The organism is Allonocardiopsis opalescens, from assembly GCF_003002095.1.
In the GTDB taxonomy this organism is placed as follows: Bacteria; Actinomycetota; Actinomycetes; order Streptosporangiales; family Streptosporangiaceae; genus Allonocardiopsis; species Allonocardiopsis opalescens.
Map to the genome: position 1 here is coordinate 172,092 of NZ_PVZC01000008.1, position 55,928 is coordinate 228,019.

General features: G+C 75.2%; 56 protein-coding genes (1 of these 56 only partly in view). 37 read left to right on the forward strand and 19 right to left on the reverse strand.

Annotation, left to right across the window (positions count from 1 at the left end; all coding sequences use genetic code 11):
• Positions 1-228: 228 nt before the first annotated feature.
• Positions 229-1,902 carry a ribosomal protection-like ABC-F family protein gene (gene abc-f, locus CLV72_RS24515; RefSeq protein ID WP_106250820.1) on the forward strand — a complete coding sequence of 558 codons (1,674 nt, stop codon included), beginning with the start codon at positions 229-231 and terminating at the stop codon, positions 1,900-1,902.
• A gap of 119 nt (positions 1,903-2,021) precedes the next feature.
• On the opposite strand, the gene cbiQ is transcribed toward abc-f, so the two are convergent.
• The 3 genes from cbiQ to CLV72_RS32930 all read right to left on the reverse strand — a co-directional run bounded on the left by cbiQ (position 2,022) and on the right by CLV72_RS32930 (position 3,899).
• Positions 2,022-2,795 (reverse strand): cobalt ECF transporter T component CbiQ, encoded by a 774-nt coding sequence (cbiQ, locus tag CLV72_RS24520; protein ID WP_106250822.1) that lies wholly within the window; start codon positions 2,793-2,795, stop codon positions 2,022-2,024.
• Entirely contained in the window at positions 2,792-3,160 is a 369-nt protein-coding gene (locus tag CLV72_RS32925; RefSeq protein WP_211303095.1) for a PDGLE domain-containing protein, read from the reverse strand. Before CLV72_RS32925 ends, cbiQ begins: the two co-directional genes overlap by 4 nt.
• A 64-nt stretch (positions 3,161-3,224) precedes the next feature.
• Positions 3,225-3,899 carry an energy-coupling factor ABC transporter permease gene (locus tag CLV72_RS32930; RefSeq protein ID WP_245930417.1) on the reverse strand — a complete coding sequence of 225 codons (675 nt, stop codon included), beginning with the start codon at positions 3,897-3,899 and terminating at the stop codon, positions 3,225-3,227.
• Positions 3,900-4,215: 316 nt separating this feature from the next.
• On the opposite strand from CLV72_RS32930, the gene CLV72_RS24530 reads away from it, so the two are divergent.
• Both CLV72_RS24530 and CLV72_RS24535 read left to right on the forward strand, forming a co-directional pair.
• A complete protein-coding gene (locus CLV72_RS24530; protein ID WP_106250824.1) occupies positions 4,216-4,698 on the forward strand; it encodes a cation:proton antiporter regulatory subunit in 483 nt (160 codons plus the stop codon).
• Positions 4,699-4,714: 16 nt separating this feature from the next.
• Entirely contained in the window at positions 4,715-5,884 is a 1,170-nt protein-coding gene (locus CLV72_RS24535) for a cation:proton antiporter (RefSeq protein ID WP_106251323.1), read from the forward strand.
• Positions 5,885-5,938: 54 nt separating this feature from the next.
• Here CLV72_RS24535 and CLV72_RS24540 read toward each other — a convergent pair whose 3' ends face one another.
• From CLV72_RS24540 to CLV72_RS24575, 8 genes are all read right to left on the reverse strand, one after another.
• Positions 5,939-6,460, reverse strand: coding sequence for a metallophosphoesterase family protein (locus CLV72_RS24540; protein WP_106250826.1), 522 nt, complete (start codon positions 6,458-6,460; stop codon positions 5,939-5,941).
• A gap of 91 nt (positions 6,461-6,551) precedes the next feature.
• Positions 6,552-7,283, reverse strand: a complete 732-nt coding sequence (locus CLV72_RS24545; protein WP_106250828.1) for a metallophosphoesterase family protein — start codon at positions 7,281-7,283, stop codon at positions 6,552-6,554.
• A complete protein-coding gene (locus CLV72_RS24550) occupies positions 7,283-7,507 on the reverse strand; it encodes a phospholipid-binding protein (RefSeq protein ID WP_106250831.1) in 225 nt (74 codons plus the stop codon). The genes CLV72_RS24545 and CLV72_RS24550 overlap by 1 nt, the downstream gene beginning before the upstream one ends.
• On the reverse strand, positions 7,479-8,141 hold the full coding sequence (locus CLV72_RS24555; protein ID WP_211303097.1) for a nucleotidyltransferase family protein: 663 nt from the start codon (positions 8,139-8,141) through the stop codon (positions 7,479-7,481). The genes CLV72_RS24550 and CLV72_RS24555 overlap by 29 nt, the downstream gene beginning before the upstream one ends.
• Positions 8,142-8,254: 113 nt before the next feature.
• Positions 8,255-9,019, reverse strand: a complete 765-nt coding sequence (locus CLV72_RS24560; RefSeq protein WP_106250833.1) for an SDR family NAD(P)-dependent oxidoreductase — start codon at positions 9,017-9,019, stop codon at positions 8,255-8,257.
• Positions 9,020-9,057: 38 nt separating this feature from the next.
• On the reverse strand, positions 9,058-10,533 hold the full coding sequence (locus CLV72_RS24565) for a mannitol dehydrogenase family protein (protein WP_106250835.1): 1,476 nt from the start codon (positions 10,531-10,533) through the stop codon (positions 9,058-9,060).
• 34 nt (positions 10,534-10,567) lie between these two features.
• Positions 10,568-11,971 (reverse strand): MFS transporter, encoded by a 1,404-nt coding sequence (locus tag CLV72_RS24570; RefSeq protein ID WP_211303098.1) that lies wholly within the window; start codon positions 11,969-11,971, stop codon positions 10,568-10,570.
• A gap of 59 nt (positions 11,972-12,030) precedes the next feature.
• The gene (locus CLV72_RS24575; RefSeq protein WP_170141096.1) at positions 12,031-13,167 is read right to left on the reverse strand and encodes an Ldh family oxidoreductase; all 1,137 of its coding nucleotides are present in this window, start codon (positions 13,165-13,167) and stop codon (positions 12,031-12,033) included.
• Between the two features lie 210 nt (positions 13,168-13,377).
• Between CLV72_RS24575 and CLV72_RS24580 the strand changes: the two genes are divergently transcribed.
• The 3 genes from CLV72_RS24580 to CLV72_RS32935 are packed head-to-tail and all read left to right on the forward strand — an operon-like array spanning position 13,378 to position 14,526.
• Entirely contained in the window at positions 13,378-14,118 is a 741-nt protein-coding gene (locus tag CLV72_RS24580) for an RDD family protein (protein ID WP_106250840.1), read from the forward strand.
• A 39-nt stretch (positions 14,119-14,157) separates the two neighbouring features.
• Entirely contained in the window at positions 14,158-14,289 is a 132-nt protein-coding gene (locus tag CLV72_RS33720) for a hypothetical protein (RefSeq protein WP_281262435.1), read from the forward strand.
• Between the two features lie 3 nt (positions 14,290-14,292).
• The gene (locus CLV72_RS32935) at positions 14,293-14,526 is read left to right on the forward strand and encodes a DUF1801 domain-containing protein (protein ID WP_211303099.1); all 234 of its coding nucleotides are present in this window, start codon (positions 14,293-14,295) and stop codon (positions 14,524-14,526) included.
• Between the two features lie 28 nt (positions 14,527-14,554).
• Here the strand turns inward: CLV72_RS32935 and CLV72_RS24590 are convergent, their stop codons facing one another.
• Positions 14,555-18,877, reverse strand: coding sequence for a GH92 family glycosyl hydrolase (locus CLV72_RS24590; RefSeq protein ID WP_211303100.1), 4,323 nt, complete (start codon positions 18,875-18,877; stop codon positions 14,555-14,557).
• A gap of 339 nt (positions 18,878-19,216) precedes the next feature.
• Between CLV72_RS24590 and CLV72_RS24595 the strand changes: the two genes are divergently transcribed.
• The 9 genes from CLV72_RS24595 to CLV72_RS24635 all read left to right on the forward strand — a co-directional run bounded on the left by CLV72_RS24595 (position 19,217) and on the right by CLV72_RS24635 (position 27,056).
• The gene (locus tag CLV72_RS24595; RefSeq protein WP_170141097.1) at positions 19,217-19,948 is read left to right on the forward strand and encodes an IclR family transcriptional regulator; all 732 of its coding nucleotides are present in this window, start codon (positions 19,217-19,219) and stop codon (positions 19,946-19,948) included.
• Positions 19,949-20,044: 96 nt separating this feature from the next.
• Complete coding sequence (locus CLV72_RS24600; RefSeq protein ID WP_146159549.1) at positions 20,045-20,344, forward strand: hypothetical protein; 300 nt, start codon at positions 20,045-20,047, stop codon at positions 20,342-20,344.
• Between the two features lie 20 nt (positions 20,345-20,364).
• The gene (locus tag CLV72_RS24605) at positions 20,365-21,786 is read left to right on the forward strand and encodes a sensor histidine kinase (RefSeq protein WP_211303101.1); all 1,422 of its coding nucleotides are present in this window, start codon (positions 20,365-20,367) and stop codon (positions 21,784-21,786) included.
• Positions 21,783-22,448: a response regulator transcription factor gene (locus CLV72_RS24610; RefSeq protein WP_106250850.1), complete on the forward strand. Its 666-nt coding sequence runs from the start codon at positions 21,783-21,785 to the stop codon at positions 22,446-22,448. Before CLV72_RS24605 ends, CLV72_RS24610 begins: the two co-directional genes overlap by 4 nt.
• Before the next feature lie 213 nt (positions 22,449-22,661).
• On the forward strand, positions 22,662-23,444 hold the full coding sequence (locus CLV72_RS32380) for a hypothetical protein (protein WP_106250853.1): 783 nt from the start codon (positions 22,662-22,664) through the stop codon (positions 23,442-23,444).
• 2 nt (positions 23,445-23,446) lie between these two features.
• On the forward strand, positions 23,447-24,091 hold the full coding sequence (locus CLV72_RS24620; RefSeq protein WP_211303102.1) for a class F sortase: 645 nt from the start codon (positions 23,447-23,449) through the stop codon (positions 24,089-24,091).
• Between the two features lie 123 nt (positions 24,092-24,214).
• Positions 24,215-25,174, forward strand: coding sequence for a DUF389 domain-containing protein (locus tag CLV72_RS24625; RefSeq protein ID WP_106250856.1), 960 nt, complete (start codon positions 24,215-24,217; stop codon positions 25,172-25,174).
• 117 nt (positions 25,175-25,291) lie between these two features.
• A complete protein-coding gene (locus CLV72_RS24630) occupies positions 25,292-25,729 on the forward strand; it encodes a hypothetical protein (protein WP_146159550.1) in 438 nt (145 codons plus the stop codon).
• A gap of 130 nt (positions 25,730-25,859) precedes the next feature.
• Entirely contained in the window at positions 25,860-27,056 is a 1,197-nt protein-coding gene (locus CLV72_RS24635) for a CaiB/BaiF CoA transferase family protein (protein ID WP_106250860.1), read from the forward strand.
• 151 nt (positions 27,057-27,207) lie between these two features.
• Here CLV72_RS24635 and CLV72_RS24640 read toward each other — a convergent pair whose 3' ends face one another.
• The 4 genes from CLV72_RS24640 to CLV72_RS24655 form a co-directional block, all read right to left on the reverse strand.
• The gene (locus CLV72_RS24640; RefSeq protein WP_106250861.1) at positions 27,208-27,579 is read right to left on the reverse strand and encodes an SH3 domain-containing protein; all 372 of its coding nucleotides are present in this window, start codon (positions 27,577-27,579) and stop codon (positions 27,208-27,210) included.
• Positions 27,580-28,130: 551 nt separating this feature from the next.
• Positions 28,131-28,346: a hypothetical protein gene (locus CLV72_RS32940; RefSeq protein WP_211303103.1), complete on the reverse strand. Its 216-nt coding sequence runs from the start codon at positions 28,344-28,346 to the stop codon at positions 28,131-28,133.
• Between the two features lie 252 nt (positions 28,347-28,598).
• Positions 28,599-29,207 (reverse strand): hypothetical protein, encoded by a 609-nt coding sequence (locus CLV72_RS24650; RefSeq protein ID WP_211303104.1) that lies wholly within the window; start codon positions 29,205-29,207, stop codon positions 28,599-28,601.
• 475 nt (positions 29,208-29,682) lie between these two features.
• Entirely contained in the window at positions 29,683-29,919 is a 237-nt protein-coding gene (locus tag CLV72_RS24655) for a DUF6158 family protein (protein ID WP_245930418.1), read from the reverse strand.
• Positions 29,920-30,240: 321 nt separating this feature from the next.
• Here CLV72_RS24655 and CLV72_RS24660 point away from each other — a divergent pair, with 321 nt between their 5' ends.
• The 11 genes from CLV72_RS24660 to CLV72_RS24710 all read left to right on the forward strand — a co-directional run bounded on the left by CLV72_RS24660 (position 30,241) and on the right by CLV72_RS24710 (position 42,363).
• Positions 30,241-31,899, forward strand: a complete 1,659-nt coding sequence (locus CLV72_RS24660) for a carbamoyltransferase family protein (protein ID WP_106250863.1) — start codon at positions 30,241-30,243, stop codon at positions 31,897-31,899.
• Positions 31,900-31,906: 7 nt separating this feature from the next.
• Positions 31,907-33,616, forward strand: a complete 1,710-nt coding sequence (locus CLV72_RS24665) for an HAD-IIIA family hydrolase (RefSeq protein ID WP_342755689.1) — start codon at positions 31,907-31,909, stop codon at positions 33,614-33,616.
• An 11-nt stretch (positions 33,617-33,627) separates the two neighbouring features.
• On the forward strand, positions 33,628-34,683 hold the full coding sequence (locus CLV72_RS24670; RefSeq protein ID WP_106251339.1) for a glycosyltransferase family 9 protein: 1,056 nt from the start codon (positions 33,628-33,630) through the stop codon (positions 34,681-34,683).
• Positions 34,680-35,645, forward strand: a complete 966-nt coding sequence (locus tag CLV72_RS24675) for a glycosyltransferase (protein WP_106250865.1) — start codon at positions 34,680-34,682, stop codon at positions 35,643-35,645. The genes CLV72_RS24670 and CLV72_RS24675 overlap by 4 nt, the downstream gene beginning before the upstream one ends.
• The gene (locus CLV72_RS24680; RefSeq protein ID WP_106250867.1) at positions 35,642-36,940 is read left to right on the forward strand and encodes a glycosyltransferase; all 1,299 of its coding nucleotides are present in this window, start codon (positions 35,642-35,644) and stop codon (positions 36,938-36,940) included. Before CLV72_RS24675 ends, CLV72_RS24680 begins: the two co-directional genes overlap by 4 nt.
• On the forward strand, positions 36,940-37,626 hold the full coding sequence (locus CLV72_RS24685) for a D-sedoheptulose-7-phosphate isomerase (protein WP_106250870.1): 687 nt from the start codon (positions 36,940-36,942) through the stop codon (positions 37,624-37,626). Before CLV72_RS24680 ends, CLV72_RS24685 begins: the two co-directional genes overlap by 1 nt.
• Before the next feature lie 205 nt (positions 37,627-37,831).
• Positions 37,832-39,256 carry a D-glycero-beta-D-manno-heptose 1-phosphate adenylyltransferase gene (rfaE2, locus tag CLV72_RS24690; RefSeq protein WP_106250873.1) on the forward strand — a complete coding sequence of 475 codons (1,425 nt, stop codon included), beginning with the start codon at positions 37,832-37,834 and terminating at the stop codon, positions 39,254-39,256.
• 45 nt (positions 39,257-39,301) lie between these two features.
• Positions 39,302-39,985, forward strand: coding sequence for an SDR family oxidoreductase (locus CLV72_RS24695; protein ID WP_106250875.1), 684 nt, complete (start codon positions 39,302-39,304; stop codon positions 39,983-39,985).
• Positions 39,976-41,025 carry a glycosyltransferase family 9 protein gene (locus CLV72_RS24700; protein WP_106250877.1) on the forward strand — a complete coding sequence of 350 codons (1,050 nt, stop codon included), beginning with the start codon at positions 39,976-39,978 and terminating at the stop codon, positions 41,023-41,025. The genes CLV72_RS24695 and CLV72_RS24700 overlap by 10 nt, the downstream gene beginning before the upstream one ends.
• Complete coding sequence (locus tag CLV72_RS24705; protein ID WP_106250879.1) at positions 41,012-42,064, forward strand: UDP-glucuronic acid decarboxylase family protein; 1,053 nt, start codon at positions 41,012-41,014, stop codon at positions 42,062-42,064. Before CLV72_RS24700 ends, CLV72_RS24705 begins: the two co-directional genes overlap by 14 nt.
• 77 nt (positions 42,065-42,141) lie before the next feature.
• Complete coding sequence (locus tag CLV72_RS24710) at positions 42,142-42,363, forward strand: hypothetical protein (RefSeq protein WP_106250882.1); 222 nt, start codon at positions 42,142-42,144, stop codon at positions 42,361-42,363.
• A 16-nt stretch (positions 42,364-42,379) separates the two neighbouring features.
• On the opposite strand, the gene CLV72_RS24715 is transcribed toward CLV72_RS24710, so the two are convergent.
• The gene (locus CLV72_RS24715; protein WP_106250885.1) at positions 42,380-43,138 is read right to left on the reverse strand and encodes a GAF and ANTAR domain-containing protein; all 759 of its coding nucleotides are present in this window, start codon (positions 43,136-43,138) and stop codon (positions 42,380-42,382) included.
• A 79-nt stretch (positions 43,139-43,217) separates the two neighbouring features.
• Positions 43,218-44,069 (reverse strand): SigB/SigF/SigG family RNA polymerase sigma factor, encoded by an 852-nt coding sequence (locus CLV72_RS24720; RefSeq protein WP_106250888.1) that lies wholly within the window; start codon positions 44,067-44,069, stop codon positions 43,218-43,220.
• 518 nt (positions 44,070-44,587) lie between these two features.
• Between CLV72_RS24720 and CLV72_RS24725 the strand changes: the two genes are divergently transcribed.
• From CLV72_RS24725 to CLV72_RS24770, 10 genes are all read left to right on the forward strand, one after another.
• Positions 44,588-45,565, forward strand: a complete 978-nt coding sequence (locus tag CLV72_RS24725) for a glycosyltransferase family 2 protein (RefSeq protein ID WP_106250890.1) — start codon at positions 44,588-44,590, stop codon at positions 45,563-45,565.
• Between the two features lie 175 nt (positions 45,566-45,740).
• Positions 45,741-47,417 (forward strand): thiamine pyrophosphate-binding protein, encoded by a 1,677-nt coding sequence (locus tag CLV72_RS24730; RefSeq protein WP_170141099.1) that lies wholly within the window; start codon positions 45,741-45,743, stop codon positions 47,415-47,417.
• Between the two features lie 100 nt (positions 47,418-47,517).
• Entirely contained in the window at positions 47,518-47,937 is a 420-nt protein-coding gene (locus CLV72_RS24735) for a CBS domain-containing protein (RefSeq protein WP_106250894.1), read from the forward strand.
• Positions 47,938-47,980: 43 nt separating this feature from the next.
• Positions 47,981-48,358 (forward strand): DUF3140 domain-containing protein, encoded by a 378-nt coding sequence (locus CLV72_RS24740; protein WP_106250896.1) that lies wholly within the window; start codon positions 47,981-47,983, stop codon positions 48,356-48,358.
• 55 nt (positions 48,359-48,413) lie between these two features.
• A complete protein-coding gene (locus CLV72_RS24745; RefSeq protein ID WP_106250899.1) occupies positions 48,414-48,617 on the forward strand; it encodes a DUF2795 domain-containing protein in 204 nt (67 codons plus the stop codon).
• Positions 48,618-48,774: 157 nt separating this feature from the next.
• Positions 48,775-50,613 (forward strand): S8 family serine peptidase, encoded by a 1,839-nt coding sequence (locus CLV72_RS24750; protein ID WP_106250902.1) that lies wholly within the window; start codon positions 48,775-48,777, stop codon positions 50,611-50,613.
• A 189-nt stretch (positions 50,614-50,802) separates the two neighbouring features.
• Positions 50,803-51,345: a YbhB/YbcL family Raf kinase inhibitor-like protein gene (locus CLV72_RS24755; RefSeq protein WP_245930419.1), complete on the forward strand. Its 543-nt coding sequence runs from the start codon at positions 50,803-50,805 to the stop codon at positions 51,343-51,345.
• A 171-nt stretch (positions 51,346-51,516) separates the two neighbouring features.
• Positions 51,517-52,275, forward strand: coding sequence for a DeoR/GlpR family DNA-binding transcription regulator (locus CLV72_RS24760; RefSeq protein ID WP_106250906.1), 759 nt, complete (start codon positions 51,517-51,519; stop codon positions 52,273-52,275).
• Positions 52,276-52,330: 55 nt separating this feature from the next.
• Positions 52,331-53,572: an MFS transporter gene (locus CLV72_RS24765; protein WP_245930420.1), complete on the forward strand. Its 1,242-nt coding sequence runs from the start codon at positions 52,331-52,333 to the stop codon at positions 53,570-53,572.
• A complete protein-coding gene (locus CLV72_RS24770) occupies positions 53,569-54,177 on the forward strand; it encodes an HAD family hydrolase (RefSeq protein ID WP_106250911.1) in 609 nt (202 codons plus the stop codon). Before CLV72_RS24765 ends, CLV72_RS24770 begins: the two co-directional genes overlap by 4 nt.
• Before the next feature lie 194 nt (positions 54,178-54,371).
• Here the strand turns inward: CLV72_RS24770 and CLV72_RS24775 are convergent, their stop codons facing one another.
• Positions 54,372-54,863, reverse strand: a complete 492-nt coding sequence (locus tag CLV72_RS24775) for a DUF3145 domain-containing protein (protein WP_211303105.1) — start codon at positions 54,861-54,863, stop codon at positions 54,372-54,374.
• A 700-nt stretch (positions 54,864-55,563) separates the two neighbouring features.
• Here CLV72_RS24775 and CLV72_RS24780 point away from each other — a divergent pair.
• On the forward strand, positions 55,564-55,928 hold the 5' portion of the coding sequence (locus tag CLV72_RS24780; RefSeq protein ID WP_106250914.1) for a hypothetical protein. Its footprint extends 64 nt past the window's final position; the window shows 365 of its 429 coding nt (coding positions 1-365); its start codon is at positions 55,564-55,566; its stop codon lies beyond the right edge, outside the window.

Sequence of the window (55,928 nt, forward strand, 5' to 3'; positions counted from 1 at the left end):
CGCGCCCCTGGTAGCTGCGCCGCCCGGCCCCCCGCGAGCGGTCTCGCGGGTGCTCGGCCCGGTGCGCTCCCCCGCGCCGGTGCCTCCACCGAGACCGCCTTCCCCGGTTCCCGCCGCCCCGCCGCGCACACGCGCGTGCTCCTGAGCGGACGCGAGATCCGTGCGGGCCGGCCGGCACGCGCCTTCGTCCCCGTTCCCGTTCCACCGGCCCGTACCAGGAGCATGCCCATGGCGCCCACCCCCGCCGGCCGTCCGTCCGGACGCACCCAGCTCGCGCTCACCGAGGTCACCAAGCGCTACGGCGACCGCACCGTCCTCGAACGCGTGTCCTTCACCGTCAAGCCGGGCGAGAAGGTGGGCGTCATCGGCGACAACGGCTCGGGCAAGTCCACCCTGCTGCGGCTGCTGGCCGGCGTCGAGGAGCCCGACAACGGCGAGCTCACCGTCACCGCGCCGGGCGGCACGGCCTACCTGCCGCAGCGCCTGGACCTCGCGCCGGGCGCGACCGTCGCCGACGTCATCGACGACGCCCTCGCCGAGCTGCGCGGGATCGAGGCGCGGCTGCGGGCCGCCGAGGCCGGACTGGGCGAGGCCGGCCCCGCCGGGCTCGCCGCCTACGGCGAACTCCAGGCGGAGTTCGAGGCGCGCGAGGGCTACCGGGCCGACGCGCGGGTCGACGCCGCCCTCGACCACCTCGGCCTGCCCGGCCTGGACCGCGCCCGCCGCGCCGACACCCTGTCCGGCGGCGAGCGCTCCCGGCTCGCCCTGGCCGCCGCCCTGGCGGCCGCGCCCGAGCTGATGCTGCTGGACGAGCCCACCAACGACCTCGACGACGACGCCGTCGCCTGGCTGGAGGAGCGCCTCGGCGCCCACCGCGGCACGGTCGTGGTGATCACCCACGACCGCCTGTTCCTGGAGAAGGTCACCTCCGCGATCCTGGAGGTCGACCCCGACACCCGCACGGTGAACCGCTACGGCGACGGCTACGCCGGATACCTCGGCGCCAAGGCGGCGGCCCGTGCGCGCTGGGAGCGGTCCTACCGGGCGTGGCTGGACGAGATCGCCCGCCAGACCGAGCTGGCCGCGACGGCCAGGGGCATGCTCGCGTCCATCTCACGCAAGGGCCCGGCCGCGTTCAGCGGCGCCGGGGCGCACCGCTCCCGCTCGTCCTCGTACGCCACCTCCGGCCGGGTCCGCAATGCCAACGAGCGGCTGCGGCGGCTGCGGGAGAATCCCGTGCCCCGGCCGCCCGACCCGCTGCGCTTCACCGCCGAGCTGACCACCGCGTCGTCGGGCGCCGAGGACACCGTCCTGACCGAGCTGGCCGGGGTGGTGGTCGAGGGGCGGCTGCGCGTGCCGGAGCTGCGGATCGAGCCGGGTCAGCGGCTGCTGGTCACCGGCCCCAACGGCGCGGGCAAGAGCACCCTGCTGAAGGTGCTGGCCGGCGAGATCCGGCCCGACGCCGGCTCGGTGGTGCGCGCCGAGCGCGTCGGCCACCTGCGCCAGGACGAGGGCACCGCCCACCCCGGGCGCAGTGTGCTGGCCGCCTTCGCGGCCGGGCGCGAGGGCCATGCCGACGAGTACGCCGACCAGCTGCTCGCCCTGGGCCTGTTCCGGCCCGAGGAGCTGCGGCTGCCGGTGGGCGCGCTGTCGGTGGGGCAGCGCCGCCGGATCGAGCTGGCCCGCATGGTGGTGGAGCCCGCCGACATCCTGCTGCTGGACGAGCCCACCAATCACCTCTCCCCGCTGCTGGTGGAGCAGCTGGAGCGGGCGCTGGCCGAGTACGCGGGCGCCGTCGTCGTGGTCACCCACGACCGCAGGATGCGCCGCGCCTTCAGCGGGACCCGGCTCGAACTGCGGTCCGGCGAGGTCGCCGCCGTGTCCGGCGGCGCGCCCGGATAGGGGCGCGACGGCCCGGCGGGCGGCGCCGTGCCGTGGCGCGCGGCCGTGCCGTGCGCCGCGCCCGCGCGGACCGCCGCCGCGAGGTCAGGCGGCCGCGTCACCCGCTGCCGCGAACGCGCTCACCGCACCGGCAGCCACCCGGCCACGGCGACTGCCAGCGCCGCGGCGGGCAGGCTCAGCGCGATCAGCCACGGGACCGCGCCGCCGCGCTCGCCGTCGGTGCCCAGCGGCGGCATGGCGCCGGTGTAGCCGCGCGAGAGCATCGCCAGGTGCACGCGTTCGCCCCGCTCGTAGGCCCGGATGAACAGCGCTCCGGCCGACTGCGCCACCACCCGCGCGTGGCCCAGGTGGCGCGCCTGGAAGCCGCGCGACTCCCGGGCGATGCGCATCCGGTCCAGCTCGGCGGCGATCACCTCGAAGTAGCGCAGCATCAGCCCGGCGATCTGCACCAGGATGCCCGGCATCCCCAGCGAGCGCAGCGCGCCGAGGATGAGGTGCGGACGGGTCGTCGCGGCCAGCAGCAGCGAGGCGAGCACGCCGAGCGTCCCCTTGGCCACGATGTTCCAGGCTCCCCACAGCCCTTCGGCCGACAGGCTGAGGCCCAGTACGTCCACCCGCTCGCCGTGGGCGAAGAAGGGCAGCGCCAGCGCGAAGGCCAGGAAGGGCACCTCGATGAGGAGCCGCCGCGCCAGGAAGCCCGGCGGCACCCGCGCCACCGCCGCCACCGCGAGCAGCAGCACCAGGTAGCCGCCGAAGGCCGCCAGGTGCTCGCGCGGCGTGGCCACCACGACCACGGTGAAGGCCAGCACCGCCACCAGCTTGCACACCGGCGGCAGCGTGTGCACCGGGCCGCCGCCCGGCAGGTACAGCCGGTCGGCGAAGCCGGCGCTCACCGCCGCTCGTCCGGCTCCGGCTCCGGAGCGGTGCCGCGCCGCCGGACCAGCCCGAAGACCAGCATGCCGACGCCCAGGGTGATGCCCACCCCGACCAGCCCGGACAGCCCGACCGACAGCCGTTCGTCCTCGACGCCGGCCACGCCGTAGTCGGCCAGCGGCGACTCGGCGAGGGCGTGGTCGTCGGCCGCCTCGATCAGCCCGGTGTCCTCGGCCACCCGTTCGAGCCCGTCAGGCGACGAACTCGCGTAGAAGCTCACCACCCCGGCCAGCAGCAGGGCGACCAGCACCGCCCCCAGGAAGAAGTTCCGCCCCAGGGGCCGCCGTGCGCCTCCCTCGACCGGATCCGCACCCTCACGCGCCATCGTTCACCCTCCACCGGGTCGAAACCACCGAGAAACCGGCCCGTGCCCGGGCCGGAGCGGGCGCTCAGGCGGCGCCGGCCGCCTCGCCGCCGCGCAGGGGCGCGGCGGCGCGCAGGTCCAGGCCGCGGGCGCCGTAGACCAGGTCGGGGCGGACCGCGACGACGGCCGCCACCGCGGCGGCGGTGATCAGCCCCTCGCCGATGCCGATCAGCACGTGCACGCCGCCCATGGCGGCGGTGAAGGTGCCGAGCGGGATGTCGACCGCGCCGCCGACCGCGAACAGCAGCACGAAGGCCAGCGCCGACGCGGGCACCGACACCAGGGCCGACACGAAGGCCGCCGCCGTCACCGACGCCCGGCTCACGGGCAGCGTCCGCACCAGCAGCCGGAACAGCGGATAGGCGACCACGACCGTGACCAGTGCCATCGTCGTGACGTTCACGCCCAGCGCCGTCAGCCCGCCGTCGGCGAAGACCAGGGCTTGCACCAAGAGCACGATGGCCACCGCGAGCAGCCCCGCGTAGGGGCCGACCAGGATCGCGGCGAGCGCCCCGCCCAGCAGGTGCCCGCTGGTGCCGCCCGCCACCGGGAAGTTCAGCATCTGCGCCGCGAAGACGAAGGCCGCCACCAGCCCGGCCATCGGCGCGGCCCGCTCGTCCAGCTGCCGCCGGGCCCTGGGCACCGCGACGGCCACGCCGCCGACCGCCACCGCTCCGGCCGCCAGCGCGATCGGCCCCACAATGAATCCATCCGGTGCGTGCATCGGGACGCCTCCAGGGGAGAAGCAGCGCGAACACCGCGTTCGAGCCCGTTCAGGTTAAATCCGATCGCACCTGCAAGCTAGTCGCAACTAGGTCACGACCGCCTACCGCCGCGGCGCCCGCCATCTCCTCCACGTGCCGCTTCGCAGGCGCCGGGCGGCCGCGCCGGACACCGGCGCCGTCCCCGTGTCCGCGCGCTCCACCGGGGAAGGACACCTTCGGTGCCGGACGCGCCGCCGCCGGCGGACCCGCCCGGCCGGACACCGCCGTGGGGGCGGCAGGAGGGAGCACACCGTGGACTTCGAACGGTCGGCGCTGCCGGGCATCGGCCTGCTGCACGTCTTGACCACCCGGCGCGGCCGCCGGATGGGCGTGATCTCGCACCGCACCGGCCGGCGCGACATCGTCCTGTACGACGAGGACGACCCCGACAGCACCCACGCCACCATCGCCCTGGACGTCGACGAGGCCGACGCCGTGGCCGAACTGCTGGCCGCCTCGCACATCGTGGAGCGGCTGGCCGAGCTGGACCAGCAGGTGAGCGGCCTGGTGAGCGAGCGCATCCGGGTGCTGCCGGGCTCCCCCTACGACGGCGCCACCCTCGGCGACACCCGCACCCGTACCCGCACCGGCGCCTCCATCGTCGCCGTGGTGCGCGACCGCGAGGTGCTGGCCAGCCCCGACCCCGCCTTCCGCTTCGCCGCCGAGGACGTGGTCGTGGTGATCGGCACCGCCGAGGGCACCGCGGCGGTGGCCCGGATCTTCGCGGACGGCTGAGCCCGTGCACGGCGGCATGGGCCTGCTGCTCCTGGAGTTCGGCGGGCTGCTGCTCGGACTCGGCCTGGTGGGCACGGTCGCCGCGCGCTTCGGCATCTCCCCCATCCCGCTCTACCTGCTGGCCGGGCTCGCCTTCGGCGAGGGCGGGCTGCTGCCGCTGTCCACCAGCGAGGAGTTCGTCGCGACCGGCGCCGAGATCGGCGTCATCCTGCTGCTGCTCATCCTGGGCCTGGAGTACTCGGCCGAGGAGCTGGTGGCCGGACTGCGCCGCTCGGCACCGGTCGGCCTGCTGGACCTGGTGCTCAACGCCACCCCGGGCGCCGCCTTCGCGCTGCTCCTGGGCTGGGGGCCGGTGGCGGCCGTGGTGCTGGGCGGCGTCACCTACGCCACCTCGTCGGGCATCACGGCCAAGCTGCTGAGCGACCTCGGCTGGCTGGGCAACCGCGAGAGCCCGACGGTGCTGTCCATCCTGGTCATCGAGGACCTGGCGATGGCGGTCTACCTGCCGATCCTGACCACGGTGCTGGCCGCGGCCGGGGTCGTGTCGGGCGCGATCAGCCTGGGGCTCGCGGTGGCGGCGGTCGCGCTGGTGCTGCTCGGCGCGCTGCGCTTCGGCCGGCACATCGAGCGCTTCGTCGCCTCGCCCAACGAGGAGGTGCTGCTGCTGAAGGTGCTCGGCCTGGCCATCCTGGTGGCCGGGCTCGCGCACCAGCTGCACGTGTCGGCGGCCGTCGGCGCCTTCCTGGTCGGCATCGCCCTGTCGGAGCCGCTGGCGGCCAGCGCCAGGCAGCTGCTCGAACCGCTGCGCGACCTGTTCGCCGCCGTCTTCTTCGTCTTCTTCGGCCTGCAGACCGACCCGGGCGACTTCGCGCCGGTGGCCGCCCTCGCCGCGCTGCTGGCCGTCATCGGCATCGCCACCAAACTGGTGACCGGCTACATCGCCGCCCGCAGCGCGGGCGCCGGGCGCCTCGGCGGCGCCCGCGCGGGCGCCGCGCTCATCCCCAGGGGCGAGTTCAGCATTGTGGTGGCCGGCCTGGCGGTGGCCGCCGGGGTCGACTCCGACCTGGCCACCCTGGCCGTCGCCTACGTGCTGATCGTCGCGGTCGTCGGCCCGCTGGCCGCCCGGCTGGTCGAACCGCTCCTCGGCCCCCGGCTCCGCCCCAAGCGCCCCCCAGCACCGGCCTAGCCGGCGGTCGGACGGCCATCGCGGGCCGGGTAGGGCACGGCGTGCCTCGGGTGCTCAGCCCGTCCGCCGCGGCAGCTCGTGCAGCCGGACCTCCGTCAGCGCACCATTGCCGGCCGTCGCCGTCAGGTAGGTGGCATGGGGCTGGCGGCGGCGGTCGGTGGGCGAGCCCGGGTTGAGCAGGCGCAGCCCGCCGGGCGCCGTGGTGTCCCACGGGATGTGCGAGTGGCCGAACACGAGCACGTCGGTGTCGGGGAAGCGCTGCTCGCACCGGTGCTCGCGGCCCTTGGCCGGGCCGGTCTCGTGCACGACGGCGAAGCGCAGCCCGCCCAGCTCCACCCGGGCCACCTCCGGCAGCCGCTCGCGCAGCGGCGGCCCGTCGTTGTTGCCGTAGACACCGACGAGCCGCCGCGACCGCTTCTGGAGGGCGAGCAGGGCGGGCAGTTCGCACCAGTCGCCGGCGTGGATCACCACGTCGGCGCGCTCGACCGCCGCCCACACCGGCTCGGGCAGTTCGCGGGCGCGGGTGGGCAGGTGGGTGTCGGAGATGATCACGAGGCGCTGCGGCTGGGAGTCCACGGCTCGATGCTGCCCGATCACCACCACCGCAACCGGCGCGGCACCGATCGGCCGTCACCCCGCGCGCCTCAGGGCCGGAGGGGTCCGGCGGTCAGCAGCCCTCGGTGTCCGCCCCGCCCAGGCAGTACACCGCGTACGCGCGGCCGAGCACGGGCAGGGCGACATTGCGCACCGGCACCCCGCCGGGGGTGGCGCCCTTCTCGCAGCCCAGGTGGGCGTGGCCGTGCACGGCCAGTTCCGCGCCGCCCTCGTCCACCGCCTCGGCCAGCAGGTAGCTGCCGAGGAAGGGGAAGATCTCCGGCGGCTCGCCCTCCAGGGTCTCCTCGTCGGGCGAGTAGTGCGTCAGCGCCACCTTGTGGTCGGCGTCCAGCCCCTTCAGGGCCTCGCGCAGCGCCGCCGCCACGTCCTTGGTGTGCCGGACGAAGGCCTTCATCTCCGGCTCGCCGAACTCCGAGGCGCACCGGCCGGCGAAGCCGCCGCCGAAGCCCTTGACGCCGGCGATGCCGAGACGGCCGCCCGGGCAGTCCACCACCACGCCCTCGCCCTCCAGCGGGACCACCCCCGCCTCCCGCAGGCTCGCGGTGATGCGCTCCTGCTGGTCGGAGTGGTAGTCGTGGTTGCCGAGCACGGCGATGACCGGCAGGCCGAGGTCGGCGATCTCGCCCGCGACGATATCGCCCTCCTCCTCGGTGCCGTGCTGGGTGAGGTCGCCGGCGAGCAGCAGCACGTCGGCCCGCTCGGCGATGCCGCGCAGCCGCGGACGGTACCGCCCCCTCAGCTCGGGGCCGAGATGGATGTCGCCGACGGCGGCCACCCGGATCATCACAGCACCTCCTCGGGGCCCGGCGCTCCCAGCTCGGTCACCTGGACGCGCGAGCGGATCTCGCAGTCCGGCACCGCCTCCCTGGCCACGGCCAGCAGGTGCTCGACCCGGCCCTCGCCGGTGACCGCGCCCTCCAGCCAGATGACGCCGTCCTCGTAGACCACCTGGACGGCCAGTTCGGCGGTGCGGCCGTCCTCAGCCAGCCGCTGCCGGATGTGGGCCACCGCGTAGGGATCCTCGGTCCCCGCCGTCCCGGGACGCGCTCCGCCGCTCATCGTCGTCCTCCGTCCACTCGGGTACCTCGTCGGCCGACACCAGGTTCAGCCGCCGCGCCAGCTCCAGGAACACCTGCGCGTACGGGGACAGCCGGGTCTCCTCGGCCACCCGCGGCCAGTCCACCTGCTCGCGAATCGCGCGCACGATCGCCAGCAGCGGCCCGAAGTCGCAGGCGTGCTCGCCCAGCGCCAGCAGTTTGAAGATGATCAGGTCGGTGGCGCCCAGCACCGGCATGGAGACCGACGCCACCTCGATCCAGTCGCTTCCGGCCAGCAGTTCGGGGGTCACGGGGCGGCCGGCCAGCCGGTGGATCAGGTCGACCTGCCGGTCCTCGTCGTACACCTTGACCAGCCAGTCCTCGGGCGGGTCGCGGAAGTCCAGGCCGACGGCGGTCAGCGCCGCGACCGCCGCGTCGACGTCGGACTCGCAGACGCCGAGGTCGACATCGTTGTCGGAAGGAGGCGCCCCACGCGCGTATCCGGCGAAACTGCCCACGACGGCGAAGGGCACCTCCGCCGCCTTCATCGCGCCGACCACCAGTTTCAGGGTCTCGATCAGCTCGGCTCTCGGGTCCGTCTCCATGGCTCGCGGCCTACCCGCGAGCCCCGGGGCCAATCGCCGCCCGGCGGCGCCCCGCGGCCCGGCGGCGCAGGGCCTGCGGCCTGACCAGCCCTTCGAGCGGCGGGTCCGCCGGGTCAGTACATGACGTGCTTGCCGCCGTCGACGATGAGCGCCTCACCGGTCACCATGTCCATCCGGGCCAGCCCCAGCACGACCTCGGCGACCTGCTCGGGCGTCGAGGTGCGGCGCAGCGGCACGGAGGCGCGCTCGGCCGCGCTGCGCTCGGCGAAGCCCTGCTCTCCGTGCAGCTGCGTCTGCCAGCGGGTGGCGACGGTGCCGGGCGCGACCGCGTTCACCCGCACCTCGGGGCCGAGCGCGGCGGCCAGGTTCCGGGTGAGCTGCGACAGCGCCGCCTTGCTGACCCCGTAGGCGATCGAGGAGCCCCCGGCCCGGTAGGCGGAGATGGACGACACGTTCACCACGGCGCCGCCCGCGGCGCGCAGCGCCGGGGCGAAGGCGCGCACGCAGCGGAAGGCGCCGAGCAGGTTCACGTCCAGCACCTCGCGCCAGATGTCGTCGGTGAGCCCGTCCAGGTCCTCGTGCCCGACGGCCCGGGTGGTGCCGGCGTTGTTGACCAGCACGTCGACCCGGCCGAAGCGCTCCAGTACGGTGGCGGCCAGCTCGCGCACCTGCGCGTCGTCGGCGACGTCGGCCCGCACCGCCAGCCCGGTGCCGCCCGCCGCGCCGGCCTCGGCCGCCACCCGCTCGGCCTCCTCCGCCGACCGGGCGTACACCGCGACGACCCCGGCCGCGCCGGCGCGGGCCGCGGCCCGGCACACGGCCGCCCCGATCCCGGTCGCCCCGCCGGTCACCACCACGACCCTGCCGTTGAGCTCCACGTTCCGCTCCCTGTCGGTGTTCGTCCCCGCCGCCCGCCTCAGTCGGCGGCGGCCTCCAGCGTGGCCAGCGGCCCGTCGGCCGCCAGCCGGGCCAGCGCCTCGGCCACCAGGCCGCGCAGGTCGGCGCCGCTGCCGTCCGGCCCGAGGCCGGGGACGCGGCGGGCGACCGCGTCGACGACCGCGTGCGGGCCGTCGAGTCCGGCCACCTCGCGGCAGATGGCCGCGGTGCGCGCGTCGGGCTCCCCCAGCAGCTCGGGGCGGGCGTGCAGCAGCCGCACCCAGGCGGCGAGCGCCACCGCGAGCAGCCGCGGCTCCTGCCCGGCGGCCAGCAGCTCCCGCCCGGGTTCCAGCAGCCGCTGCGGCAGCTTGACCGGCCCGTCGGCGGCGATCTGGGCCAGCCGGTGCTCGATCCTGGGGTTGGCGAAGCGGTCCAGCAGCGCGTCCACCTGGTGTGCGGCCGGCTCGGTGCCCAGCGGGCGCAGGCCGGCGCCCAGCTCCCCGATGAGCAGCGCGCGCAGGTAGCGGCGGAGGGCGGGATGGCAGGCCGCCTCCGCCACCGTGCGCAGGCCCAGCAGGGTGCCGAGGTAGGCCAGCGCGGAGTGGCCGCCGTTGACCAGCCGCAGCTTGGCCGCCTGGTGCGGCCCGATCGCGTCGACCAGCTCCACCCCCACGGCGTCCCAGGCGGGGCGCGGACCGGCGAAGTCGTCCTCGATGATCCAGCGCCGGTGCGGCTCGGCCACCACGGCCGCCTCGTCGGTGAGCTGGATCGCGTCGGCGACGGCCGCGAGGTCGCGCGGGGTGGTCGCGGGCACGATCTGGTCGACCACGGTGGACGGGAAGCGCACCGACGCGCCGATCCAGGCGTCCAGCGGCCCGCCGGTGCCCGGCGGCAGCCGCGCGCAGTAGTCGGCCACCAGTCGCCGCAGCAGCCGGCCGTTGTCGGGGAGGTTGTCGCAGCACACCACCGTCAGCGGCGCGCCCTCTCCCCGGCTGCGGGCCAGCAGCCCCGACACCAGCTGGCCGAGCGCCGTGTGCGGCGGGCGCCCGGCCAGGTCGGCGGCGGTGTCGGGGTCGTCGCCGGCGAGCCGCCCGGTGGCCGGGTCGTGCCGGTAGCCGGCCTCGGTGACGGTCAGCGTGACGACGTGCGTGCTCGGTGCCGCGATCAGCGCGTCCAGCCGCTCGGGCTCGTCGCGGGCGGCCAGCGCGTCGCGGACCGCGCCGACCAGCCGCACCTGGTCCTCGCCCCGGTGCCGCTCCAGCACCGTGAACAGCCCGTCCTGCCTGCGCAGCCGCTCGACGGTGCCGCGCCCGCGCGGCGAGACCGCGCAGATGGCCCAGTCGCCCGGCTCGGCCTCCATGGCCAGCTGGGTGAACACGGCCTGGTGCGCCCGGTGGAAGGCGCCGGCGCCCAGGTGCACGATCCCCACGCCGACGTCGGGGCGCGGCAGCGAGCGCGCCACCCACGGGTGGGTCGCGGCCAGCGTGCGGCGGTCGAGTCGCGGTGCGGCGGTCATCGGGCGTCGGTCCTTCCGGTCGGCGTGGGTGGGCTCAGCCGTCGGCGGCCGCGGCCGCCGTGCCGTCGGCGCGCCGGCCGGCGACCAGGCCCTCGTGCGACGCCTCCAGTGCGGCGATGTCGATCTGGCGCGTCTCCCGCGAGTACAGGAAGGCGACCAGGGAGACGACCGCGGTGGCGATCATCCAGAGTGCGACCGGCCAGGGCTCTCCGCCGGCCTGCTCCAGCAGCGCGGCCGCCACCAGCGGCGAGAAGCCGGCGATGGCCGCGCCGATCTCGCGGGAGGCGGCGAAGCCGGTGTAGCGCACGCCCGCGCCGAACAGCTCGGCGTAGAACACCGGCTGCACCGCGATCATCGGCGCCAGCCCGATCGAGGTGGCGATGACCAGCGCCAGCCAGATGACGACGGGGTTACCGGTGTCCAGCAGCATGAAGAACGGGAAGGCGAACAGGCCGGTGAACACCACGCTGAACAGGTTGATCGGCCGCCGCCCGATCCGGTCCGACAGTGCGCCGTAGACCGGTTGCAGCGCGATGACCACCAGCCCGAAGATGATCACGCCCGTCAGCGCCACCCAGCGGGGCTGCTCCAGCGTGCCGGTGATGTAGGCGACGCTGAAGGTGGCGTAGATGTAGACGACCGCGGTGTCGCAGATGTGCGCGCCGATGCCGACCAGGAAGCTGCGCGGGTAGCTGCGCAGCGCCTGCACCATCGGCAGCCGCACGGTGGTGCGCTTGCGCACGACGTTGAGGAAGACCGGCGACTCCGCCACCCGCAGCCGCAGGTACAGCGAGACGATGATCAGGGCGAAGCTGATCAGGAACGGCACCCGCCAGCCCCAGGTCAGCATCGCCTCCTCGGGCAGCAGCTCCACCAGCAGGAAGGCGATCGTGCCGAGCACCAGCCCGATCTGCACGCCCGTCTGCGCGAAGGAGCCGAAGAAGCCGCGCCGTCCGGCGGGGGCGTGCTCCGACAGCAGGGTGGAGGCGCCGCCGAACTCCGCGCCCGCGCCCAGGCCCTGGCAGACGCGCAGCAGGGTGAGCAGCACGGGGGCGAGCAGCCCGATCTGGGAATAGGTGGGCAGCAGCCCGATCAGGCCGGTGGAGATGCCCATCACCAGGGTGGTGAGGACGAGGGTCGAGCGGCGGCCGATGCGGTCGCCGAGGTGGCCGAAGAGGAAGCCGCCCAGCGGGCGGAAGACGAAGCCGACGCCGAAGGTGGCGAAGGCGACGAGGGTGCCGACGGCGGGGTCGGCGTCGGTGAAGAAGATCTGGTTGAACACCAGCGCGGCGGCGGTGCCGTAGATGAAGAAGTCGTACCACTCCAGCGCCGTACCGACCAGGGACGCCACGACGACGCGGCGCAGTTCGGCCGGGCTGGTGGGCGGGACGGCGGCGCTCGGGGCGCCGTCCGTGCCGGCGGGATCGTTGTCACTCACCTCGGGTGCTCCTGTTCTCCCCCGAAACCATGGGCGGGGTGCGGGCGGGGCCGCACGGGTCAGCCGGCGTCACCTCCCGGTGCGGGCTCGGCCAGCAGTGCGCGCAGCTCCGACCAGGTGGCGGCCGGCAGCGGGATGCCGTCGCGGGCGCGCTCGCGGCGGGCCCGCTCCTCCAGGTCGCCGGGGACCAGCACCTCGCGGTGCCCTTCGGCCGGCGGAGTGGCGCGCAGCAGCTCGCAGTAGCGGGCGACCTGCTCGCGGAACTCCTCCGGCGGCACGAACGGCGCCACGTCCAGCGCCAGCAGCACGGTGCCGCTGGTGCCCTGGTAGTCGGGCAGCGCGGAGATCCCGGTACCGGTCAGCAGGCCGCCGATCACCTCGATCACGATGCTGAGGCCGTAGCCCTTGTGCCCGGCGAAGGGCAGCAGTGCGCCGCCCCGGTAGAAGTCGGCGGGGTCGGTGGTGGGGCGGCCGTCGGGGTCGACGACCAGGCCGGGGCCGACCCGCTCGCCGCGTGCGAGGGCGAGCGCGAGCTTGCCCTCGGCGACGGCGGAGGTGGCCCAGTCGACCACGACCGGCGGCCCGCCGGCCCGGGGCAGCGCCCAGGCCATCGGGTTGGTGCCCATCCGGCGGTCCCGCCCGCCGAAGGGGGCGACGGTGGGGTCCACATTGCACAGGGCCATCGCGACGTGGCCCTCGCGGGCCAGCGTCTCGACGTACTCGCCGAGCCGCCCGATGTGGGTGCAGTCGCGGATCACCGCGACCGCCACACCGTGCCGGGCGGCGGCGTCGGCCAGCTCGCGCACGGCCATCGCCGCCGCGACCTGCCCGAAGGCCCGGTTGCCCGCGATCGTCACGGTGGCGCCGTGGCGGGACAGCACCTCCGGCACGGCGCGGGGGTCGACCTCGCCGCGCCGCACCGCCGCCACGTAGGGCGGCAGCCGGCGCACGCCGTGGGAGTCGTGGCCGATCAGGTTCGCCTCGACCAGCGCCGCGGCCACGAGTTCGGCGTCGGCCGGTGACGCGCCCTCGGCCCGCAGCACCTCGGCGGCCAGAGCGCGCAGCTCACCGGCGGGCACCGTGTGGACGGGCTCTCCGGCCGCACCGGCGGCCGGACCGGCCCCTGACGGACCGGCCGCCCCGGCCGGCACCGTCCCTCGGCCCGTCTCGGCGTCCTCGCGCACTGCTACCCCCATTCGTTCCGTACGACGGAACGCTGTTCCATTGACGGCCTTGATGGTGCCATGAGATGCCCGCACTGTGAAGAGAGTCACGCCAATTGATCGCCGAATAGCCATAAGGCGAATGAACTCACCGAAAGGTGGCCGGTATGCGAATACCGGCGGTCGTTCCAGCCGTAGAATCGGCGCAGCACCCCCACCGCCGCCGCCCAGGGAGCCACCGCCGTGTACGACCACTCCGCCGACCCGCCCAGGCCCGCCCAGGGCCGGGACGCCGCACCACCCGACCCGCAGGCCGGGCCGCCCGCCTCCGGCTGGAACGCCGCGCCGCCCTACCCTCAGGCCGACGCTCCGCCGCCCGGCTGGAACACCGCGCCGCCCTACGCGGGTGCCGAGGCGCCGGGCTGGAGCGGAGCTCCTCCGCGGCCCGGGGCCGGATGGCACACCCAGCCCGCTCCGGCGTACGGCGCCCCCGCGCCGCCGCCCGCGCAGCCCGGCTGGGGCCGGCGTCCCGGCCCGTACCCCGCCGGTATGGGCGAGCGCTTCGGCGGGGCCGTCATCGACTCCTTCGTCGGCGTCGCCGCGTTCCTCGCGTCCGTCATGGCGGCCGTCGCCGTGCTCCAGCCGCTGGAAGGCCCGGTGCCGGACTGGGTGCTCGGCTACCTGATGCTGGGCGTCGGCCTGCTCTCCCAGTGGCTGTACTGGGCGCTGCCCACCGGGCTCACCGGCCGCACGCTCGGCAAGAAGATCGTCGGGACCCGGGTGCTGTCCGTGCGCACCGGCCGCCCGCCCGGCCTGGGCTGGGCCACGCTGCGCTGGCTGGTGTACGTGGTCCTCTCCCTCTTCGGCTGGATCTACCTGATCGTCATCATCGTCATGATGAGCAACAGCCCGGACCGCCGCACCCTGCACGACCTTGCGAGCAACACCTGGGTGGTGAACGTGCCCAAGCAGCCCCGGCACTGAGTGCGGTGGCCGGCGCCCTCGCCCGCCTACACTCCGAGCATGGTGCGGAGCACGGCCGCGGACGTCGACGGCTACCTCGCCGAGGTCCCCGAGGAGCGCCGCGCGGCGCTGAGCCGCCTCCGCGAGCTGTGCCGCGTGGAACTCCCCGGCTTCACCGAGGTCATGGCCTAGGGCATGCCCGCCTACGAGCGGAACGGAGTCGGCGAGATCGCCTTCGCCGCCCAGAAGCGCTACATCTCCTTCTACCTGCTGCGCACCGAGGTCCGCGACGCCTGCGCCGACCGCCTCGCCGGCCATGACACGGGCAAGGGCTGCCTGCGCTTCCGCCGGCCGGAGCAGATCGACTTCGACCTCCTCCGCGAACTGCTGCGCGCCACCGCGGCGGCCGGACCGGGCCCGGTCTGCTGACCGGACCCGGTGCCCGTCGCGCCGCCGGCTACAGCTCCGCGCACTGCCCCTCGCGGGCGCCGCGCCCGGTGTTGGGGAAGCCGTTGCCGACCGGTTCGGGCTCGTTGCCGGAGCAGCTCAGGCCGCCGTCGATGGTGTTGGCGGCGACGGTGGTGGGGCCGCCGGTGTTGCCGGTGAGCCGGACCGGGCCGGTGATCCGGTTGCCCTCCAGGGCGACCGGGCCGGTGCCGCCGGACAGGCGGACGCCGCCGGTGAGCTCCGCGCCGGTGAGCACGATCTCGGCCGCGCCCTCGGCGGTGAGGGTGCCGCGCAGGGCGCCGCCCTCGACCCGCAGCGAGGCGCCCGGCTCCACCCGGACGGCGCCGCTGACCTGCGCGGCGTCCAGACAGGTCACTCCCTCCGCCACGGTGAGGGCGCCGCGGTGCGCGCCGGTGACGGTCTCGGTGCACGCGGTTTGCGGCGCCGCCAGCAGTTCGAACTCCGACAGCGCGGCCGTCTCGCCGGAGGCGGCGGTGACCTCCAGCCGGTAGTGGGTGTAGCGGCCCGGCGCCTCGATCCGGAAGGGGCGGGTCTGGCGGCGCCAGCGGAACTCCTCCCCGCTCCGCTCGTCGATGACGGACCAGGTGGTGCCGTCGTAGGAGCCGTGCAGCCGCCAGGACGCCGGGTCGCCCTCGGCCTCGCCGGAGGTGAGCGTGTAGTACTCGGGCCGTTCGGCCCGGTCGCCGGCCTGGTGGGTGACGGTGAAGGCGGGGCCGGCGAAGGCGGCGTCGGTGGTGGAGCGGTCGTCGACCAGGGGCGCCGCGTCCACCTCGGTTCCGTCGGCCTCGGCCGCGGTGGTGGTGCCGTCGGCGGTGATGTCGCGCATCGGGCTCGGCGGCGCGTCGCCCTCGGTGAGGGACGGCGGGGCGGCGTCGGCGCCGGTGCCCCAGTCGGAGGGCTCGGGCCCCATGTCGAACTCGATGACACCGCCCTCGGCGATCAGCTCGTGCGGCAGCGAGGTGCTGGTGTGCTCGGCCCCGTTGACGCGCACGCCCTGCACGTAGACGTTCTCGGCGCTGTTGCCGGGCGCCTCGATGACCAGATCGGCGCCGTTCTCCAGGTGCACGGTGGCGCGGGTGAACAGCGGCGAGCCGATCGCGTACTCCGGGCTGCCCATCTGCAGCGGGTACAGGCCGAGCGCGCTGAATATGTACCAGGCCGACATCTCACCGTTGTCCTCGTCGCCGGCGTAGCCCTGGCCGATCTCGCTGCCGCTGTAGGTGCGGGCCAGCAGCTCGCGGACGATCTCCTGGGTGCGGTGCGGCTGCCCGGCGAAGGTGTACATGTACGGGATGTGGTGGGACGGCTGGTTGCTGTGCCCGAGCTGCCCCATCCGCACGTCGCGGGCCTCCAGCATCTCGTGGATCACCCCGTTGTAGGAGCCGGGGAAGGTGGCGGTCTCGGGGGTGGCGAAGAACTCGTCCAGCCGCGCGCCGAGCCCGTCGGCGCCGCCGTAGAGATTGGCCAGGCCGCGGCCGTCCTGCGGCACGGTGAAGGCCATGTTCCAGCCGTTGGTCTCGGTGTAGTCGTGGCCCCAGACCCTCGGGTCGTACTCCTCGGGGCTGCGCCGCCAGTTCCCGTCGGCGTCGCGGCCCTGGAAGAAGCCGACGGAAGGGTCGAACATGTTCACGTAGTTCTGGGCGCGGTTGGTGAAGTACTCGTAGTCGGTCAGGTACTCCTCGCGGCGCGGGTCGCCGGGCTCGGCCCGCTCGTACAGCTCCCGCGCCATGTTGGCGATGCCGAAGTCGTTGATGTAGCCCTCCAGCGCCCAGGACATGCCCTCGGGGGTGCTGGTCGGGGTGTAGCCGAGGAAGATCGAACTAGCCAGGCCCTTGCGGCCGACGCTGTCGTCGGGCGGGGTGACGGTGGCGTTGCGCACGGCGGCGTCGTAGGCGGCCTCCAGGTCGAAGTTGTCGACGCCCTTGAGGAAGGCGTCGGCGAAGGCGACGTCGGAGCTGGTGCCGACCATCAGGTTGGCGTAGCCGGGCGAGGACCAGCGCGAGATCCAGCCGCCGTCGCGGTACTGCTGCACGAAGCCGTCGATCATCCGCCCGGCCCGCTCCGGGGTGAGCAGGGCGTAGGCGGGCCAGGTGGTGCGGTAGGTGTCCCAGAAGCCGTTGTTGACGTAGATCTCGCCGTCGACGATCCGGGCGCCGGTCTCGGTGGGGGTGTCCTCGCCGACGGGTTCGGAGACGGGGCTGGCGTAGCGGTGCACCGGGTCCTCGACCGTGCCGGTGTTCTCGTGGCCTGAGTTGGGATACAGGAACAGCCGGTACAGGTTGGAGTAGAGCGTGACCAGCTGGTCCTCGCTGGCCCCCTCCACCTCGATCACGTCGAGGGTGTCCTCCCAGGCGGCCTGGGCACGGTCGCGCACCGACTCGAAGGTGTCGCCGGGGGCGATCTCCTGCTCCAGATTGCGCCGCGCCTGGTCCACGCTGATCAGCGAGGTGGCGATGCGCATGTTGACGGTGCGCTCCGCGCCGGTGTCCAGCCGCAGGTAGCCGGTGACGTTCTCGCGGCCGGACTCCGGCAGCATGCCGCTCGCGGTGACGGGCCGGTCGAGTTCGGCGTAGACGAATAGCCGGGTGGCACCGGCCGACAGGCCGCTGCGCACGTCGGAGTAGCCGGTGACCACGCCGGACTCGGGGTCGAGGCTGAGTCCGCCCTGGTCGTTGACGTTGTCGAACAGCAGGGTGCCGGTGTCGCCGGTGAAGGTGAAGCGGAACAGGGCGGCGTGGTCGGTGGGCGCGATGTCGGTGCGGATGCCGTTGTCGAACTCCACCCCGTAGTGGTGCGGGCGGGCCGTCTCGTTCGCGTGGTCGAAGGAGAGGGCGCGGGCCTCCCGGTCGGGGTCGGGCTCCCCGGCGGCGTCCGAGGGCATCACCTGGAAGGTCTGCCGGTCGCCCATCCACGGGCTGGGCTCGTGGCTGACCGAGAAGGCCTGCAGCTCCGGCCGGTTCTGCTCGTTGTTGTCGCGGTGGTAGCTGTAGAGCCAGCTGGTGGAACCCGCGTCGGTGACCGGCGTCCAGAAGTTGAAGCCGTGCGGCACGGCGGTGGCCGGGAAGTTGTTGCCGCGCGAGAAGCCGCCGGTGGAGTGGGTGCCCCGGGTGGTCGACACGTAGTCGGTGAGGCTGCCGTACTCCGGCCGCTCGGGCTCGCCGGTGATCCGGATGTCGTCGAACCAGCCGCGGAAGCTGGTGGGTCCGGTCGGGGCGTCGTAGGCGATGAGGACGCGGTCGACGGTGCGGCCGGCCGCGACCTCGCCGATCACCGAGGAGCGGCGGTTCCACTGGTCGGCGTACAGGGCGTGCGACTCGCCCTGGCCGCGCGGGGACAGCTCGTAGCCGAGGTGGTCGCGGGCGCCCAGCTCGCTCAGGTAGCTGCCGTCGGTGAAGGCCAGGTCGACCGAGACGTAGGTGCTCGGGTAGTTCAGGTCGCCGGTGACGAACTCGGGGAAGACCAGGTAGGACAGCTCGGTGTCCGGTTGTACCTCGATGTCGACGTCGAAGACGCGGTTGTAGGAGTAGCCGCGGCCGTCGGCGGTGTGGATGCCCTGGTAGCGCAGGGCGGCCAGGCCCGAGTAGCCGGCGCCGGGGCGGGCGGTGTGCCCGGCGGTGGGGCCGCGGCCGACGCGGCTGGCCATCACGGGCGGCGGCGGGGCGTCGCTGCCGTCGGAGAACTGGAGTTCGGCCAGCTGGAGCAGTGGGGCGCCCGCGTTGGCGGTGACGTCGAGCCGGTAGAAGCGGTAGGCGTCGTCGCCGCCGGTGTCGAAGACGCGGGTCTCGAAGCGCTCGGCGAACTCCTCGCCGGAGCGGGCGTCCAGCTCGGTCCACTGCTGCCCGTCGGCGGAGCCCGACAGGGTCCAGTCGGCGGGATCGCGGTCGGGCGCGTCATTGGCCGAGGTCAGCGCGTAGCGGCGGACCGCGACGGGCTCGGCGAACTCGAAGGTGACCCAGCCGGTGGGCTCCCAGGCCAGCCATTTGGAGCTGGTGCTGGCGTCGACCAGGTTGGCGGCGACCTCGCCGCCCTCGGTGTTCTCGTCGCTGGCGGTGACCGCGGTGACCTGGTCGGAGACGTCGCCGGGGATGCGGCTGGGGTCGCCGCCGTTGACGCCGTCGGCCGACTCGGTGCCGTCGGGCCCGGTCTCGACCGTGTCGGTCCAGGTGGGCGGCTGCTCGTCGGCCTCGAAGGAGGTGGCGAACTCGGTGCCCCCGGCGGGGCCCGCGGCACCGGTGCCGTCGGGCAGCGGCTCGGCCGCGGCGGGCGGGGCGAGGGCCAGCAGCGGCACCACCACGCCGAGCGCCGTCAGCACGGCGAGGGGCGAGAGCGCGGCGGCCGCGCGGCGGGTGTGCCGGTGGAGCGGGGCGGGGGAAAGCGGGAGGAGCGGGAGGGATGTCAGCCGGAGACGTCCGGCGCGCCGGTGCCGCATCGAGGGCCTTTCGATCCAAAAACCGACCATGGGAGAGACGGGACGAGCGGCCCTGCCGGGGACCGACCTGACGGTGCGTGCGCGACCTCCACCTCAACGCAGCCTGACAACGTTGTCAAGGCTTTGACCGGTTCCCATCAGATCCACGCGGGGCTGATCATGGCGGCCCGGACGCGGCGGGCTAGATTTGAGCCCATGGTGGGTGGGGCCAAGGACACGGCGGTGGACAAGACTCTCGGCATCCTGGAGGCGCTGGTCGAGCACTCCAGGATCGCGGAGATCGCGGCCGCGACCGACCTGCCGAAGTCGACCGTGCACCGCATCCTGCAGACACTGGTGGAGCGCGGCTTCGCCCGGACCGACGGCCAGGGCAGCTACGTCGGCGGCCCACGCATCCTCGCCCTGGCCGGGCGCTACCTCCAGCGCCTCGACCTCCCGCAGCGGGTGCGCCCGGTGCTCGAGGACCTCCAGCGCCGCACCGGCTGGACCGTGCACCTGGCCCTGCTGTCGGGCGACGAGGCCGTGTACGCGGCCAAGGTCGAGGGCGACAAGCCCTACCACCTCGCCTCCCGGGTGGGCATGGACCTGCGCCTGCACTGCACCTCGATCGGCAAGGCCATCCTGGCCGCCATGCCCGACGACCAGGTCCGCGAGGTACTGCGCCGCACCGGCATGAAGGCCCGCACCCCCAACACCCTGCGGCGCCCCGCCGCCCTCCTGGCCGAACTCGCCGAGGTCCGCCGCAAGGGCTACGCCGAGGACCACGAGGAGAACGAACTGGGCGTCTGCGCCGTCGGCGCCGCCGTCTTCGACCACACCGGCCAGGTCACAGGCGGCGTCAGCGCCGCCGCCCTGGTCCACGAACCGGCCGCCGGCACCACGGAGTGGCGCGGCGAACAGGTGATCGCCACCGCCGCGGAGGTCTCGGCCCTCCTGGGCGCACCGAGAAGCTGACGGCGGGGGGCGGGCGGCCCCACCTCCCACGCAGGATGAGAGCATTCTCATCCCGCGCTCCCCCGTGCGGCGGGCGCGTCGGCTAGCGTGACGGCCATGGGCGCGCGCTGGGGAACCGGGGTGGCGCTGACGGCCGCGCTGGCCGTCGGTGCCATGGTGTGGGTCGTGCAGGGCATCACCGACGATCATCCGCTGGGGCCGCCCGTGGTGATCGAGGAGCCGCCGGGGAACGTGGGCGATGTCAGCTCCGCGGTGCCGTCGGCGGCGCCGAGTCCCGCGCCTGTGGTGACGCGCACCCAGAGCGTCACGGTGTCGCGGCCGCCGGTGATCGCGCCGCCGCCCGAGGTGCCCGTCGTGGACGATGACGACGATGACGACGGCGGTGATGACGACTGAGGCAGGCCAGGCCGGCCGCGGTGAGCGCCCGGGCGCGGATCGTCGGCTGGATGCTGCTGCTGGTCGGGCTCGCCCTCGCCGTCGCGGTCGTCGCCACCTGGCTGGTGCTGCTGGTGCGGCTGACCGACCAGGTCAACGCCGAGCTGGCCAATGAGGCGGCCGAGCTGCGCAACTACGCCGCCTCGGCGCGCGACCCCGACACCGGCGGCCGCCCCGACGACGTCGCCCAGCTCTTCGACAGCTTCATGGCCATCAACGTGCCCGACCGCGACGAGGTCTTCCTGGCCGTCATCGACGGGGAGATCCACCGGCAGTCGCCGCCGGAGAACGACGGTCTGGGCGTCGACGCGGCGCTGCTGCGCGCGGTGGCCGGCCGCGAGACGCCCTTCCGCGGCGAGCTGGACAGCCCGGCCGGGCAGGTCCGCTACGCCGTGGTGCCGGTCCGGGTCGAGGGCGACGAGCGCGCGGGCGCCTGGGTGGTGGCGATCCTGCACGAGCGCCAGCAGCGCGAGGTGGACGAGGTGATCCGGGTGCTGGGCATCACCGCCTTCGGCGCCCTGCTGCTGGCCACCGTGGCGGGCTGGCTGGTGGCGGGCCGGGTGCTCGCCCCGATCCGGATGGTGCGCCGCACCGCCGACCAGATCGGCGACTCCGCCGACCTGAGCCGCCGCCTCGACGTCACCGGTGACGACGACGTCGCCGAGCTTGCCCGCACCTTCAACCGGATGCTGGACCGGCTGGAGGCGGCCTTCGCCGCGCAGCGCCAGTTCGCCGACGACGCCGGCCACGAGCTGCGCACCCCCATCACGGTGGTCCGGGGCCATCTGGAGCTGATGGGCGACGACCCGGCCGAGCGGGCGCAGACCGTCGCGCTGGTCACCGAGGAGCTGGACCGGATGAGCAGGATCGTCGCCGACCTGCTGGTGCTGGCCCGCGCCGGGCACCCCGACTTCCTCAACCTCGGCGATGTCGAGCTGGCCGACCTGACGGTGAGCGTGGCGGCCAAGGCCCGCGCGCTGGGCGACCGCACCTGGCGGGTGGCCGAGATCGCCGAGGGGCACATCCGCGCCGACGAGCAGCGGCTCACCCAGGCGCTGATGCAGTTCGCCTCCAACGCCGTCGCGCACACCGGCCCGGGCGACCGGATCGAGTTCGGCTCCGCCCTCATGGACGGCAAGGCCGTGCTGTGGGTGCGCGACAGCGGCCCCGGGGTGCCCGAGGCCGATCGCGAGCGCATCTTCGAGCGCTTCGTCCGGGCCGGGGAGCACCGCCACGAGGGCACCGGGCTCGGCCTGGCGATCGTCCGCTCCATCGCCCGCGCCCACGGCGGCGACACCCACGTGGAGGCGCCCCCCGACGGCGGGGCGTGCTTCGTGCTCGCCCTGCCGGGTCCCGATGCCGACGGCGGCGGCCGCCCGCCCGCACCGGAGGAGACGCCATGAAACGCATCCTGGTCGCCGAGGACGAGGACCGCATCGCGTCCTTCGTGGCCAAGGGCCTGCGCTCCAGCGGCTTCACCGTGACCATCGTCGAGGACGGCGTCGCCGCCTACGAGCACGCCCGCTCGGGCGCCTTCGACCTGATGATCCTGGACATCGGGCTGCCGCTGCGCGACGGCTTCACCGTGCTGCGGCAGCTGCGCGAGGCGCGCGTCGAGCTGCCCGTGGTCATCCTGACGGCGCGCGGCGGCGTGGCCGACCGGGTGGCGGGCCTGGAGGGCGGCGCCGACGACTACATCGCCAAGCCCTTCGCCTTCGAGGAGCTGCTGGCCCGGGTGCGGCTGCGGCTGCGCGCCGCGCACACCCCAGAGGCGACCTCGCTGCGGGTGGGCGACCTGACACTCGACCTGATGGCGCGCCGCGCCCACGTCGCCGGCCGCGCCGTGGACCTGTCGGCCCGCGAGTTCACCCTCGCCGAGGTCTTCTGCCGCCACCCCGACCAGGTGCTCAGCCGCGAGCAGCTGCTCAGCCACGTGTGGGGCCTGGACTTCGACCCCGGCTCCAACATCGTGGACGTGTACGTGCGCTACCTGCGGCGCAAGCTCGGGGCGCACCGCATCGAGACGGTACGCGGCGCCGGCTACCGGATGCCCGCCGCGCACTGACGGCGCGCCGCCGCGCCCCGCCGGTGATGAGAGCGCTCTCATGTCCGGCTCACGAAGCCCTCATGCCCGCGCTGAAGCCTTGACGTGTCCGGAGCCGTCCGAGCGGCGGTCCCGGGCTCCGCGACCCGGGCGCGGAGCGCACGCATCCCGGAACACGTGAATCCGCACGCGAGTGCAGCCATAGCAGTGCAGGCACAGACGAGGAGGTTTGCCATGACGCTGGCGATGCGACGGACCATGCTGGTCCTCGCGCTGGTGCTCGGCCTGGCCGTGGCCGGACCCGGCGCCGCGGGCCTCGCCCCCGCCCTCGGGTTCGGGCCGGCGGCCGTCGCGCACGCCGATGACGACGGTGGCGATGACGACGGCGGGGACGACGGCGGCGACGACGACGACGGCGGCGATGACGACGCCGACGACGGTGGTGGCGGCGGCGACGATGACGCCGACGACGGCGGCCAGGCGCCGGGCGGTGGCGGCGGTGGCGATGACGACGCCGACGACGGCGGGCAGGCTCCCGCCGGTGGCGGTGGCGGCGACGACACCCAGGTCCCCAGCGGCGGCGTCGACACCGGCCGCGGCGGCACCGCCGACGACGATGACGACGACGACGGCGGCGACGATGACGGCCAGGTCCCCAGCGGCGGCGTCGACACGGGTCGCGGTGGCACCGCCGACGACGACGATGACGACGGCGGCGACGACGGCCAGGTCCCCAGCGGCGGTGTCGACACCGGTCGCGGTGGCACGGCGGACGACGACGATGACGACGACGGCGTGCCCAGCGGCGGCGTCGACACCGGCGCCGGCGCCACCGCCGACGACGACGATGACGACAACGGCGACGACGGCCAGGTCCCCAGCGGAGGGGTGGAGACCGGGGCCGGCGGGGCGTCGGGTGCGGTCGGCGCCTGGGCGGCGGCCGGTCTGGCAGGCGGGCTCGGTGTGCTGCTGGCCGCCGGCCTGTGGCTGAGCCGACGGCTGGGCGCGGAGAACTGACCGTGCCGACGTCTTCCGTCAACGGCGGTGGCCGCGAGGGCCTGGCTCTCGCGGCCATCGCCGCGCTCACGCTCACGCTCGCCGCCTGCGGCGGCGAGCCCGCCGGCTCCGGTGCCGCCCCGGTCGCCGGCTCCACCCAGGCGGGCGCCGAGGCGTCCGCGTCCGATCCCGCGCCGGGCGCCTCCGCCGAGGACGCCCCGGCCCAGGCCGTCGGCGACCCGGTCCGGCTGCGCATCCCGGCCATCGGCGTGGACACCCCGGTGATCCCGCTGTCGCTGGACGCGGCCGGCACCCTGATCGCCCCCGAGGGCTTCGACGAGGTCGGCTGGAACCACGCCGGCCCCGAGCCGGGCGAGGACGGCCCCGCCGTCATCGCCGGCCACGTCGACTCCTTCGAGGGCCCCGCCGTCTTCTTCGACCTGCGCGAACTCGCCCCCGGCGACGAGATCCACGTCGACCAGGCCGGCGGCGGGACGGTGACCTTCACCGTCACCCGCACCGAGCAGTACCCCAAGGACGCCGTCCCCGACGACGTCGTCTACGCCCTCACCCCCGACCCCGAACTCCGCCTCATCACCTGCGGCGGCAGCTTCGACGACTCCGAGGGCAGCTACCGCGACAACCTGGTCGTCTTCGCGGAGCTGTGACCCCGCCCCAACCCCGCCCAAGCCCCCGCAAAGCACCCGACACGGCCCCCGGCCGCTCTACAGTTGGCTCCGCCGGCGACGCCGGCGGAGCCGACCGCGTTCCGGGGCCGAGGGAGAGTGCCAGTGCTGCATCTGCGGGTGATCACGCCGCACGACCGGGTGGACGAGGTCGTGGCGATGCTGCGCGGACAGGTCGGGGTGGCGCATCTGGTGGTGTTCCCGGGCGCGGCGGTGAAGCCGGACGGCGACGTGGTCGAGGCGGACCTGGCGCGGGAGTGTGCCGACGACACCCTGAGCCGGCTGACAGAGCTGGGGGTCGACCGCGACGGCGGCATCACGCTGGAGGCGCTGGAGACGACGCTGTCGGACGCCGCGGACTCGGCGAAGGGCGCGGCGCCCGGTGACGGCGACGATGCCGTGGTGTGGGACGAGGTGATCTCGCGCACCGCCAACGACTCCCGGATCAACGGCGTCTACCTGGCCTTCCTCACCCTCGGGCTGCTGATCGCCGCGATCGGGGTGGTCAGCGACTCCCCCGTCACGGTGGTCGGCGCGATGGCGGTCGCCCCCGACTTCGGGCCGCTGGCCGCGCTCTCCGTCGGCCTGGTGCTGCGCCGCTGGGACCTGGTGCGCCAGTCGTCGATGGCGGCGGTCTTCGGCTTCGCCTTCGCGATGGCCGTCACGGCGGTGGTGGTGCTGGTGCTGGAGTGGACGCGGCTCATCACGATCGACGCGCCGGGTCTGGGCGCGGACAGCCAGGTCGACTTCATCTACGAGGTGGGCCCGTTCTCGCTGATCGTGGCGCTGCTGGCGGGGGCGGCCGGGATGCTCAGCGTGCTGTCGGCCCGCTCGACGGCGCTGATCGGGGTGTTCATCTCGGTCACCACCGTGCCCGCCGCCGCCTACGCGGTGGTCGCGGCCACCCTCGGCGACTGGAGCCGCTTCGGCCAGTCGGTGGTCCAGCTGCTGGTGAACCTGGTCGGCATCGTCATCGCCGCCACGGTCGTCCTGGCCGTCCGCGCCGCCTACGCCCGCCGCAAGGGCCGCCTGTTCGCCGGCGGCCGCCCGCTGAGCAGCGGCTGAGCGGCCGCTGAGCGGCGGCTCCGCCCCAGCCGGTCCGCCGGCTACGCGCCGGGCCGTACCCGGCTCTGCGCTCCCCGGCGGACGACCGCGACGGCGGCGGGGCGCCACCATGCCGCCATGTCGGATTCCGCGCGTTCCGCGCCGCCCCCTCCGCCCCTGTCCCCGCCCGTGCCGCGCCGGCACGGGTTCCTGATCGCGCTCCGCGTCGCCGTCGGAGCGCATGCCGCGATGGTGCTGCTGCAGGCGGCGTCCGCCGGCGGCCTGCTGTCGGGTGCCGACGGCATGTGGGCGGTGCACGGCGCCGGCGCGGGCGCCGTGCACGTGCTCGGCCTGGTCCAGCTGGTCGCGGCGGTGCTGTACTGGCGGCCGGGCGGCGGCCCGCCCTGGCCGGCCTGGGCGAGCCTGGCGCTGCTGCTGCTCGGCATGGCGCAGTCGGCCGTCGGCGGCTCCGGCGCGGTCGCCGTGCACGTCCCGCTCGGCGTGGCCGTGTTCGGCCTGACGGTGTGGATGCTGACCTGGGCCATGGCCGCGCGCCGCGCCGCCGTACCCGCCTGAGGCCCCAGGGCGCCCGGCCCGCCGCGCCGGGGCGGTGTGATCATAGGGACCGCCGGTGCCGCCGCACCGGCGGTCCTCGGCGCCGCCTGGCGCCGTCGGCCCGGACCGGACCGAGGGGACGGAATCGCAGATGGCACAGCCGCTGGCCGGAACGGTGGTGGTCGACCTGACCCGGGCGCTCGCCGGGCCGCACGCCGGGATGATGCTGGGTGACCTGGGCGCGCGCGTCATCAAGGTGGAGACCCCGGGCACCGGCGATGACACCCGCGGGTGGGGCCCGCCCTTCGTCGGCCCCGAGGACGACCCGGTCTCCACCTACTACCTGTCGTGCAACCGCAACAAGGAGTCGATCGCGCTCGACCTGAAGTCCGACGACGGCGCCGCCGTCCTCACCGAGCTGGTCCGCCGCGCCGACGTGCTGCTGGAGAACTTCCGCCCCGGGGTGCTGGACCGCCTGGGCTTCGGCACCGCCCGCCTGATGGAGCTGAACCCCGGCCTGGTGGTGCTGTCCATCTCCGGCTTCGGCCACGACGGCCCCGAGGGCGGCCGTGCCGGCTACGACCAGATCGCCCAGGGCGAGGCGGGCCTGATGTCGCTGACGGGCCCGGGTCCGGACGAGCCGCAGCGGGTCGGCGTGCCCATCGGCGACCTGCTGGCCGGCATGTATGGCGCCTACGGCGTGCTGGCCGCGCTGCTGGAGCGCGGCCGCACCGGCAGGGGCCAGGTGGTGCGCACCTCGCTGCTGTCGGCGATCGTCGGCGTGCACGCCTTCCAGGGCACCCGGTGGACGGTGGCGGGCCAGGTCGGCCGGGCCCAGGGCAACCACCACCCCTCCATCGCCCCCTACGGCCTGTTCCGCTGCCGCGACGGCGCGGTGCAGATCTCGGTGGGCAGCGAGGGCCTGTGGCGGCGCTTCTGCGCCGCCTTCGGCATCGACGCCGAGACGCCGGGAATGGCCAGCAACCCCGAGCGCGTCGCCAACCGCGACGCGGTCATCGACGCCGTGGAGGCGGCCTTCGCCGGATACGACGCCGCCGAGCTGCTGGCCGCGCTGGCCGAGGCGGGCGTCCCGGCCGGGCGGGTGCGCTCGCTGGACGAGGTCTACACCTGGGAGCAGACCCGGTCCCAGGGGCTGCTCGCCGAGGTCGAGCACCCGGTGCTCGGCCCGGTGACGCTGCCGGGCCCGCCGCTGCGCTTCTTCGGCGTCGGCGCGGACGGCGCCGAGGCGGAGACCACCGGAACCGACCACCGCCCGCCGCCGGTCCTGGACCAGCACGGCGAGGAGATCCGCGCCTGGCTGGGGCTTCCCGCGGTGCGGCCGGCCTGACGGAACCGCCCCGGGCCCACGGCCCGGGGCGGTCCGCCAATATGGAATTCACCGCCCGTCGGCGGACAGCCGGATCCGGACCGGTTCAGGCGGATTCGGATCGGTTCTTCAGTGAACGGCCGGTAATGGGATGCTCACCGGCCATGATTTGTCAGGAGTATTCCGGGCACCACACGAAACTGCCGCCGTCGGCCAGCAGGTCGTCGCGGATCCAGCCGGCCACCCCGGTGCGCTCATTGCGCGCGTAGCTCCAGGTGGCTCCGTCGTTTCCACGGGTGTAGCAGTAGTAGTTCAGCCGGTCGGCCCGCTGGGCCTGGCCGAGGATATTGCAGCTCGTGCTCGACCCGGTGCGCATCCGCACGGAATTGGTGTTGGTGTTGCCGGTGTCGCTGTCGTGGTCGCCGGGCCGGCTTCCGCACGGGGCGTGCGGCGCGGCGGCCGCGGCGGCCGGCGCGGCGACGGCGCCCAGGGTGAGCAGCGACGCCGCCGTCAGCGCGACGGCGGCGAGGAGACGCGGGTTCATGGTTCCTCCTTGAACACATGGGGGTGGCCGCGGACCGCCGTCGGACGGCGGTCCGCGCCGGGACGGGCGACCGCGCGTACGGCGGAAAGCGTCTTCGCGTCTCCACCGGCCGTGTTCCGCGTCCGTCCTGGAAATGGACGATAGGCCGGTGATTCTTTTTCCGCAACTACTAAAATAGTGGTGACCCAGGTCACTATTGACCTTCCAGTGGCAGCTGCTATTTTGACGCCGCACACCCGGGACATTGCATCGAATTACCGGATGAACCAGGCGAACAAAACGCTGGAACCCGCCCGAACAAATGCGACCGATTCCACTTTTCCACCCATTCCCGGCCCGCGCCTTCTGACCACCTGCGGACGAACGGTCCATGGGAACCGTTCTCCGTTCTGCAGGGTCTCAGGTTTCGTGTCCTGACCTCAGCTCGGACGTCCAAGGGAAGTCCTGGAGGACGTGATTCTGGGACCAGCGTCAGGCGGGTACCCCACTGGGTGGTCGAGGGATGGCACGAACCGTCCGGGATGAGTGTGCCGGCACCGCGGCCCGCTCGACTACTGTCCGCCGGCTCCGGGCCCTCGGTGCACAGCGTCGCGGCCCAGCCGCTTGTGCCGCCGTACCCGCAGCGTCATGACGGCTGCGGGGATACCGAGCGCCAGCAGCACCGGGAACGCGGCGGCGATCCCGAACCAGAGGAAGAGCGCGAGATAGCCGTAAGCGGCGTCGTCCACGTTCGCGTCCGCCCTCACCAGGAAGACGATGCTGACCACGAAAGCGACCACCATGAGACCCGCGACGGCGATCGCGAGCCAGCGCAGGACACCGGCCCAACGCCGGTACCCGGCACTTACCTCCTGGAACCGTGGCGGCCCGTACCCGCCGGGCGGACCGGGCAAGGGCCTTGGCGCCGGGTGTCGGGCCGGCCGCTGATCAGACATGGGACCCCTTTCGACGGTGCGCGGCCCCGCGACACCGACACGCGCCGCCGCAGCACGCACCGCGCCGGAGCGTCGTTCCCCGGGTCACTTCTTCACCGAGTCCCACGCGTCGGCGTTGAAGCTGCGCAGGAGGGCGATCAGCGCGGCCCCAAGCCGCCAGTCCACACCGGGTGCGTGCAGGTGCAGTCTGTCGCCCTTGGACCTGAACTCCAGCGGGACCTGCCCGTTCGCGCGCCACCGGATGCTGCGGGGTGCGCGTGCGAGGCCGCCTTCGTTGCCAGGGACGCTGTCGAAGACGCTGATCACGAGGACGACCGTCATCAGGGGCAGCAAGAGCCACCACATCCACCACCATACGATCCTCCCCTTGAAGCCGACCGCTTCGAAGCCGCCGGGCTGGTGCACGGTCCAGCGGGTGCGCAGGCCCCTGCCGCGGAGCGCCTTCTCGCGTATGAGCGTGCCGATGACCTCGCCGTGCGCGCCGAGCACCTGAAACCTCGCGACGCCGCCGCCAGCTGACAGGGTCACCACGGTGGCCACCCGCTCCCGGCGTTGATCGTCGGCCCACAGGGCGAAGGAACGGGCCCCGGCGCCCCGGGCCGCAAGGTAAGCGGAGGTGCCTCCCGGCGGCAGTTCGCGCTCCACGTACACGGCCGACGGCGCCGGCCCCGACTCGTCGGAGAAGCCGATCATGCCCGCTACCTTCGCCTGACCCTGGCCGTCGACCCGTCTCGGCCCTGCGTACATGGTCAGTACGTTACTGCTCATCCGACGTGCTCCACGTGGTAGTCGCGTGCCCAGGCCGGCCCATTCTGTCTCACCCACCACCCAACGGACAGCCCCGCCCTGCGGGAGGGGCAGCCCCGGTTCAGGTGGCGGGTTCAGCCGCGCGGCCACGCACCCACAGGCCCTTCGGTGCCCATCCGCGGATCAGCCGCTTGTCCTCCGTAGCCGGTTCGGGGATTCGGACACGACCGTGCGACGGACCGACTGCGACACGGCGTGAGACAGCGCGTGGTTTCCGCAGGTCACAGTGGCGCCTTGGGACACGAACCGCGAGAACCCGCAGTTCCTCCGGTTCTCCCGGCCTCCCCACCGCCTCTCCTCCCCCAGACGCGGCGGCGGGCCGGGGAACGCCCCGGCCCGCCGCCGCGATCCGTGCCGCCCGCTACCGGGCGCGCGCCCCCGAGCGCAGCCGCTCGGGATCCACCTCCCGCTGCGGATGGCGCCGCAAGTACTCCGTCTCCAGCTCCTTCGTCCGCCTGGTGTGGTGCGCCAGCGCGTCGTCGGAGCCGTGCAGCAGGGTCTCCGTCCGGGTCGCGTGCAGGTGCCGCAGCTCGCGCATCAGCTCGTCCTCGCCGAGATCGCCCGGGGCCACTCCCATCTCCATGCCCTCCACGTCCATCCCTTCCTCCTCACGGCTCGCGGGTGTAGCGGTTGGAATGCCCGAACGCGGGCCGCTCTCACCCCGCCTGCCGGATCCCGGGCGCCACCCGCCGTCGCCGCCGCCCCGCGGCGCGGCGCCGCCCGGCGACGCGCCGGACGAATCAGCAGGTCGGCGCCGCACCATGATCGTTACTGTGAGTAGCGACTCTCTAGAGCAGAGCCCAGCCAGCGGCGGAAGTTCCAGGCGTGGCGTTTGGGAACCGCTTCGCACGGTAGTTGGCCCCGCGTGCTCAGGCTGGCGGGCACGTCACCCACCGCACCCGTTCGAGGGACCGAGTCCATGCGATTTCTGGGCGTCAACGCGATCTTCCACGACCCGGCGGCCGCACTGGTGTGCGACGGCGAAGTCGTGGCCGCGGCCGAGGAGGAGCGGTTCAGCCGCCGCAAGCACGGCAAGCGCCCGGTGCCCTTCGCCGCCTGGGAGCTGCCCGAGCAGGCGATGCGCTGGTGCCTGGACGAGGCCGGCCTGCGCCCCGAGGACCTGGACGGCGTCGCCTACTCCTACGACCCCGCGCTGGTCCGCCCCGGCGGCCCCGGGCAGGACCCCTCCTGGGAGCGGCTGCGCACCCTCTTCGCCCAGCGCGCCCCGCAGTTCCTCGCCACCGCCCTGCCCGGCCTCGATCCCGACCGGGTCCGCTACGTGCGCCACCACGTCGCGCACGCCGCCTCCGCCGGCCTCGCCGCCCCCGCCGGCCCGGGCGAGGGCGTCGGCGACAGCGCCGTCCTGGTGGCCGACGGCCGCGGCGAGGCGACCTCCTACCTGGCCGGACGGTACCGCGGCGGGCGGCTGGAGGTGCTGGCCGAGCAGCAACTGCCGCACTCCCTGGGCCTGATGTACGAGGACGTCACCGAGCACCTGGGCTTCGCCCGCTCCAGCGACGAGTACAAGGTGATGGCCCTCGCCTCCTACGGCACCCCCCGCTTCGCCGCCGAACTCGCCCGGCGCGTGCGCGTCGTGGACGGCCTGCGCTTCGAGGCGCCGCCCATCGACTGGGGAGCCCTGGTCAAGGCCCGCAGGCCCGGCGAGGACTGGACCCCCGACCACGCCGACCTCGCCGCCAGCGTGCAGCGCCGGCTGGAGGACGTGCTGCTGGAACTGGTCCGCGCCCTGCACGCCGAGACCGGGGAGCCGCTGCTCACCATGGCGGGCGGCGTCGCGCTGAACTGCGTCGCCAACAGCCGCCTGCAAGCCGAGGGGCCCTTCGAGCGGGTGTGGGTCCAGCCCGCGTCCGGCGACGCCGGCACCGCGCTGGGCGGCGCGCTGCACCTGTCCTGGCTGGCCGGCGAGCCGGTCGCCCCGATGACCGGCGCCGATTTGGGCCGCGGCTGGACCGATGACGAGATCGAGTCCGTGCTGGCCACCGCCGCCGTCCCCTACGAGCGCCCCGCCGACCTGGCCGACACCGTCGCCCGCGCCCTGGCCGACGACCGCGTCGTCGCCTGGTTCCAGGGCCGCTCGGAGTTCGGGCCCCGCGCGCTCGGCCACCGCTCCCTGCTGGCCCACCCCGGCAACGCCGCCAATGTCGAGCGGCTCAACGACGTGAAGGGCCGCGAGCAGTTCCGCCCGGTGGCGCCGATGGTCTCCGCCGGGCGGGCCGCCGAGATCTTCGGGCGCGGACCGCTGCCCAGCCCCTACATGCTCTTCGTCCACGATGTGCTGCCCGAGTGGCGCGACCGGCTGCCCGCCGTCACCCACGTCGACGGCACCGCCCGGGTGCAGACCGTCGACGCGGCCGACGACCCGCTGACGGCCCGGCTGCTCGACCGCTTCAGCGCCCGCACCGGCCTGCCCGTCGTCGTCAACACCAGCCTGAACACGGCCGGCAGACCCATGGTGGACTCACCCGCCGACGCGCTGGAGTGCTTCGGCTCCGCCCCCGTCGACCTGCTCGCGATCGGCCCCTTCACGGTGCGGCGCGCCGCGCTGTTCGCGAGGTGAGGCGGGCGTGCCGAGAGCCGAACTCCGCGACCCGCGCACCGGCGCGCCCTCCAGCGAGGTGGAGGCCGCCGAAGTCCCCGGTCCGCCCAACGGCCCGCAGCCGCCGCCCACCGACTACACCGTGGTGATCCCGACCGTGGGCCGCGCCAGCCTCGGCGAGACGCTGGCCGCCCTGCTGGGGCCCGCCGCCCCCGACGGGCACGCGCCCCGGGAGATCCTCGTCGTCGACGACCGGCCCGATCCCGCCGAACCGCTTGATGTCGACGTCGAGCAGGACGACAGCGAGGACACCGACGTCAAGACGGTCGTGCGCATCCTGCGGTCGGGCGGCCGCGGCCCGGCCGCGGCCCGCAACACCGGCTGGCGGGCCGCCCGCTCCACCTGGGTGGCCTTCCTCGACGACGACGTGGTGCCCGCCCCCGGCTGGGGCCGCGCGCTCGCCGCCGACCTGGACGGCCTGAGCGGCCGGGGCGGCACCGACGGCGACGTCGCCGGTTCGCAGGGCCGCATCGTGGTGCCCGAGCCCGCCGACCGCGCCCCCACCGACGCCGAGCGCGCCACCCTGGCCCTGGCCGACGCGCACTGGATCACCGCCGACATGGCCGTCCGGCGCACCGCGCTGGCCGCCGTGGGTGGCTTCGACGAGCGCTTCCGCCGCGCCTACCGCGAGGACACCGACCTGGCGCTGCGGCTGTGGGACGCCGGCTACCGGCTGCGGCTCGGCGAGCGCGTCACCGTGCACCCGTCGCGCGGCGGCGACTGGGCCACCAGCCTGCGCTCCCAGCGCGGCAATGCCGACGACGCGCTGATGCGGCGCAGGCACGGCCCCGGCTGGCGGGGCCGGGTCGGCGAGCCGCACGGGCGGCTGGGCCGGCACGCCGCCGCCACCACCGCGCTCGGCCTCGCGCTGCTGCTGGGCGGCACCGCGCTGGGCGTCCGCCGCGGCCGACGCCGCTGGGCGGTGCCCGCCGGCGCGGCCGCGCTCACCTGGGCCGGCCTGACGGCCGAGTTCGTCTGGGCGCGGGTCGCACCCGGCCCCAAGACCCCGGCCGAGATCGGCGCGATGGCGCTGACCAGCGTGCTGATCCCGCCGCTGGCCTGCGCGCACCGGCTGGCCGGGGAGTGGCGCCACCGCGGTGTCCAGCCTGCGCTGCCCCGCCCGCTGCCCGCCGCCGAGCGCGCCGGGCCGGCCGGCGGACCCGCCGCCGTGCTCTTCGACCGCGACGGCACCCTCGTCTACGACGTGCCCTACAACGGGGACCCCGTGCTGGTCGAGCCGGTGCCCGGCGCGCGCACCGCGCTGGACCGGCTGCGCGGGCTCGGGGTGCCGGTCGGCGTGGTCACCAACCAGTCGGGCGTGGCGCGCGGGCTGATCACCCGCGAACAGGTCGACGCCGTCAACGCCCGGATCGAGGAGCTGCTGGGCCCCTTCGACGTGTGGCGGGTCTGCGCGCACGGCGAGGGCGACGGCTGCGCCTGCCGCAAGCCGCACCCGGGCATGATCCGCTCGGCCGCCGACGCCCTCGGGGTGCCGGCCGCAGAGTGCGTGGTCATCGGCGACACCGGCGGGGACGTGGGCGCGGCCCTGGCCGCCGGGGCCCGCGCCATCCTGGTGCCCAACGAGGTCACCCGGGCCGAGGAGACCGACACCGCGCCCGAGGTCGCCGCCGACCTCGCCGACGCCGTCGAGCGGGCGCTGCGGGGGTGGGAGCGGTGACGGTGACCCCGATGCCGCGGCCCGCCGGCCCGCCGCCCGGCGCGGGCGGCACCGTGCTGGTGGTCCGCTCCGACAACGCCGGCGACGTGCTGCTGGCCGGACCCGCGGTGCGCGCGGTCGCGGCCGCCGCCCGACGAGTGGTGCTGCTGGCCGGCCCGCGCGGCCGTGCCGCGGCCGAACTGCTGCCCGGCGCCGACCGGGTGGTCGAGTGGTGCGCGCCGTGGATCGACCCCGCGCCGCCCGCGGTCACCGGCGAGCACCTGGATCTGCTCGACGCCGAGGTGCGCGCCGCCGCGCCCGACGCCGCGCTCATCCTCACCTCCTTCCACCAGAGCCCGCTGCCGATGGCGCTGCTGCTGCGCCGCGCCGGGGTGCCCTGGATCGGCGCGATCAGCGAGGACTACCCGGGCAGCCTGCTGGACCTGCGGCACCGCGTCGAGGGCGAGGGCGACGTGCCCGAGCCGGAGCGGATGCTGGGCCTGGCCCGCGCCGCCGGCTACGCGCTCCCCGCCGGCGACGACGGGCGCCTGGCGGTGCGCGGCCCGCTGCCCGGCACCGCCGCGCTGACCGGCCCGCCCGGCTACGTGGTCGTGCACCCGGGCGCCTCCGTCCCCGCCCGGGCACTGCCGCCGCAGCGCTGCGCCGAGGCGGTCGCCGCGCTCGCCGCGGCCGGGCACCGCGTGGTGGTCACCGGCGCCGCCTCCGAACGCGAGCTGACCGCGCGGGTGGCGGGCGGCGCCGCCGTCGACCTGGGCGGCGCCACCTCGCTGGCCGGACTCGCCTCCGTACTGGACCGCGCCTCGGCGGTCGTGGTCGGCAACACCGGCCCGGCCCACCTGGCCGCGGCCGTCGGCACCCCGGTCGTGTCGCTGTTCGCCCCCGTCGTCCCGGCCGACCGCTGGGCGCCCTACGGGGTGCGGCGGGTGCTGCTGGGCGACCAGCGGGCCCCCTGCCGCGGCACCCGCGCCACCACCTGCCCGGTGCCCGGCCATCCCTGCCTGGCCTCGATCGGCGCCGAGGAGATCGTGGCCGCGGTGGCCGGACTGATCGAGGAGGAGGCGGCATGAGGATCCTGATCTGGCACGTGCACGGCTCCTGGACGACCTCATTCGTACAGGGCCGCCACGACTACCTGCTGCCGGTGCTGCCCGGCCGCGGCGCCGACGGCCGGGGCCGCGCGCGAACCTGGGACTGGCCGGCCTCGGCGGTGGAGCTGCCGCCGGAGCGGCTGCGCGGCGAGCACGTCGACGTGGTGGTGGCCCAGCGGCCGCACGAGATCGAGCTGGCCGAGCGCTGGCTGGGGCGCCGGCCCGGCCGCGAGGTCCCGCTCGTCTACGTGGAGCACAACACCCCCAGAGGCGAGGTGCCCGACAGCCGCCACCCGGTGGCCGACCGCGCCGACACGCTGCTGGTGCACGTCACCCACTTCAACCGGCTGTTCTGGGACGCCGGCTCGACGCGCACCGAGGTCATCGAGCACGGCCCCGTGGACCCCGGCTACCGCTACACCGGCGAGCTGGCGCGCGCCGCGGTGGTCGTCAACGAGCCGCTGCGGCGCGGCAGGGTGACCGGCACCGACCTGCTGCCCGGGCTGGCCGCCGCCGTCCCGCTGGACGTGTTCGGCATGGGCGTCGCCGGGCTGCCCGCGGCGCTGGGCCTGTCCGCGCCGCGGCTGTCGGCCGTGGAGGACCTGCCGCAGGACCGGATGCACGACGAGCTGGCCAGGCGGCGGGTCTACGTCCACCCGATCCGGTGGACCTCGCTCGGGCTCTCGCTGATCGAGGCGATGCTGCTCGGCCTGCCGGTGGTGGCGCTGGCCGCGACCGAGGCGGTGGAGGCGGTGCCGCCCGACGCCGGGGTGGTCTCGACCCGGCCCGAGGTGCTGGCCGCCGCCGCCCGACGCTTCACCGAGGACCCGTCATGGGCGCGGCGCGCCGGCAAGGCCGCCCGCGCGGCGGCACTGGAGCGGTACCCGCTCGCCCGCTTCCTCGACCGCTGGGACCGCACGCTACAGGAGGTAGTCGGATGAGAATCGCCATGGTGTCCGAGCACGCGAGCCCGCTCGCGGCTCTGGGCGGCGCCGACGCCGGCGGCCAGAACGTGCACGTCGGCGCGCTCGCCACCGAGCTGGGCCGGCGCGGCCACCGGGTGACCGTCTATACCAGGCGCGACGATCCCGGCCTGGACCGCGAGGTCCCCTACGCCCCGGGCGTGGCCATCCGCCACGTCGACGCGGGCCCGCCCGAGCGGCTGCCGAAGGACGAACTGCTGCCCTACATGGCCGGGTTCGGCGCCGAGCTGGCGAAGGACTGGGCGGCCGATCCGCCCGACGTGGCGCACGCCCACTTCTGGATGAGCGGGGTCGCCGTCCGCGAGGGGGCGCGCGAGCTGGGCATCCCGATGGTGCAGACCTTCCACGCGCTGGGCACCGTCAAGCGGCGCTTCCAGGGCGACGGCGACACCAGCCCGCCGGAGCGCATCGGCCTGGAGCGCGCGGTCGGCGAGGACTTCGCCGCCATCATCGCCACCTGCCGGGACGAGGCGCGAGAGCTGCGCTCGATGGGCATCCCGCGCCGCCGCACCAGCGTGGTGCCGTGCGGGGTGGACCTGAGCCGGTTCACGCCCGACGGGCCGGTGGCCCGGCGCGGCGAGCGTCCGCGCATCCTCAGCATCGGCCGGCTGGTGCCGCGCAAGGGCGTGGACACGCTGGTGCGCGCGCTGGCGGCGGTGCCCGAGGCCGAGCTGCTGGTCGCGGGCGGCCCGCCAAAGGACGAACTGGACGGCGACCCGGAGGTGGCCCGGCTGCGCCGGTGCGCCGAGGCCGCCGGGACGGCCGGCCGGGTCCGCTTCCTCGGCCAGGTGCCGCGCCCCCAGGTGCCCAAGCTGATGCGCTCGGCCGACGTGGTGGTGAGCGTGCCCTGGTACGAGCCCTTCGGCATGGTGCCGCTTGAGGCGATGGCCTGCGGCGTGCCGGTGGTCGCCTCCCGGGTCGGCGGCCACGTCGACACGGTGATCGACGGGCTGACCGGGACGCTGGTGCCGCCCTGCCGGGCCGACGAGCTCGCCCGGGCGCTGCGCACGCTGCTGTCGGACCCGTGCCGGCTGGAGAGCCTGGGCATCGCCGCCGCCGACCGCGCCGCCGCGCGCTTCTCCTGGGAGCGCGTCGCGGCGCAGACCGAGGAGGCGTACCAGCGGGCGGTGGAGTGGCGGGCCGAGGGACCGCCGCCGTCCGGCGGGGTCGAGGAGGCCGAGGAGGCCGAGGAGCGGGACGCCGAGGCGCCGCCGCACCGGGGCGGCCGCCGCGCGGCGCTGAGGGGAGCCTGATGAACGACCATCTCCGTTCGCTGCGCGAGGCGCTGGCCCGGGTGGACGTCGCCCGGGTCGAAGCCTGGGGCGTGCAGCTGTGCGAGGTGCTGCGGCACGGCGGCCGGCTGCTGGCCTGCGGCAACGGCGGCAGCGCCGCCGAGGCGCAGCACCTGACCGCCGAACTGGTCGGCCGCTTCGAGGACGAGCGGCGCCCGCTGTCGGCCATCGCGCTGCACGCCGACACCTCCAGCCTGACCGCGATCACCAACGACTACGGCGCCGGCGACGCCTACGCCCGCCAGGTGCGGGCGCACGGCCGGCCCGGGGACGTGCTGATCTGCCTGTCGACCAGCGGCACCAGCCGCAATGTGGTGGCCGCCGCCGCGGCCGCCCGCGAGACGGGCATGGTCAGCTGGGCGCTGACCGGCCCGGAGCCCAACCCGCTGGCCACGGCGTGCGACGCCGCGGTGGCGGTGCCCGCGGCGCGCACCGCGACCGTGCAGGAGGTGCACCTGGCGCTGGTGCACGTGCTGTGCGGCGCGCTGGACGCCGCGCTGCGCCGCGCCGAGCGCCCGGCCGCGCAGCGCGCCCGCGACAGCGCCCTGGCCGCTCAGCCGGCGCCGACGCCGGGCCCGCGCACCGCGGCCGCCCGCGAGCGCCCCCACCCGCCCGCCCGCCGCCCCGACCAGGGGGTGCGCTCATGACCCCCGCGCCCGCCCCCGCCGCAAACCCCACCCCCGCCCGCCCAGGGGGGCGGCCCCTACATCCATTCTCGCGCCACGGCGTGCGCGCCGCGGTGGTCACCCGGCGGCTGTGGACGACTCCGCGCCGGGACGGACGGCCCTGTGGACGGCCGCCGGCCGGAACCGGCCCGGGGCGGGAGCCTCGATCGAGAGCGGGGGTGCAGCGATGAACAGGGTGAACGGCTCGGCCCGTGCCGGCGGGCCGCTGGTGGTGATCGGCGACGCGCTGCTGGACGTCGACGTGACCGGCCGCTCCGACCGCGACTGCCCCGACGCGCCCGCGCCGGTGTTCGACGTGGCCGCCGAGCACGAGCGCCCGGGCGGCGCCGCGCTCGCCGCCGTGCTCGCCTCGGCCGAGAGGGCCGGCCGCGAGGTCGTGCTGGTGTGCGGGATCGGCGAGGACGAGGCGGGCCGCCGCCTGGCCGGGCTGCTCGGCGGCCGGGTGCGGGTACTGCCGCTGCCGCTGACCGGCGGCACGCCCGTCAAGGCGCGGATGCTCGCCGGCGACCGCACCGTGGTCCGGGTGGACCGGGGCGACGGCCGGGTGGCCGCCGGCCCGCTGAGCCCGCGCGTCTCCGTCGCCGTGCAGGGCGCCGCCGCGATCCTGGTCTCCGACTACGGCCGCGGCGCCGCCGCGCATCCCGCGCTGCGCTCGCTGCTGTGCCGCCGCCCGGCCGGCGTGCCGCTGGTCTGGGATCCCCACCCCCGCGGCGCCGAGCCGGTGCCCGGCGCCGACCTGGTCACCCCCAACGCGGCCGAGGCCGCCGTGTTCGCCGGCGCCGCCGAGGAGCCCGAGCCCGGCCGGGCCGGCGCGGTCGCCGCCCGGCTGGCGGAGCGCTGGTCGGCCGGGGCGGTCGCCGTCACCCTCGGTCCGCACGGCGCCGCCCTGGCCGGCGACGGCCTGCCGCCCCGGCTGCTGGCCGCCGAGGCCGCCGACGCCGCCGACAGCTGCGGAGCGGGCGACCGCTTCGCGGCCGCCGCCGCGTCCCGGCTGGCCGAGGGCCGCCCGGTGCCCGACGCGGTGCGCGCCGCCGTCGACGCGGCCGGCCGCTTCGTCGCGGAGGGGGCCGCCAGCGCCGTGGCCGCGCCCCGCAGGCCCGCTCCGGCGCCGGCCGCGTCCGGCCCGTCCGACATCGGCGCGCTGCGCGCCCGCACCGACGCGCTGCGCGCGCACGGCGGCCGCGTCATCGCCACCGGCGGCTGCTTCGACGTGCTGCACGCCGGACACGTCAGCCTGCTGACCCGCGCCCGCGAACTCGGCGACTACCTGATCGTCTGCGTCAACGACGACGCCTCGGTGACCCGGCTGAAGGGGGCGGGCCGCCCGATCCTGCCGGTCGCCGACCGGGTGCGGGTGCTCACCGCGCTGGAGTGCGTCGACGCCGTCGCCGTCTTCGGCGAGGACACCCCCGCCGCGCTGCTCGACCGGCTCCGCCCCGACGTGTGGGTCAAGGGCGGCGACTACCGGCCCGGCCAGCTCGCCGAGGCGGCCACGGTGCGCCGCTACGGCGGCGAGATCGCGCTGATCCCGCTGCTGGCCGGTCGCTCCACCACCCGCATGGTCACCGCCATCCGGGCCACCGCGCCCTGACCCGGCCCCGACCCAGGACCACCAGACAGGAGAGAGCACCAGACCATGGCACTCGGAAACGTCCTCATCACCGGAGGCGCCTCCGGCCTGGGCGCGGCGACCGTCGAGGCCGTCGCCAAGGCCGGCGGCCAGCCGCTGATCATCGACCGCACCCAGCCCGACGGCGACGTGCCCTACGCCCGCGCCGACCTCGCCGACCGCCTGCAGGCCGAGCGGGCGGTGCACCAGCTGGCCGCCGACGCGGGCGGCCTGGACGCCGTGTTCACCGCCGCGGGGATCGACGCCTGCGGCCCGCTCGGCTCGGTGCCCGGCGCCGAGTGGGAGCGGGTGGTGCAGGTGAACCTGCTCGGCACCGCCTCGGTGGTGCGGGCCGCGCTGCCCTACCTGGAGGAGTCGCACGGCACCGTGGTGACCTGCGCCTCCACCCTCGGCCTGCGGGTCGCGGCCGACGCCACCGCCTACTGCGCCGCGAAGTTCGGCGTGGTGGGCTTCACCCGGGCGCTGGCCATGGAGACCGCCGGGCGCGTCGGCGTCACCATGCTGATCCCCGGCGGGATGCACACCGCCTTCTTCGACGGCCGCACCGAGCAGTACAAGCCCCCGGCCGACGCCCGGCTGAACCGGCCGGAGAACGTCGCGCAGGCCGTGGTCTTCGCGCTCAGCCAGCCGCCAGGCTGCGAGGTGCGCGAACTCGTGGTCTGCCCCTCGGAGGAGACCTCGTGGCCGTAGCCGGGGGCCGCGAGCCCGCCGCGCAGCCGCCGCGGGTTCCCGCGCAGGACGGCTCGCCCGCCGTCCTGGTCCTGCGCGCCCTGGGCCTGGGCGACCTGCTCACCGGGGTGCCGGCGCTGCGCGGCCTGCGCCGCCGCTTCCCCCGCCACCGCATCGTGCTGGCGGCGCCGCTGGCCCTGGCCGATCTGGCGCTGGCCACCGGGGCGGTCGACGCGCTGGTGCCCACCCGCGGCCCGGTCCCGCCGCCGTGGCGGGGCCGTCCGCCGGAGCTGGCGGTGAACCTGCACGGGCGGGGGCCCCAGAGCATCGCCGCGCTGAAGGCCCGCTCGCCGGGCCGGCTGTGGAGCCACGCCTGCGGCGCCCACCCGGACGTGGCCGGCCCGTCCTGGCCCGCCGAGGTGCACGAGACGGACCGCTGGTGCGCGCTGCTGCACTACTACGGGGTAGCGGCCGACCCCACGGACCTGCGGCTCACCCCTCCCGACGCCGTCGGGCGGCCCGGCGCGGTGGTGGTGCACCCCGGCGCCGCGCACGAGGCGCGCCGGTGGCCGGTGCTGCGCTTCGCCGAGGTCGCCAAGCACCTGGCCGCCCGGGGCGAGGCGGTCGTGGTGACGGGCTCGGCCGCCGAGCGGCCGCTGGCCGAGCGGATCGCCCGCGTCGCGCGCCTGCCGGGGCGCGCGGTGCTGGCGGGCGGCACCAATGTGGCCCGGCTGGCGGCACTGGTGGCCGGTGCTTCCCTGGTCATCTGCGGGGACACCGGAGTCGCGCATCTGGCCACGGCCTTCGGCACCCCGTCGGTGGTGCTGTTCGGACCGGTTTCGCCCCGCCTGTGGGGCCCGCGGATCGACCACGAGCTGCACGCCTCGCTGTGGGCGGGCCGCATCGGCAGCCCCTTCGGCGACCGCCTGGACAGCGGCCTCGCGCAGATCGGCACCGACCAGGTCATCGCGGCCGCGGAGCGGCTGCTGGACGCCCGCGCCGCGGCGCGGCGGCCACCGGAGACCACGAGCGTGGAAGGAGCCGGCCATGTCCGAGGCTGAGACCAGCGGTGAGCGGCGGCAGGAGACCCGGCGCGCGCCCCGGTGGCGCGAGGACGCCGGTTCCGAGGGGCAGCGGCCGGTGCGCCGCGCCGTGATCACCGGCGGCGCGGGCTTCCTCGGCTCGCACGTGTGCGAGCGGCTGCTCAACCTGGGCCTGCACGTGGTGTGCATGGACAATTTCCTCACCGGCTCGGCCGCCAATGTGGCGCACCTGATGGACCGGCCGGCCTTCCGGCTGGTGGAGTGCGACCTCACCGCCTTCGTGCACGTCCCCGGCGACGTCGACCTGGTGATGCACCTGGCCTCGGCCGCCTCGCCCGCCGACTACCTGAAGCTGCCGATCGAGACGCTCAAGGTCGGCGGCCTGGGCACGCTGCACGCGCTCGGCCTGGCGCGGGAGAAGAAGGCCCGGTTCATCCTGGCCTCGACCAGCGAGGTCTACGGCGATCCCCAGCAGCACCCGCAGCGCGAGGACTACTGGGGCAATGTGAACCCGGTGGGGCCGCGCAGCGTGTACGACGAGGCCAAGCGGTACGCGGAGTCGCTGACGACCGCCTACCGGATGGCGCGCGGCTCCGACACCGGCATCGCGCGCATCTTCAACAGCTACGGGCCCAGGATGCGGCCCGACGACGGCCGCGCCATCCCCACCTTCATCCGGCAGGCCCTGCTCGGCGAGCCGATCACCGTCACCGGCGACGGCTCGCAGACCCGGTCCATCTGCTACGTCGACGACACGGTCGCCGGGCTGCTCGCCCTGGCCTTCAGCGACGTGTCGGGGCCGGTCAACATCGGCAATCCCGACGAGCTGTCCATGCGCGAGCTGGCCGAGATGATCCGCGGCCTGACCGGCTCGTCCTCGGAGATCCGCTACGTGGAGCGGCCGGTGGACGACCCCGCCGTGCGCCGCCCCGACACCGGCCTGGCCGAGCGGGTGCTGGGCTGGCGGGCCCGGGTGCCTCCCGAGGACGGGCTGCGCCGGACCATCGACTGGCTCGCCCGCGAGCTCAGCGGCGACGCGGCGGCCGAGGCGAGCTGAGGGGCGCGCCGGCCCGCCCCCGGGCCGCGCACCGGCCACCCGACCCCGACCCCGATCCCGACGAATGGAGCATCCCGATGGCGGCGCAGCACCCCGACCGGCGGCCCGGCGGGCCCGCGGACGAGGCGGACGAGGACGGGCGGGACCGCCCGCTGGCGGACCGGCGCTCCCCCGGCTCGGCGCCCCCAGGCGACGAGCCGGACTTCGCCGAGGAGGACACCCCCTCGCGCACCGACCCGCCCGACCAGATGGACGAGGACCCCGAGGACTCCGCCGCGGAGCCCCCGACGCGGGCCTGAGCGGCCGCGCCGCCGCTCAGCCGCCGTTGCCGGCGCCGTTGTTGTCGTAGCGGGAGACGATCTCGGTGGCCAGGTCGCGCAGCTTGATGTTGCGGTTGTTGGAGGCGCGGCGCAGGATGCTGAAGGCCTGCTCGGTGCCGCACTGCGACTGCGCCATGATCACCCCGATGGCGTGGTCGATGACGGCACGCGACTCCAGGGCCTGCTCCAGCTGCGCGGCCAGCGCCCGCGCCTCGGCGTAGCGGCGCATCCCGATGATGGTGGCGGTCGCGGGCGAGGAGAACAGCACCAGGAATGCCTCGTCCAGCGCGTCGAAGCCGTCGACGTCGGCGCTGGCCAGGTTGAGCGCCCCCACCGGCCGGCCGGCGACGCCCAGGCCGACCGACAGGTAGCTGCGCATGCCGTAACCGAGGGCCAGCGAGGTGAACTTGGGCCAGCGCTCGGCGGCCTCGGCCAGGTCGCAGCGGTTGGTTGTCTGGTTGCGGGCGGCGTCCAGGCAGGGCCCGTCGTCGACGTCGTACTGCTGCCGGTCGACCTCGCGCATCCGGTCGTCGGTCGCCGCGCGGGTGGCGGCGGCGCCGGACCCGTCCAGCACCGTGACGCTGGCGGCGGTGCAGCCCGGGATGGCGTGCAGCGCCAGCTCGACCACCCGGTCCAGGGTCGCGCCGAAGGACTCCTCCTCGGTGAGGACCGTCGCCAGCTCGGTCAGCGCGGCCACCACCTCGTCGCCGCGCTGGGAGATCAGCTCACCCGCGTTGTCACGCGTGTCGGTCATGCGACGCCCCTGTTCCGTATCAGGGGCCGGCACCAGGAGGTGCCGGCCCCGACCGCGGGCGTGCTCGACCGCGGAGTTCCTACCGTTCTTCGGTGAGCTTAACCCTCAGCGTCTGCAGAGTCTGCGCGAGAAGCCGCGAAACGTGCATCTGAGACAAACCCACTCGATCGGCGATCTCCGCCTGGGTCATGTTGCCGAAGAAGCGCAGCAGGAGGATCCGGCGCTCGCGGACCGGTATGTCCTCCAGCGCGACCATCAGCGCTTCGTGATCGACGACACGTTCGATCGCGGCGTCGGCCTCGCCCAGGGTCTCGCCCAGGGTGGTGTCCTCGTCCTCGGCGCCGTAGGGCACGTCGAGCGAGAGGGCGCTGTAGGCGGCGGAGGCGTCCAGGAGCTCGATCGTCTCCTCCTCCGTCATCTCCAGCGCGACCGCGATCTCCTTGACCGTGGGCGAGCGCCCTTCCTTCTGGGTGAACTCGGCCACGGTCCGGTTCAGTTCCGCGCGCTTCTCCTGGTGCTTGCGCGGTACGCGCACCGCCCAGGTCCGGTCGCGGAAGTGCCGTTTGACCTCTCCGGTCATCATCGGCAGGGCGTAGGCCATGAAGTCCTTGCCGAACTGCGGGTCGAAGCCGTTGATGGCCTTCATCAGACCCACGAGCGCGGCCTGCTGCAGGTCCTCCAGCGGTTCGCCCCGGTTGCGGTAGCGGCGGGCGATGTGCCGCGCCACGGGTGCGTGCATCTCCACCAACTGGCGGCGGACGTCTTCGGCGCCCGGGTCGCCCTCTGGCATCCGTTCGAGTGTCGCCAGCATCCGGGCGGCTCGCGACCGCTCCTCCTGCCGGTCCGGCGGCGGCCCGCTTCTGGAGCCCGCGTGCTGGTGGTGCCGGTTCTTGCTCTTCGGGTGCTTGACGGTGGTCGTCGTACCTGCCATCGCTGGTACCTCGTCACAATTGCCGTGCGCACCGGTCGTTCTGGTACGGCTGTTTGCCGACAGACGACGTGCCGCACCGCGACCGCCCTCGCGAACAGGGCGCGAACGAGCACCTCAGCGTGAACCGGGGCGCTCCTGGGCGATGCGGATCCCCGGGATCGACGAATAGTTCGACACGCCCCGCTGCTGGAGCGATCCGTCGGTCCGAGATCGGCACGATCGGCTGGAACGGGGCCTCGCTGCTGGACCCCCGGTGCAACACTGCCGAGTCTAGGAAGGCCGAGCGTGTCTGTGAAGGGTCACGCACCGGGTTTCTCGCCACGAGCCCCCAGGTGTGGACATATCGCCTACACATGTCGTGCATGTCAGGACACGTGCCGGGCAGGGGCGCGGAGATGCCGTCCGCCGCACCCGCGGCGTGCGGCCGGTGCGACCGGTTCGGCGCTCTTTGACCCCGGGCGCCGGGCGGTTCCCCTCGGCTGATAGTTCGCGACCTGCGACGACACCGGAGGACAGGCATGCGCACTCCGCGGTCCGCACCCGCTCCGCACCGCGGCGACGGCGCCGCCCGGCCGCTCCCGCGCGGCGCGGGGCCGCCGAAGGCCGCCGGAGACGCGGGCGGCGGCGCCCGGACGAGTGTGGTGATCGCCACTCGCGACCGCCGCGACGAACTGCTGGAAACCCTGGACCGCCTCGCCGCCCTGCCCGAGCGGCCGCCGGTGGTGGTGGTAGACAACGGCTCCGCCGACGGCACCCCGGCCGCGGTGCGGGCGGCCTTCCCGCGGACCGACGTGGTCGCGCTCGGCCGCAACAGGGGCGCGGTCGCGCGCAATGTCGGCGTCCTGCGGGCCCGTACCCGCTACGTCGCCTTCTGCGACGACGACTCCTGGTGGGAGCCGGGCGCGCTGGACCGCGCGGCCGACGCCTTCGACGCCTGCCCGGCGCTGGGCCTGCTGGCCGCGCGCACGCTCGTCGGGGAGCGGGCCGAGACCGATCCGGTCAGCACGGCCATGGCCGCCAGCCCGCTGCGCGACCGCGACGGCGTGCCCGGCACGCCGGTGCTGGGCTTCCTGGCCTGCTCCGCGGTGGTGCGGCGCGACGCCTTCCTGTCGGTGGGCGGCTTCAGCGAACTGCTCTTCTTCGCCGGCGAGGAGTCCGTCGTCGCCTTCGACCTGGCCGCCGCGGGCTGGCTGCTGCGCTACCGCCCCGACGTGCTGGCCCACCACCGCCCCTCCCCTGCGCGTCCGCCGGCCCGCAGCCGGCTCGCCCTGCAGCGGCGCAACGCGCTGCTGTCGGCCTGGCTGCGGCGCCCGGTGCGCACCGCGCTGGCCGCGACCGGCGCGCTCGCCGGCGAGGCCGTCCGCGACCCGGCCTCGCGTGCGGCGCTGGCCGCTGCGGCGGCGCGGCTGCCCGCCGCGCTGCTGGCCCGCCGGCGGCTGCCGGCGCCGGTCGAGCACGACCTGCGGATCCTGGCCGCCGCGGAGCCGCCGGCATGAGCGGCGCCCGCGCGGCCGCCGCGTCCGTGCCGCGGGCCCGCTCCCCCGGCCCGGCGCCACGCGGGTTGACAGGCGGCCGCGCAGGTACGGTGAGTGGGACGCCAGATGGAGGTTTGCGGCCTGTGCGTCAGGCAAACGGCGAACGAGGTATCGATCCCGCACTAGGGAGGATCCGGTGAGCGAGCTGACGGCGCGCTTCCTGGTCCAGCGCTTGCGCGACTGGGACGTGGGCCACCTGTTCGGCTGCGAGGGCACCGGGCCCGGCCCCGTCGCAGCCGCGATCAGCGCCGCGGGGGATCCGATCCGGTACGTGTCCTGCGCGGACGAGGAGTTCGCGATGATGCAGGCGGTCGGGTACGCCAAGTTCAGCGGGAAGCCGGGCGTCTGCCTGGCCGACGGCTTCTCCGGTGCCGTCCGGCTGCTCAACGGACTCTACGACGCCGCGCTCGACCGCGTTCCCGCCGTCGCCGTCGTCGACGCGCGCGGAGGCCGCCGGGCCGGCACCGACCTGCGCGGGCTGTTCCGTGAGGCAGTCGGCGACCGCACCTACCTGGCCGCCACCCCCGACGAGCTTCCCGGGCAGCTCGACCGCGCGCTGCGCGGCGCGCTGGCCGACGGGCGCCCGGCCGCGCTGCTGCTGCCCGACGCGAGACCCTCGGCCCCGGCGGCCGGGCGGCGCGACCCGCCACGGCCGCGCCTGGGCGCGGTGGGCTTCACCCCGCCGGTCAGCACCGCGATCGAGCGCGAGGTCTCGCGGGCGGCCGACATCATCGACTCCGGCGACCGCGTCGTCCTGATGGTCGGCCCCGGCGCCGCGGACGCCGCGGCCGAGGTCAGGGAGCTGGCCGAGATCACCCGGGCCGGCATCGCCAAGGTGCCGCTGGGCAAGGACGTGCTCGCCGACGACCTCCCCTACGTCACCGGCACCCTCACCGCCGACATCGACGGCCCCTGCAATGAGCTGCTGCGCGACTGCGACACCCTCGTCATCATCGGCTCCGGCCCGGCCGCCACTCCGGTGGTGCCCTGGTCGGGCCGGCGCGCCGTGCAGATCGACCGCGACGCGGCCGGCATGGGCACCCCGTACCCCACCGAGGTGAACCTGGTCGGCGACGCCCGCAGCACGCTGCGCGCGCTGCTGTGGCGGCTGGACGGCAGCTCGCGCCGCCCCGGCCGGCACCGCTGGCGGCGGCGGGTCGAGGCCGAGGCGGCCCGCTGGTGGCGCTCGGTGGACGGCCACCCGCCCTACCCGGCCGGCCTGGAGGCGCCGATGCGCGTCTGCCAGGAGCTGTCCGTGCGGCTGCCGGACAACGCCGTGGTGACCGCGGAGCCGGGCCTGGCCGGCACCGGCTACACCCAGGTGCTGCGCTTCGGCAGCGGTATGCGCGGCTCGCTGTCGAGTTCGCTGGCGGCCGTCGGCACCGGTCTGCCGTACGCGCTCGGCGCCAAGTTCGCTGCTCCGGACCGCCCGGTGATCGCGCTCGCCGACGAAAAGGCGATGCGGGCCAACGGCCTGGCCGGGCTGCTGGCGATCAGCGGCCACCACCGCCGGTGGGACGATCCCCGGCTGGTGCTCTGCCTGCTCGGCGAGGGCGACGGCGGTGCCGGTGAGGGTGACGGCGGTGCCGGTGAGCCTGCCGGCGGCGGCTCGCCGAGCCCGGTCGACTTCGCCGCGCTGGCCCGCTCGGTCGGCATCGAGGGCATCACCGTCACCGGGGCCGACGACCTCGGCGCGGCCTGGGACCGCGCCCTGGCCGCGCGCCGGCCCGTCCTGCTGGACGCCCGCGGCACCGGCGCCGCGGCGCGGCCGCGGCGGCGCACCGCCTCGCGCGGCGGCTCCGTGAGCGCATGAAGGCGCGCGGCGCCGGGTAGCCGCCTCTCCAACCCGCCGGAGCACCCGAGGACCGCGGGAGTTCTCCGGCGGCCCGAGCACCGGAGAGGAGCCACCAGAGATGGCTGAGAAGGTACGCGACGTGATGACGGCCGACCCCGCCACCCTCGGCCGCCGCGCCCCCGTCACCGAGGCCGCGCGGGTGATGCGCGACAGCGGCGTGGGCGATGTGCTGGTCGTCGACGACGACATGCTCTACGGGGTGGTCACCGACCGCGACATCGTGGTGCGGGGCGTCGCCGAGGCGCGCGACCCGGGCAGTACGACCGTCGAGGCGCTGTGCAGCTCCGACATCGCGGTCGTCGCCCCCGACGACGACGTGAAGAAGGCGGTGCGCCTGATGCGGGAGCGGGCGGTGCGCCGGCTGCCCGTGGTGGACGACGACCGGCTGGTCGGCGTCGTCTCCATCGGCGACCTGGCGGTCGACCGCGACCCGGGCTCGGCGCTGGCCGACATCAGCGCTTCCAGCCCCAACGAGTGACGGGAGCGCGAGCGCGCCGACCGGGATCCGAGAGGGGGATCAGATGGCGCACCGGACGAGCGACCCGGAGGTCGAGGAGCTGTGGCGGCGCTTCCACGGCGCGGTGAACATGACCGGCCACGAGCTGCGCACCTGGCTGATGACCGAGCGCTCCGGCGAGGACGCGTTCCGCCCCGACCCCGATCTGGGCGTGTCCGAACTGGGCCGGAGCGTGCTCCGAGTGCTGAACAAGCGGCAGGTCGACCTGACCGCCGAGGACCTGGCCACCATGCGCACCGCGCTGCGGGTGGTCGACTCCCAGCTGGCCCGTCCCCGGCCCGAGGACGACGACTGGCGGCACCGGCTGATGTCCGTGGGGCACGATCCGCTCCGCCCGGACTCGGCCCGGCCCGGTGAGTCCGCGGACCTTCCGGAGGACTGAGGCGGCGGCGCCCGGTCCGCGACCGCGGACCGGATCGACCGAACTGGAGGTAGCCATGGCACAGCCGACGTTCATCGAGGTGCAGAAGACGCTGTCGGGGGTCGACTACCCGGTCGACCGGGACGGCCTGGTGCGGCACGCCCGCAGCCACCAGGCGAGCGACGACATCGTGCGGCTGCTGGAGCGGATCCCGAACCAGACCTACGACGGGCCGACGGCGGTCAGCGCCGCCGTCACCCAGGAGTCGGGCGGCGGCTGAGCGGACCGGCCTCCCGCGACCGGGCCCGCCACCCCGCGGTGGCGGGCCCGGCGCATGCCTGGACCCATTAACAACTCTTTGTAATCATTGCGTCGCTCTACGTGCACTCCGGGTAGCGCTCCGCTTGTCCGAACGGCCACCGACACCAGGAGCCTCCGTGCCCTCGCTCGCCGCCGCACTCGTCCTACTCCTCGTCCTGCTGCCCGCCTCCTCGACCGCCTGGCCCTCCACCGCGCCCTCGGGCGCCGAGCGGCCCGTGTACCGGATCACCCTGGTGACCGGGGACGTGGCCACCGTCGTCGGCGAGCCGTCCGACCCGAACGCCGAGGTGGAGGTGCGGGCCGCGCCCGACCGCGCCGGGGTGGACTTCGCCGTCGACCGCGGGCCCGGCGGAGAGCTGCGGGCGGTGCCCTCCGACGCCGCGCTGCTGATCGGCTCCGGCCGGCTCGACCCGCGCTTCTTCAACCTGACCCAGCTGGTGGCCTGGGACTACCACGACGCGGCCAGCACGGAGATCCCGGTGATGGCCGAGGGCGCGGCCGGGCGCGGCCGCGGCATCGGCGCCCTGGCCGACCGGCCGATCGGCGGCGGCGGGCTGACCGCGGGCAGCGTGCCCAAGCGCGAGGCGGCCGCGGCCTGGGCGGCCGGGGACGCCGCCGGCGGACGGCTGCCCGGGGCCGAGCGGCTGTGGCTGGACGGCAGGGTCCAGGCGCAGCTGGAGACCAGCACCGCGCAGGTCGGCGCCCCGCGCGCCTGGGAGGCCGGGCTGACCGGCGAGGGCGTCACCGTCGCGGTGCTCGACACCGGGGTGGACGCCGGCCATGTGGACCTGGCCGGGCGGGTGGCGGCCGAGCGCAACTTCACCGACTCGCCCTACGACCACGACCTGCACGGCCACGGCACGCACGTCGCGTCCATCCTGGCCGGCTCGGGCGCCGCCTCCGACGGCGCGCGCCAGGGCATGGCGCCCGAGGCCCGGATCGTCTCGGGGAAGGTGCTCGACGACGAGGGGCACGGCACCGAGTCCGGCATCATCGCCGGGATGGAGTGGGCGGCCGGTGAGGCCGGGGCCCGGGTGGTCAACCTCAGCCTGGGCGGGCCGGCCTGGTTCTCGGGCGACCCGATGTCGGAGGCGGTGGCCCGCCTCACCGAGGAGACGGGCGCGCTCTTCGTCGTGGCGGCCGCGAACTTCGGGCCGGCGCCGGGCACGGTCGGCGTGCCGGCGATGGCCCCGCAGGCGCTGACCGTGGGGGCGGTGGACGACGACGACGCGGTGGCGGACTTCTCCAGCCGGGGACCGGCGCTCAGCGGCGACCGGCTCAAGCCGGAGCTGACCGCGCCCGGGGTGCGGATCTGGGCGGCGCGCGGCGACGGCACCCAGATGGGCTCGCCCGAGGGCGAGTACACCGCGGCCTCGGGCACCTCGATGGCGGCGCCGCACGCAGCCGGGGCGGCCGCGCTGCTGGCCCAGCGGCGCCCGGACTGGACCGCCGCCCAGCTGAAGTCGGCGCTGATCGCCGCCACCTTCCAGCCCGAGGAGTTCAGCCCGCTGGAGCACGGGACCGGGCGGCTGGACGTGGCGGCCGCCCTCGAGCAGACCGTCATCGAGGAGGACGGCACCCGCCACCTCGTGCTGGCCGCCGGACCCGCGCCGGCCGGCTCCCGGCGCGAGGACGCGGCCGAGCAGCGGCTGCGCTACCGCAACCTCGGCGACGAACCGGTGCGGCTGCGGCTGTCGGCGAGCAGTGTGGCGGGCGACGGCGAGCCGGGCCCCGAGAACCTGGTGGCCTTCGAGGCCGAGACGGTCACGGTGCCGGCCGGCGGCACCGCCACCGTCGGCTACACCGTCGACACGAGCGGGCAGCCGCCCGGCTACCTCAGCGGCGTCATCACCGGCACCGCCGACGGCACCGCGGTGCGGACCGGCTTCAGTGTGGAGGTGGTCGCGCTGACGCCCGACACCGCGCCGCTGGCGGCGTACGGCGCCGCGGCCTGACGGAGGGTCGCCCGGGCCGGTCCGGCGCAGGCGCGATCCGGGCGCGGCGGCACGCAACACGCCGCCGCGTTCGCGGAAGCCTCCCTCCGCCGCCGCCCGGCGCGCAATATCGTCGGTCCGCACGGGTAGTCCGTCCGCCGCGCGGCGCGGATGCCGCGCGGCCCCTCGCCACCGACCATGGAGTTCGCCGTGACGCAGACCCCCAAGCCGCCCTCCCCCTACGACTTCCTGCCGCAGCTGCCGGGATTCTCGCTGACCAGTACCGATGTCGTCGACGGCCAGACCCTGCCGCAGGCCCAGGTCAGCGGCCGGATGGGCGCGGGGGGCGGCGATGTGTCCCCGCAGCTGACCTGGTCGGGCTTCCCCGACTCCACCCGGAGCTTCGCGGTCACCGTCTTCGACCCCGACGCCCCCACCGCCAGCGGCTTCTGGCACTGGGCCGTCTTCAACATCCCGCTGGCCGTGACCGAGTTGCCCAGCGGCGCGGGCGCCGGCGTGGCGGCCGGGCTGCCGGCCGAGGCGGTCACCCTCGCCAATGACGCGGGCTCGGCCGACTACGTCGGCGCCGCGCCCCCGCAGGGCCACGGCCCGCACCGCTACTTCATCGCGGTGCACGCGGTCGGGGTGGACCGCCTGGACGTGCCGGCCGACGCCTCGCCCGCCTTCCTCGGCTTCAACCTCTTCTCCCACGCGGTGGGCCGCACCCTGCTGGTGCCCGTCTACGAGCAGTAGGCCGCGGTTCCCGCCCATAACGCTCAAAATTCATGTTCGATCGAACGAGGCCGTCCGGAACATCGGACGGCCTCGTCGCGTTGGCGATACCCGGGGTTGATGCCGGCGTAATGCACAGAGTCACACACCCTGCGGTTGGCGTTTGAACAAAATCTGTGTTCGAATGAACCAGTGGATAGTTCAGAACGTCTTCGCACGATCATCGATGTCCTGCAGACCGTCGACCGGGTGACCGTCGCCGAGCTCTCGGACCGCACCGGCAGCTCGGAGATGACCATCCGGCGCGATCTGGAGCAGCTGGCCGTGCAGGGGGTCGTCAAGCGGGTCCGCGGCGGGGCCATCAGCCTGCTGCTGCGCGGTGAGGAAGCGCCGTTCGCCCTGCGCCAGGGCGACGCCGCCGACGCCAAGCGGCGGATCGCGGCCGAGGTCGACGCCCTGGTCTCCGACGGCGAGGCGGTGCTCCTCGACGCCGGCACCACCTGCCTGGAGGTGGCCCGCACCCTGGCGGGGCGCCGGCTCACCGTGATGCCGCTCTCCCTGCACGGGGCGAGCGTGCTCAGCGCCGAGCCCGCCACCCAGCTGCTGCTGCCCGGCGGCGAGGTGCGCCCCGGCGAGCAGTCCTTCGTCGGGCACATGACCGAGGCGGCGGTGCGCAGCCTGCGCTTCGACACCGCGGTGATCGGCAGCTGCGGGATCTCCCCGGAAGACGGACTGATGTACCACCACCTCCCGGAGGTCGCGATCAAGCAGGCCGCGATCGACTCGTCCCGGCGGGTCATCGTGGCGGCGGACGCGAGCAAGTTCCAGCGGACGGCCTTCGGCCGGGTGTGCGACATCCGGCAGGTCGACGCGGTGGTGACCGACGCCCATGAAGACAACGAGACGGTGGTCCGACTGCGGGCCGCAGGAATCACGGTGCGCTGTGTCTGATGCGATTCGACGACTCCGGCCCGCACGGCCGGACGGGGCGCCTCGTCGCGCCCGGGTGGCCGTCGCCCTCTACTTCCTGCTGTGCGGCGCCATCATGGCGACCTGGACGGTGCGGCTGCCCGCCATCAAGGAGAACCTCCAGCTGACCGACGGCCAGATCAGCCTCGGGCTGCTGGCCATGACCGGCGGCGCCTTCGCCGCCATGCAGTTCGCCGGGGTGCTGGTCGACCGGGTGGGCAGCCGCCCTGTCACGGCGATCGGCGTGACGGCCGCGCTGTTCGCCCTGGTCGGCCCCGGCCTGGCCACCTCGCTGCCCACGCTGATGGTGCTGCTGCTGGTGCTCGGCGTCTTCCAGGGCCTGGGCAACGTGGCCATGAACGTGCAGGCCGTGCAGGTCGAACGGGCCTACCGGCGGCCGATCATGTCCTCCATGCACGCGGTCTTCAGCCTGGGCGGGCTCGCCGGCGCCCTCTACGGCGGCGCAGCGGCGGGCCTGGGCCTGTCCCCGCTGGCCACCTTCGCGCTGGCCGGCGCCGTGCTGGTGCCGGTGTCGCTGCTGGCCGCCCGCCACCTGCTCCCCGGCACCACCGCCGCCAAGCCCCGCCCCGCAGCGGCCGAGGCGGCCCAGGCACCGCAGCGCGGCGCGCTGGCCGGCTGGACGCCGCTGCTCGCCCTGATGGGCGTGGTGAGCATGTTCTGCCTGATCGGCGAGGGCGCCGCCGCGGACTGGAGCGCGGTGTACCTGCGCGACACCCTGCACAGCACCGAGGCCGTCGCCGCCCTGGGCTACGCCGCCTTCTCGGTCACCATGACCACGGGACGCCTCGTCGGCGACCGGCTGGCCGCCGCCTTCGGCGCCGTCAACCTGGTCCGCGCGGGCGGCACGCTGGCCGCGGCCGGACTGGGCGCGGCGCTGCTGGTCCCGTCGCCGTGGCTGGCCATCGCCGGCTTCGGCGCCTTCGGCCTGGGCCTGTCGTGCATCGTGCCGCAGGTCTTCACCGCGGCCGGCAACATCGACCCGGCCCGCGCCGGGCGCAACATCGCCCGGGTCTCCGGCTTCGGCTACCTCGGCCTGTTCAGCGGGCCGGTGCTGATCGGCGCGCTCGCCGAGCTGACCAGCCTGCGGCTGGCCCTGGCCGCGCCCGCGCTGCTCGCCCTAGTGGCCGTCGCCGCCGCGGGTGCGCTGCGCCGCCCCGCCGCCCGCCGCGGCGACGAGGCCGTGGATCATGGGTCCGACGACCTTCCCGCACCGCAGGAGCGGCCCGCCCCGGTCGCCGTCCCCCAGGAGGCATCATGACGACGCTCCCGCCCGTCGGCGCGGTCCTGTTCGACTACGGCTGCGTGATCTCCGTCGACCAGCCCGCCGCGGCCGTCGCCGAGATCGAGCGGCTGGCCGGAGTGGAGCCGGCCGCGCTGTGGAGCGCCTACTGGGGCGAGCGCCTGGCCTACGACGCGGGCGCCTACACCGCCGACGGCTTCTGGTCGCGGCTGGCCAAGCTGACCGGCGCCGACTGGCCGGCCGCCCGCAGGCAGCAGCTGTGGGCCGCCGACGTGGCCAGCTGGAGCCATATCGACCCCGAGGCGGTGGAGCTGATCGAGGAGCTGGCCGCCGACGGCGTGCGGCTGGCGCTGCTGTCCAACGCGCCGCACGATATGGCCGCGCTGCTGCGCAGCTCGCCGGTGGCCGAGCGCTTCGAGCGGCTGTTCTTCAGCTGCGACCTCGGGCTCACCAAGCCCGACCCGGCGATCTACCGGCATGTGCTGGCGGAGCTGGCCGTGGAGCCGTCGGAGCTGGTCTTCGCGGACGACCGCGCCGAAAACGTCGCCGCGGCGGCCGCACTGGGCATCCGGGCGCACCACCACGCCGGGGTGGCGGGCCTGCGGGCGGCGCTGGGCCGCTGAGACCGGGCGCGAGCCTTGAGACGGCCGGAGGCCGGGACCGATCGATCGGTCCCGGCCTCCGGTGCGTCGGAGCACGGCCGGTGGGTGGCACCGCGCCGCTGCCACCCACCGTCTTCGCCACGGTACGTCATCAAGTGATCACACTGCGATGGCCGGAGTGCCGGTGTAGCGCAGGTCACTCCGCCGGGCGGCGGCTATCCGGCGTGCAGCCAGCGCACCGGGGCGCCCTCGCCCGCGTAGCGGAAGGGTTCGAGCTCGGCGTCCCAGGCCCGGCCGAGCAGCCGGGTGAGGGTGTCCTCGAGCACGGCCGTGCCGTTCGCCGCGGCGTCCATGGCGGACTGCAACTGGGTTTCGGACACGACGACGTCGCCCGAGGCGGACACGGTGGCGGCGAACACGCCCAGGGTGGGCGTGTAGCTGTAGCGAACGCCGTCGCACCCGGGACTGGCCTCCTCGGTCACCTCGTACCGAAGCAGCTGCCAGCCCTTGAGGGCGGACGCGATCGCACCCCCCGTACCCGCAGGACCCTGCCAGCTGATCTCGGCACGGTACGTACCGGGAGCGGCCGGCTGAGCCGTCCATGCGAGTGTGGCGGGCACACCGAGTACACCTGCGACCGCCCACTCGACATGTGGGCACAGAGCCGCAGGCGCGGAGTGGACGTACAAGACGCCACATGCGGACACTGGACCTCCTGATGCGTACGAGTGCGCTTCCCCGACGCTCTCGTAACTCCCCGAGGTCATGTCCACGATCTATTGTGCCCCATCCGTATCAGCCGCACCAGAGCGCGGGGGTAGATATCCCCGCGATGACCTGTAGCGGCCTCGCACCACCCCCCGTGGGACAACCATCCAACCACGGCGCACCGCCCGGCATAAGGCGGGCCGCGCAACGGACCGTGGTCGGCGCGCCCGCCGCGCCGGCGATCCCGGGCATACGGAAGCGCACCGGAAGTACATTGCGCGACATCACCGGACACTTCTGGCGTTTCCGGACCGGCGCCGGAAGTCTCGCGCCCTGAGTACGGCGGCACGGGATCATCTTTCGCTTTTCGGCCGCCCGACCGCGATTCCGCGCGCTAAGCTGGCCGGATACCACGGCCGCACGGTACGCGGAAGCCGGGCCGGCTCCGCGCCCCGCGCCCGGCACGGCGGCTTGGACACGCACTCGACCACCGCCGCGCCCGCCGTGGACCGCCGTCGGCGAGGCCGCCCGCCTGGCCGGCCCTCGCTTCGCGGACATCTCCGACGACCTCGGGATGCCCACCGGCGGCACCCGCCCCGCCCGGGGCCGGTGCCGGGCGCACCGCCGGAGCTCGACACCCGAGCCCGCGTCGCCCGTCCGAGACGACCATGCCGCCCAGGCGGCCGAGGAGAGTACGCGATGCCCGACATCGATGTGGACACCGAGGAAGCCCTGATGCGCGAGCTGCGCGACGCCGTCTCGCTGGTGCCCGGCCAGGCGGCCGCGCGCCGCTCCGCGCCCGGCCGCGCGGCCGAGACCGTGCTGGCCGAGGTCGACGCCGACTCCGACCCAGCGCCCGGCGCGGGGCCGCGCGCGCTGAGTTTCCGCGCGCCCGGCCTGCTGGTGGAGCTGGAGGTCACCCCGCACGACGAGCGCCGCGACGTGGCCGGCCACCTGACCCCGCCCGTCCCGGGCAGCGTCGAGGTGCGCTGGCCGGGCGGCGGTGTGCGCTGCACCCCGGACCTGTCGGGCTACTTCTCCGTCGCCGACGTGCCGGCCGGGCC

Excerpts from the sequence above, each read along its gene's own strand:
- abc-f (WP_106250820.1), top strand. The coding sequence starts at position 229 with ATGGCGCCCACCCCCGCCGGCCGTCCGTCCGGACGCACCCAGCTCGCG.
- CLV72_RS32925 (WP_211303095.1), bottom strand. The coding sequence starts at position 3,160 with ATGGCGCGTGAGGGTGCGGATCCGGTCGAGGGAGGCGCACGGCGGCCC.
- CLV72_RS24535 (WP_106251323.1), top strand. The coding sequence starts at position 4,715 with ATGGGCCTGCTGCTCCTGGAGTTCGGCGGGCTGCTGCTCGGACTCGGC.
- CLV72_RS24545 (WP_106250828.1), bottom strand. The coding sequence starts at position 7,283 with ATGATCCGGGTGGCCGCCGTCGGCGACATCCATCTCGGCCCCGAGCTG.
- CLV72_RS24555 (WP_211303097.1), bottom strand. The coding sequence starts at position 8,141 with ATGGAGACGGACCCGAGAGCCGAGCTGATCGAGACCCTGAAACTGGTG.
- CLV72_RS24565 (WP_106250835.1), bottom strand. The coding sequence starts at position 10,533 with ATGACCGCCGCACCGCGACTCGACCGCCGCACGCTGGCCGCGACCCAC.
- CLV72_RS24575 (WP_170141096.1), bottom strand. The coding sequence starts at position 13,167 with ATGGGGGTAGCAGTGCGCGAGGACGCCGAGACGGGCCGAGGGACGGTG.
- CLV72_RS33720 (WP_281262435.1), top strand. The coding sequence starts at position 14,158 with ATGGTGCGGAGCACGGCCGCGGACGTCGACGGCTACCTCGCCGAGGTC.
- CLV72_RS32935 (WP_211303099.1), top strand. The coding sequence starts at position 14,293 with ATGCCCGCCTACGAGCGGAACGGAGTCGGCGAGATCGCCTTCGCCGCC.
- CLV72_RS24600 (WP_146159549.1), top strand. The coding sequence starts at position 20,045 with ATGGGCGCGCGCTGGGGAACCGGGGTGGCGCTGACGGCCGCGCTGGCC.
- CLV72_RS24610 (WP_106250850.1), top strand. The coding sequence starts at position 21,783 with ATGAAACGCATCCTGGTCGCCGAGGACGAGGACCGCATCGCGTCCTTC.
- CLV72_RS32380 (WP_106250853.1), top strand. The coding sequence starts at position 22,662 with ATGACGCTGGCGATGCGACGGACCATGCTGGTCCTCGCGCTGGTGCTC.
- CLV72_RS24630 (WP_146159550.1), top strand. The coding sequence starts at position 25,292 with ATGTCGGATTCCGCGCGTTCCGCGCCGCCCCCTCCGCCCCTGTCCCCG.
- CLV72_RS24635 (WP_106250860.1), top strand. The coding sequence starts at position 25,860 with ATGGCACAGCCGCTGGCCGGAACGGTGGTGGTCGACCTGACCCGGGCG.
- CLV72_RS24640 (WP_106250861.1), bottom strand. The coding sequence starts at position 27,579 with ATGAACCCGCGTCTCCTCGCCGCCGTCGCGCTGACGGCGGCGTCGCTG.
- CLV72_RS24650 (WP_211303104.1), bottom strand. The coding sequence starts at position 29,207 with ATGATCGGCTTCTCCGACGAGTCGGGGCCGGCGCCGTCGGCCGTGTAC.
- CLV72_RS24655 (WP_245930418.1), bottom strand. The coding sequence starts at position 29,919 with ATGGACGTGGAGGGCATGGAGATGGGAGTGGCCCCGGGCGATCTCGGC.
- CLV72_RS24660 (WP_106250863.1), top strand. The coding sequence starts at position 30,241 with ATGCGATTTCTGGGCGTCAACGCGATCTTCCACGACCCGGCGGCCGCA.
- CLV72_RS24670 (WP_106251339.1), top strand. The coding sequence starts at position 33,628 with ATGCCGCGGCCCGCCGGCCCGCCGCCCGGCGCGGGCGGCACCGTGCTG.
- CLV72_RS24675 (WP_106250865.1), top strand. The coding sequence starts at position 34,680 with ATGAGGATCCTGATCTGGCACGTGCACGGCTCCTGGACGACCTCATTC.
- CLV72_RS24680 (WP_106250867.1), top strand. The coding sequence starts at position 35,642 with ATGAGAATCGCCATGGTGTCCGAGCACGCGAGCCCGCTCGCGGCTCTG.
- CLV72_RS24685 (WP_106250870.1), top strand. The coding sequence starts at position 36,940 with ATGAACGACCATCTCCGTTCGCTGCGCGAGGCGCTGGCCCGGGTGGAC.
- rfaE2 (WP_106250873.1), top strand. The coding sequence starts at position 37,832 with ATGAACAGGGTGAACGGCTCGGCCCGTGCCGGCGGGCCGCTGGTGGTG.
- CLV72_RS24695 (WP_106250875.1), top strand. The coding sequence starts at position 39,302 with ATGGCACTCGGAAACGTCCTCATCACCGGAGGCGCCTCCGGCCTGGGC.
- CLV72_RS24705 (WP_106250879.1), top strand. The coding sequence starts at position 41,012 with ATGTCCGAGGCTGAGACCAGCGGTGAGCGGCGGCAGGAGACCCGGCGC.
- CLV72_RS24710 (WP_106250882.1), top strand. The coding sequence starts at position 42,142 with ATGGCGGCGCAGCACCCCGACCGGCGGCCCGGCGGGCCCGCGGACGAG.
- CLV72_RS24715 (WP_106250885.1), bottom strand. The coding sequence starts at position 43,138 with ATGACCGACACGCGTGACAACGCGGGTGAGCTGATCTCCCAGCGCGGC.
- CLV72_RS24720 (WP_106250888.1), bottom strand. The coding sequence starts at position 44,069 with ATGGCAGGTACGACGACCACCGTCAAGCACCCGAAGAGCAAGAACCGG.
- CLV72_RS24725 (WP_106250890.1), top strand. The coding sequence starts at position 44,588 with ATGCGCACTCCGCGGTCCGCACCCGCTCCGCACCGCGGCGACGGCGCC.
- CLV72_RS24735 (WP_106250894.1), top strand. The coding sequence starts at position 47,518 with ATGGCTGAGAAGGTACGCGACGTGATGACGGCCGACCCCGCCACCCTC.
- CLV72_RS24740 (WP_106250896.1), top strand. The coding sequence starts at position 47,981 with ATGGCGCACCGGACGAGCGACCCGGAGGTCGAGGAGCTGTGGCGGCGC.
- CLV72_RS24745 (WP_106250899.1), top strand. The coding sequence starts at position 48,414 with ATGGCACAGCCGACGTTCATCGAGGTGCAGAAGACGCTGTCGGGGGTC.
- CLV72_RS24770 (WP_106250911.1), top strand. The coding sequence starts at position 53,569 with ATGACGACGCTCCCGCCCGTCGGCGCGGTCCTGTTCGACTACGGCTGC.